Source organism: Allobosea eneae, from assembly GCF_042657265.1.
Taxonomy (GTDB): domain Bacteria; phylum Pseudomonadota; class Alphaproteobacteria; order Rhizobiales; family Beijerinckiaceae; genus Allobosea; species Allobosea eneae.
This window is the reverse complement of the sequence record NZ_JBHSLW010000056.1, coordinates 1-51608: the sequence shown is the minus strand read 5'-3', so window position 1 is coordinate 51608 and position 51608 is coordinate 1. Positions and strand designations below refer to the sequence as shown.

General features: G+C 67.0%; 67 protein-coding genes and 1 tRNA gene (1 of these 68 running past the window's edge). 24 read left to right on the top strand and 44 right to left on the bottom strand.

Annotation, left to right across the window (positions count from 1 at the left end; all coding sequences use genetic code 11):
• The 5 genes in view from ACFPOB_RS26270 to ACFPOB_RS26250 are tightly spaced (at most 30 nt apart) and all read right to left on the bottom strand, a layout consistent with a single transcriptional unit that may run on beyond the window.
• A protein-coding gene (locus ACFPOB_RS26270) for a hypothetical protein (RefSeq protein ID WP_377801256.1) crosses the window boundary here: on the bottom strand, positions 1 to 181 show its 5' end (the start). Its footprint begins 314 nt before the window's first position; only the first 181 of its 495 coding nucleotides appear in the window; the start codon lies at positions 179 to 181; the stop codon falls past the left edge of the window.
• Between the two features lie 13 nt (positions 182 to 194).
• Positions 195 to 434, bottom strand: coding sequence for a hypothetical protein (locus ACFPOB_RS26265; protein WP_377801255.1), 240 nt, complete (start codon positions 432 to 434; stop codon positions 195 to 197).
• Complete coding sequence (locus ACFPOB_RS26260; RefSeq protein ID WP_377801254.1) at positions 434 to 760, bottom strand: hypothetical protein; 327 nt, start codon at positions 758 to 760, stop codon at positions 434 to 436. The genes ACFPOB_RS26265 and ACFPOB_RS26260 overlap by 1 nt, the downstream gene beginning before the upstream one ends.
• An 8-nt stretch (positions 761 to 768) precedes the next feature.
• On the bottom strand, positions 769 to 1044 hold the full coding sequence (locus ACFPOB_RS26255; RefSeq protein ID WP_377801253.1) for a Pam3-gp28 family putative phage holin: 276 nt from the start codon (positions 1042 to 1044) through the stop codon (positions 769 to 771).
• A gap of 30 nt (positions 1045 to 1074) precedes the next feature.
• Positions 1075 to 1728: a peptidoglycan-binding protein gene (locus ACFPOB_RS26250; RefSeq protein WP_377801252.1), complete on the bottom strand. Its 654-nt coding sequence runs from the start codon at positions 1726 to 1728 to the stop codon at positions 1075 to 1077.
• Positions 1729 to 1802: 74 nt separating this feature from the next.
• Between ACFPOB_RS26250 and ACFPOB_RS26245 the strand changes: the two genes are divergently transcribed.
• A complete protein-coding gene (locus ACFPOB_RS26245) occupies positions 1803 to 2093 on the top strand; it encodes a hypothetical protein (protein WP_377801251.1) in 291 nt (96 codons plus the stop codon).
• Between the two features lie 236 nt (positions 2094 to 2329).
• On the opposite strand, the gene ACFPOB_RS26240 is transcribed toward ACFPOB_RS26245, so the two are convergent.
• Genes ACFPOB_RS26240 through ACFPOB_RS26195 form a run of 10 tightly spaced genes read right to left on the bottom strand, consistent with a single transcriptional unit; the run spans position 2330 to position 11909 of the window.
• Positions 2330 to 2686: a hypothetical protein gene (locus tag ACFPOB_RS26240; protein WP_377801250.1), complete on the bottom strand. Its 357-nt coding sequence runs from the start codon at positions 2684 to 2686 to the stop codon at positions 2330 to 2332.
• Positions 2686 to 3858, bottom strand: coding sequence for a hyaluronate lyase N-terminal domain-containing protein (locus tag ACFPOB_RS26235; protein WP_377801249.1), 1173 nt, complete (start codon positions 3856 to 3858; stop codon positions 2686 to 2688). Before ACFPOB_RS26235 ends, ACFPOB_RS26240 begins: the two co-directional genes overlap by 1 nt.
• A gap of 5 nt (positions 3859 to 3863) precedes the next feature.
• Entirely contained in the window at positions 3864 to 4070 is a 207-nt protein-coding gene (locus ACFPOB_RS26230; RefSeq protein ID WP_377801248.1) for a hypothetical protein, read from the bottom strand.
• Entirely contained in the window at positions 4067 to 5110 is a 1044-nt protein-coding gene (locus tag ACFPOB_RS26225) for a hypothetical protein (RefSeq protein WP_377801247.1), read from the bottom strand. The genes ACFPOB_RS26230 and ACFPOB_RS26225 overlap by 4 nt, the downstream gene beginning before the upstream one ends.
• 7 nt (positions 5111 to 5117) lie before the next feature.
• Positions 5118 to 8231: a phage tail protein gene (locus tag ACFPOB_RS26220; RefSeq protein ID WP_377801246.1), complete on the bottom strand. Its 3114-nt coding sequence runs from the start codon at positions 8229 to 8231 to the stop codon at positions 5118 to 5120.
• Between the two features lie 3 nt (positions 8232 to 8234).
• Positions 8235 to 8636, bottom strand: coding sequence for a DUF6950 family protein (locus ACFPOB_RS26215; RefSeq protein WP_377801245.1), 402 nt, complete (start codon positions 8634 to 8636; stop codon positions 8235 to 8237).
• A gap of 4 nt (positions 8637 to 8640) precedes the next feature.
• Positions 8641 to 9267, bottom strand: coding sequence for a hypothetical protein (locus tag ACFPOB_RS26210; RefSeq protein ID WP_377801244.1), 627 nt, complete (start codon positions 9265 to 9267; stop codon positions 8641 to 8643).
• A 4-nt stretch (positions 9268 to 9271) separates the two neighbouring features.
• Entirely contained in the window at positions 9272 to 9898 is a 627-nt protein-coding gene (locus ACFPOB_RS26205) for a hypothetical protein (protein WP_377801243.1), read from the bottom strand.
• Positions 9889 to 10083: a hypothetical protein gene (locus ACFPOB_RS26200; protein ID WP_377801242.1), complete on the bottom strand. Its 195-nt coding sequence runs from the start codon at positions 10081 to 10083 to the stop codon at positions 9889 to 9891. The genes ACFPOB_RS26205 and ACFPOB_RS26200 overlap by 10 nt, the downstream gene beginning before the upstream one ends.
• Complete coding sequence (locus tag ACFPOB_RS26195; RefSeq protein ID WP_377801241.1) at positions 10083 to 11909, bottom strand: hypothetical protein; 1827 nt, start codon at positions 11907 to 11909, stop codon at positions 10083 to 10085. The genes ACFPOB_RS26200 and ACFPOB_RS26195 overlap by 1 nt, the downstream gene beginning before the upstream one ends.
• A gap of 40 nt (positions 11910 to 11949) precedes the next feature.
• Between ACFPOB_RS26195 and ACFPOB_RS26190 the strand changes: the two genes are divergently transcribed.
• Positions 11950 to 12207, top strand: a complete 258-nt coding sequence (locus ACFPOB_RS26190) for a hypothetical protein (RefSeq protein WP_377801240.1) — start codon at positions 11950 to 11952, stop codon at positions 12205 to 12207.
• On the opposite strand, the gene ACFPOB_RS26185 is transcribed toward ACFPOB_RS26190, so the two are convergent.
• From ACFPOB_RS26185 to ACFPOB_RS26070, 24 genes are all read right to left on the bottom strand, one after another.
• Positions 12208 to 12378 (bottom strand): hypothetical protein, encoded by a 171-nt coding sequence (locus ACFPOB_RS26185; RefSeq protein ID WP_377801239.1) that lies wholly within the window; start codon positions 12376 to 12378, stop codon positions 12208 to 12210.
• Complete coding sequence (locus tag ACFPOB_RS26180) at positions 12378 to 12785, bottom strand: gene transfer agent family protein (protein WP_377801238.1); 408 nt, start codon at positions 12783 to 12785, stop codon at positions 12378 to 12380. Before ACFPOB_RS26180 ends, ACFPOB_RS26185 begins: the two co-directional genes overlap by 1 nt.
• Positions 12782 to 13243 carry a phage tail tube protein gene (locus tag ACFPOB_RS26175; protein ID WP_377801237.1) on the bottom strand — a complete coding sequence of 154 codons (462 nt, stop codon included), beginning with the start codon at positions 13241 to 13243 and terminating at the stop codon, positions 12782 to 12784. Before ACFPOB_RS26175 ends, ACFPOB_RS26180 begins: the two co-directional genes overlap by 4 nt.
• A gap of 25 nt (positions 13244 to 13268) precedes the next feature.
• The gene (locus tag ACFPOB_RS26170) at positions 13269 to 13679 is read right to left on the bottom strand and encodes a DUF3168 domain-containing protein (protein WP_377801236.1); all 411 of its coding nucleotides are present in this window, start codon (positions 13677 to 13679) and stop codon (positions 13269 to 13271) included.
• Positions 13672 to 14112, bottom strand: coding sequence for an HK97-gp10 family putative phage morphogenesis protein (locus ACFPOB_RS26165; RefSeq protein WP_377801235.1), 441 nt, complete (start codon positions 14110 to 14112; stop codon positions 13672 to 13674). The genes ACFPOB_RS26170 and ACFPOB_RS26165 overlap by 8 nt, the downstream gene beginning before the upstream one ends.
• A 99-nt stretch (positions 14113 to 14211) precedes the next feature.
• A complete protein-coding gene (locus ACFPOB_RS26160; RefSeq protein ID WP_377801234.1) occupies positions 14212 to 14424 on the bottom strand; it encodes a hypothetical protein in 213 nt (70 codons plus the stop codon).
• A complete protein-coding gene (locus tag ACFPOB_RS26155; RefSeq protein ID WP_377801233.1) occupies positions 14421 to 14771 on the bottom strand; it encodes a head-tail adaptor protein in 351 nt (116 codons plus the stop codon). Before ACFPOB_RS26155 ends, ACFPOB_RS26160 begins: the two co-directional genes overlap by 4 nt.
• The gene (locus ACFPOB_RS26150) at positions 14771 to 15370 is read right to left on the bottom strand and encodes a head-tail connector protein (RefSeq protein ID WP_377801232.1); all 600 of its coding nucleotides are present in this window, start codon (positions 15368 to 15370) and stop codon (positions 14771 to 14773) included. The genes ACFPOB_RS26155 and ACFPOB_RS26150 overlap by 1 nt, the downstream gene beginning before the upstream one ends.
• 3 nt (positions 15371 to 15373) lie before the next feature.
• On the bottom strand, positions 15374 to 15667 hold the full coding sequence (locus tag ACFPOB_RS26145; protein WP_377801231.1) for a hypothetical protein: 294 nt from the start codon (positions 15665 to 15667) through the stop codon (positions 15374 to 15376).
• 72 nt (positions 15668 to 15739) lie between these two features.
• Positions 15740 to 16960 (bottom strand): phage major capsid protein, encoded by a 1221-nt coding sequence (locus ACFPOB_RS26140; RefSeq protein WP_377801230.1) that lies wholly within the window; start codon positions 16958 to 16960, stop codon positions 15740 to 15742.
• A gap of 65 nt (positions 16961 to 17025) precedes the next feature.
• Positions 17026 to 17766: a head maturation protease, ClpP-related gene (locus ACFPOB_RS26135; RefSeq protein WP_377801229.1), complete on the bottom strand. Its 741-nt coding sequence runs from the start codon at positions 17764 to 17766 to the stop codon at positions 17026 to 17028.
• Complete coding sequence (locus tag ACFPOB_RS26130; protein ID WP_377801228.1) at positions 17735 to 18991, bottom strand: phage portal protein; 1257 nt, start codon at positions 18989 to 18991, stop codon at positions 17735 to 17737. The genes ACFPOB_RS26135 and ACFPOB_RS26130 overlap by 32 nt, the downstream gene beginning before the upstream one ends.
• Positions 18988 to 20733, bottom strand: a complete 1746-nt coding sequence (locus ACFPOB_RS26125; RefSeq protein WP_377801227.1) for a terminase large subunit — start codon at positions 20731 to 20733, stop codon at positions 18988 to 18990. Before ACFPOB_RS26125 ends, ACFPOB_RS26130 begins: the two co-directional genes overlap by 4 nt.
• 6 nt (positions 20734 to 20739) lie before the next feature.
• Positions 20740 to 21375 (bottom strand): P27 family phage terminase small subunit, encoded by a 636-nt coding sequence (locus ACFPOB_RS26120; RefSeq protein WP_377801226.1) that lies wholly within the window; start codon positions 21373 to 21375, stop codon positions 20740 to 20742.
• A gap of 596 nt (positions 21376 to 21971) precedes the next feature.
• Complete coding sequence (locus ACFPOB_RS26115; RefSeq protein ID WP_377801225.1) at positions 21972 to 22781, bottom strand: hypothetical protein; 810 nt, start codon at positions 22779 to 22781, stop codon at positions 21972 to 21974.
• The gene (locus tag ACFPOB_RS26110) at positions 22768 to 23967 is read right to left on the bottom strand and encodes a hypothetical protein (protein WP_377801224.1); all 1200 of its coding nucleotides are present in this window, start codon (positions 23965 to 23967) and stop codon (positions 22768 to 22770) included. Before ACFPOB_RS26110 ends, ACFPOB_RS26115 begins: the two co-directional genes overlap by 14 nt.
• Entirely contained in the window at positions 23964 to 24635 is a 672-nt protein-coding gene (locus ACFPOB_RS26105) for a hypothetical protein (protein ID WP_377801223.1), read from the bottom strand. The genes ACFPOB_RS26110 and ACFPOB_RS26105 overlap by 4 nt, the downstream gene beginning before the upstream one ends.
• Before the next feature lie 35 nt (positions 24636 to 24670).
• Entirely contained in the window at positions 24671 to 27220 is a 2550-nt protein-coding gene (locus ACFPOB_RS26100) for a DNA methyltransferase (protein WP_377801222.1), read from the bottom strand.
• Complete coding sequence (locus ACFPOB_RS26095; RefSeq protein ID WP_377801221.1) at positions 27217 to 29214, bottom strand: DNA cytosine methyltransferase; 1998 nt, start codon at positions 29212 to 29214, stop codon at positions 27217 to 27219. Before ACFPOB_RS26095 ends, ACFPOB_RS26100 begins: the two co-directional genes overlap by 4 nt.
• A complete protein-coding gene (locus tag ACFPOB_RS26090) occupies positions 29214 to 30320 on the bottom strand; it encodes a DNA polymerase III subunit beta (RefSeq protein ID WP_377801220.1) in 1107 nt (368 codons plus the stop codon). The genes ACFPOB_RS26095 and ACFPOB_RS26090 overlap by 1 nt, the downstream gene beginning before the upstream one ends.
• Positions 30321 to 30361: 41 nt before the next feature.
• Positions 30362 to 31585, bottom strand: a complete 1224-nt coding sequence (locus tag ACFPOB_RS26085; protein WP_377801219.1) for an MT-A70 family methyltransferase — start codon at positions 31583 to 31585, stop codon at positions 30362 to 30364.
• Complete coding sequence (locus ACFPOB_RS26080) at positions 31578 to 32213, bottom strand: hypothetical protein (RefSeq protein ID WP_377801218.1); 636 nt, start codon at positions 32211 to 32213, stop codon at positions 31578 to 31580. Before ACFPOB_RS26080 ends, ACFPOB_RS26085 begins: the two co-directional genes overlap by 8 nt.
• Positions 32214 to 32430: 217 nt before the next feature.
• On the bottom strand, positions 32431 to 32901 hold the full coding sequence (locus ACFPOB_RS26075; RefSeq protein ID WP_377801217.1) for a hypothetical protein: 471 nt from the start codon (positions 32899 to 32901) through the stop codon (positions 32431 to 32433).
• A 58-nt stretch (positions 32902 to 32959) separates the two neighbouring features.
• Positions 32960 to 33184, bottom strand: a complete 225-nt coding sequence (locus tag ACFPOB_RS26070; RefSeq protein ID WP_377801216.1) for a hypothetical protein — start codon at positions 33182 to 33184, stop codon at positions 32960 to 32962.
• A 46-nt stretch (positions 33185 to 33230) separates the two neighbouring features.
• Here ACFPOB_RS26070 and ACFPOB_RS26065 point away from each other — a divergent pair, with 46 nt between their 5' ends.
• Positions 33231 to 33998: a LexA family protein gene (locus ACFPOB_RS26065; RefSeq protein ID WP_377801215.1), complete on the top strand. Its 768-nt coding sequence runs from the start codon at positions 33231 to 33233 to the stop codon at positions 33996 to 33998.
• Here the strand turns inward: ACFPOB_RS26065 and ACFPOB_RS26060 are convergent.
• On the bottom strand, positions 33991 to 34209 hold the full coding sequence (locus ACFPOB_RS26060; RefSeq protein WP_377801214.1) for a hypothetical protein: 219 nt from the start codon (positions 34207 to 34209) through the stop codon (positions 33991 to 33993). The two genes, ACFPOB_RS26065 and ACFPOB_RS26060, sit on opposite strands and share 8 nt — an antisense overlap.
• Before the next feature lie 183 nt (positions 34210 to 34392).
• Here ACFPOB_RS26060 and ACFPOB_RS26055 point away from each other — a divergent pair, with 183 nt between their 5' ends.
• The 13 genes from ACFPOB_RS26055 to ACFPOB_RS25995 are packed head-to-tail and all read left to right on the top strand — an operon-like array spanning position 34393 to position 40896.
• Positions 34393 to 34587, top strand: a complete 195-nt coding sequence (locus tag ACFPOB_RS26055) for a hypothetical protein (RefSeq protein ID WP_377801213.1) — start codon at positions 34393 to 34395, stop codon at positions 34585 to 34587.
• The gene (locus tag ACFPOB_RS26050; protein ID WP_377801212.1) at positions 34587 to 35177 is read left to right on the top strand and encodes a hypothetical protein; all 591 of its coding nucleotides are present in this window, start codon (positions 34587 to 34589) and stop codon (positions 35175 to 35177) included. Before ACFPOB_RS26055 ends, ACFPOB_RS26050 begins: the two co-directional genes overlap by 1 nt.
• A 3-nt stretch (positions 35178 to 35180) precedes the next feature.
• Positions 35181 to 35447: a DUF2312 domain-containing protein gene (locus ACFPOB_RS26045; RefSeq protein ID WP_377801211.1), complete on the top strand. Its 267-nt coding sequence runs from the start codon at positions 35181 to 35183 to the stop codon at positions 35445 to 35447.
• Entirely contained in the window at positions 35444 to 35842 is a 399-nt protein-coding gene (locus tag ACFPOB_RS26040) for a hypothetical protein (RefSeq protein ID WP_377801210.1), read from the top strand. The genes ACFPOB_RS26045 and ACFPOB_RS26040 overlap by 4 nt, the downstream gene beginning before the upstream one ends.
• Positions 35839 to 36207 carry a hypothetical protein gene (locus tag ACFPOB_RS26035; RefSeq protein ID WP_377801209.1) on the top strand — a complete coding sequence of 123 codons (369 nt, stop codon included), beginning with the start codon at positions 35839 to 35841 and terminating at the stop codon, positions 36205 to 36207. Before ACFPOB_RS26040 ends, ACFPOB_RS26035 begins: the two co-directional genes overlap by 4 nt.
• Positions 36204 to 36776, top strand: a complete 573-nt coding sequence (locus tag ACFPOB_RS26030) for a hypothetical protein (RefSeq protein ID WP_377801208.1) — start codon at positions 36204 to 36206, stop codon at positions 36774 to 36776. The genes ACFPOB_RS26035 and ACFPOB_RS26030 overlap by 4 nt, the downstream gene beginning before the upstream one ends.
• Positions 36773 to 37021 (top strand): hypothetical protein, encoded by a 249-nt coding sequence (locus tag ACFPOB_RS26025; protein ID WP_377801207.1) that lies wholly within the window; start codon positions 36773 to 36775, stop codon positions 37019 to 37021. The genes ACFPOB_RS26030 and ACFPOB_RS26025 overlap by 4 nt, the downstream gene beginning before the upstream one ends.
• Positions 37018 to 37197, top strand: a complete 180-nt coding sequence (locus ACFPOB_RS26020) for an apolipoprotein O family protein (RefSeq protein ID WP_377801206.1) — start codon at positions 37018 to 37020, stop codon at positions 37195 to 37197. The genes ACFPOB_RS26025 and ACFPOB_RS26020 overlap by 4 nt, the downstream gene beginning before the upstream one ends.
• A complete protein-coding gene (locus ACFPOB_RS26015; protein WP_377801205.1) occupies positions 37190 to 38302 on the top strand; it encodes a phage Gp37/Gp68 family protein in 1113 nt (370 codons plus the stop codon). The genes ACFPOB_RS26020 and ACFPOB_RS26015 overlap by 8 nt, the downstream gene beginning before the upstream one ends.
• The gene (locus tag ACFPOB_RS26010; protein ID WP_377801204.1) at positions 38299 to 38769 is read left to right on the top strand and encodes a hypothetical protein; all 471 of its coding nucleotides are present in this window, start codon (positions 38299 to 38301) and stop codon (positions 38767 to 38769) included. The genes ACFPOB_RS26015 and ACFPOB_RS26010 overlap by 4 nt, the downstream gene beginning before the upstream one ends.
• A 3-nt stretch (positions 38770 to 38772) precedes the next feature.
• Entirely contained in the window at positions 38773 to 39156 is a 384-nt protein-coding gene (locus tag ACFPOB_RS26005; protein WP_377801203.1) for a DUF4031 domain-containing protein, read from the top strand.
• A complete protein-coding gene (locus ACFPOB_RS26000; RefSeq protein WP_377801202.1) occupies positions 39156 to 39329 on the top strand; it encodes a hypothetical protein in 174 nt (57 codons plus the stop codon). Before ACFPOB_RS26005 ends, ACFPOB_RS26000 begins: the two co-directional genes overlap by 1 nt.
• Positions 39250 to 40896 (top strand): recombinase family protein, encoded by a 1647-nt coding sequence (locus ACFPOB_RS25995; protein WP_377801259.1) that lies wholly within the window; start codon positions 39250 to 39252, stop codon positions 40894 to 40896. The genes ACFPOB_RS26000 and ACFPOB_RS25995 overlap by 80 nt, the downstream gene beginning before the upstream one ends.
• Here the strand turns inward: ACFPOB_RS25995 and ACFPOB_RS25990 are convergent.
• The 3 genes from ACFPOB_RS25990 to mnmA form a co-directional block, all read right to left on the bottom strand.
• Positions 40853 to 40929: transfer RNA gene (locus ACFPOB_RS25990), tRNA-Met, on the bottom strand. The two genes, ACFPOB_RS25995 and ACFPOB_RS25990, sit on opposite strands and share 44 nt — an antisense overlap.
• A gap of 90 nt (positions 40930 to 41019) precedes the next feature.
• A complete protein-coding gene (locus tag ACFPOB_RS25985; RefSeq protein WP_377801201.1) occupies positions 41020 to 41649 on the bottom strand; it encodes a class I SAM-dependent methyltransferase in 630 nt (209 codons plus the stop codon).
• Positions 41646 to 42830: a tRNA 2-thiouridine(34) synthase MnmA gene (mnmA, locus tag ACFPOB_RS25980; RefSeq protein WP_377801200.1), complete on the bottom strand. Its 1185-nt coding sequence runs from the start codon at positions 42828 to 42830 to the stop codon at positions 41646 to 41648. Before mnmA ends, ACFPOB_RS25985 begins: the two co-directional genes overlap by 4 nt.
• A 249-nt stretch (positions 42831 to 43079) precedes the next feature.
• Between mnmA and ACFPOB_RS25975 the strand changes: the two genes are divergently transcribed.
• From ACFPOB_RS25975 to flbD, 8 genes are all read left to right on the top strand, one after another.
• Positions 43080 to 44687, top strand: coding sequence for a flagellar hook-length control protein FliK (locus ACFPOB_RS25975; RefSeq protein ID WP_377801199.1), 1608 nt, complete (start codon positions 43080 to 43082; stop codon positions 44685 to 44687).
• 14 nt (positions 44688 to 44701) lie between these two features.
• On the top strand, positions 44702 to 45376 hold the full coding sequence (locus ACFPOB_RS25970; RefSeq protein ID WP_377801198.1) for a flagellar hook assembly protein FlgD: 675 nt from the start codon (positions 44702 to 44704) through the stop codon (positions 45374 to 45376).
• Between the two features lie 222 nt (positions 45377 to 45598).
• A complete protein-coding gene (sciP, locus tag ACFPOB_RS25965) occupies positions 45599 to 45874 on the top strand; it encodes a CtrA inhibitor SciP (RefSeq protein WP_057191455.1) in 276 nt (91 codons plus the stop codon).
• A 199-nt stretch (positions 45875 to 46073) separates the two neighbouring features.
• The gene (gene fliF / locus ACFPOB_RS25960) at positions 46074 to 47756 is read left to right on the top strand and encodes a flagellar basal-body MS-ring/collar protein FliF (protein WP_377801197.1); all 1683 of its coding nucleotides are present in this window, start codon (positions 46074 to 46076) and stop codon (positions 47754 to 47756) included.
• A 98-nt stretch (positions 47757 to 47854) separates the two neighbouring features.
• Complete coding sequence (fliG, locus tag ACFPOB_RS25955; RefSeq protein WP_377801258.1) at positions 47855 to 48844, top strand: flagellar motor switch protein FliG; 990 nt, start codon at positions 47855 to 47857, stop codon at positions 48842 to 48844.
• On the top strand, positions 48844 to 49449 hold the full coding sequence (locus ACFPOB_RS25950; RefSeq protein WP_377801196.1) for a FliH/SctL family protein: 606 nt from the start codon (positions 48844 to 48846) through the stop codon (positions 49447 to 49449). The genes fliG and ACFPOB_RS25950 overlap by 1 nt, the downstream gene beginning before the upstream one ends.
• 84 nt (positions 49450 to 49533) lie before the next feature.
• On the top strand, positions 49534 to 49887 hold the full coding sequence (gene fliN, locus ACFPOB_RS25945) for a flagellar motor switch protein FliN (protein ID WP_092156582.1): 354 nt from the start codon (positions 49534 to 49536) through the stop codon (positions 49885 to 49887).
• A 44-nt stretch (positions 49888 to 49931) separates the two neighbouring features.
• Positions 49932 to 51296 carry a sigma-54-dependent transcriptional regulator FlbD gene (flbD, locus tag ACFPOB_RS25940; protein WP_377801195.1) on the top strand — a complete coding sequence of 455 codons (1365 nt, stop codon included), beginning with the start codon at positions 49932 to 49934 and terminating at the stop codon, positions 51294 to 51296.
• 64 nt (positions 51297 to 51360) lie between these two features.
• Here the strand turns inward: flbD and ACFPOB_RS25935 are convergent, their stop codons facing one another.
• Complete coding sequence (locus tag ACFPOB_RS25935) at positions 51361 to 51507, bottom strand: hypothetical protein (protein ID WP_377801194.1); 147 nt, start codon at positions 51505 to 51507, stop codon at positions 51361 to 51363.
• Positions 51508 to 51608: the final 101 nt, after the last annotated feature.

The following is a 51608-nucleotide window of genomic DNA, read 5'->3' as shown; positions in this document are numbered from 1 at the left end:
GCCAGGCCACGGGCGCATAGGCAACGACGATACCGCTGGCGACCGAGAGGACGATCACGTTGCCGGTCTCGATCGCGATGCGCGAGCCGAGTACGATGATCGCGGCGGGATAACTGAGCATCACCGCCAGCAGCAGGAAGAGCAGCGTGCGCCGACGCAGTTCGTTGGTAGGCATATCCATGGGCGCCGGTCCTTCAGCGATGCGGGTGATGGTCGTCCCGCAACCGGGACAGAAGCTTTGCGAGGATCGGCCGGAGCGGCTCGACATCGGCGTTGCGCCGCGCGACCGCGCCCTTCATTTCCCGCGCGGCCGCGGCGTTCTCCGCGCTCGCGACATCGATCCGCCGGGCGCTCGCTTCCATAAGCCGGTCCATCGACGCGGCCCTTTGCTCTCGCTGACGGGCGACGCCGGAACGCCAGGGCAGAAGCCACATCACGCCCGCCTCCCGCGCTGCGATCGATCGAGCGTTTCGTCGAGGTGTTCCAGCCTCTGGTCGATCCCGCGCACCGCCTCAGCCAGGCTGCGCGCCGAATCCGCCGCCTTGTCCTGAACCGCGGTGTTGGCGCGCATCGCGTCGGTGGAGGCGACGAGCGCCGTGGCGACCTTCTCGGTCATGCTCTCGACGAAGCCGAGATGGCGCTCGTTCGCCGCCTTCAGCGCCTTCTCCAGTTCGCCCATGCGCCAGAGCAGATAGAGGATGATGGCGCCCGGCGGGCCCAGGCCGAGCAGAAAGTTGGTGAAGCCCGCCGCATCAGGCATCAGAGCCGTCAGCCGCGCGTCACGACGGTTGCGGGATCGTCGACCTTCGCCGCGATTTCCGGCGTGGTGACGATCTTCGCCACCTCGGGCAGCGCGGCGGCTGTCGCGACCAGGCCAGCCTTACGGCGAAGCCAGAGGCTGTAGGCAGTCGTCAGGATATTCATGGCGAGCCCGACGACGATCTCTGCCGAGCCGCCGTCGATCCAGCCGCGAGCGACCATGGCGGCGCCCGCTGATTGCAGAAGCGTGCGGACAAGCGACCAGACCTGTTCGATCGTGAACATGGTGATCTCCTAGATGATGAAGAGGGGTGATCAGATCAGGCGGCCGAGTTCGTCCTTGCGGACATCGAACGACGGGCAAGCTTTGGCAGCGTACTGGTTGTGACCAGAGACCTTGCGGATCGCGGGATAGCGCTCGATCAGCGCACGGCAGAGAGCCAGCAGCGCGGTCTTCTGCGCAGGCGTGCGGGTGTCTTTCGGGGTCTTGCCGTCCGCAGCGACACCGCCGACGTAAACGACGCCGAGCGTGCCGGTGTTGTGACCGGCGACATGCGAGCCAACTTGTGATTCCGGCCGGCCGGGCGCGATCGTGCCGTCCAGCAGCACCACCCAATGATAGCCGATGTCTTTCCAGCCCTGGCCGATGTGCCAGCCGCGGATGGTATCGACCGAGACGGGCCGGCCCTCGGGCGTCGCAGTGCAGTGGACGATGATTTCCTCGATCCGGCGCGACGTGGGCTTCGGGAAGGCGGGGAGATTGGCGTCTCCGGCCAGCGGCGCGGGTTTTTCGACAGTGGCCGCCTGAAGCGCAGCGATAGTCTTCGGCCCGGCAACGCCATCGGCAGCAAGGCCTCGCCCCCGCTGGAATGCCATGATGGCGGTCTTCGTCTTCGGGCCGCTTACGCCATCAGCAGCGAGCGAATAGCCGAGCGCGATCAGCGCCCGCTGGATAGCGGTCGTTTCCATGGTGTTGCTCCGGCTGAAGAGATTGTGGAAGCTGCCCAAGCTGTTGCTGCGAGCAACAAACCTAGGGGGAGCGAATGACCGAGCAGCCTCTGAAGCCGTCCGACCTCGAAAGCTTTCTTGCCGAGTATAACTCGACCAGAAACGCATTCTTTCACGCGCTATCGTCAACACTGGCGACAACGGCGCAAAGCCAAGCGGAGCCCGTTGACTTCATCAAGCAGTTCCGCGCCCACGCGGTAGACGCAGCCAATGCCGCCAGGCTTAATTCAGAACTTCAGTCCGGCGGCGATCTACGCGACGCCACAGTGCTCACACTGAATGCGATTGCGTCGGAGGCTGAGTCTCTACTGAAGCCGCGACGATGAACGTCTGGCCGCTCAGCACAACAAACGAGCGACCCGCCGCAATCTGCTGAACCGCATCCACGAAGCTCGGATCAGTTCGCGCGCGACGCGCGACCTCAATCAAGAACCTCGTCTCATCGTCAATCGGCGGCACATCAAGCCGCAGATCGCCATTCTCGTAGATGAATTGGACGCCTGTCATAGTGTTGCTCCGGACATGGAAAAACCCGCCAGAGGCGGCGGGCAAGCGGAGCGGCTCAGAGGGCCGCGGCAGCGACCCAGAAATCGCGCCGGGTGGGCTCGTCGAAGCCCAGCAGTGCGCCGAGCTGCGCCGCCAGCGGATGGGCGAATTCGTAGGTAGTGGCCGACGAGAGCAGCATGCGAGCACCAAAGCGCTCGCCTTCCGGCAACTGGCCGATCGCCGTCTCCATCGCCTCAGGCAGATCGCCGCGCGCAGCCCAGGCGAGCGCTTCCGCCTCGGTGATCACGTCGAGCACTGCAAGCTGCTGCGCGAACTGGCGATCGGAGATGGCGGCTGGATCAAACTGAAGCGGTTCGACAGGCGCGCCGGGATCGATGTCGATAAGGTCACCAACCTCATTCAGCACAAACATCAGCGCGCCTCCACGATCAGGCTTGATCCGGCCGCGAAAGCGGCTGCGACAGTCGTCGCCAGCAGGAGGTTCGTCGCCGCCGGTCCGCTTGCGCGCTCGGAATTGAGCATCGCGATGGCAGCTGCAGTTCCGGTGTGCTGGTATGAAATAGCCCCCATTCGCGGGAATGAAACGCCGTTCGCCCCGCGCTCGAACAACCCCTCGATGATGGCGTTGCGAGCCGCTGCTGCGGCGATCGTCGTGCTCAACAGGCCGAATGAGCCCGCCACGAAGTCTTCACCCGAAACAGCGGCTCCAACCTGCGCTTGATAAGAGGAGTTGTAATCGCTGCCACCGGAATCATAGGTCCCGCCGCCATCTCGGCTTGAGCGCCAAATCGCCTGAAAAGAGTCCATCGCCGGATTTGGAGCGACGAAGAGCCTGAAACGGTAGAGGCTGTAGCTCCCAAGAGGCACGATGAAGCCGTAGACGGCCGCACCTATCACCGTCTGGTCGAAGATCGTTGTCCAGCCCTGCCCGACAATGGCCCGGACCTGCGCTGGCGTGAGGTCGACAGGATCACCGACGCCCGCGCCTAGCGCACGGCCCTTCATGGTGGCGGCTGCCATGTTGGCGAGCTTTCCGTTCGTCACCACGTCGTCGTCAATCGTCAGCATCGAGCCGCCCGCCGAGACGGTGATGTCCCCCCGGTCTCCATCGGCCAAATGGAAAGTTGCCGACCATTTCGAGACGCCGTCGGACACCATGTCGAGGCGACCGCGCGGAACCGCGAAGGAGAGCGCCGTCGCGCCGTTGATCGTGTCAGCCCCGGAGCGGGCGATGTTGAGTACATTCGCGCCGCTGATCGCCGGGAAGTTATCGATGAAGGAGATCGTCCGGCCCGGCGCGACCGAACTCGCCAGCGGCAACGTGCCCGTGCGAGCCGCGGTGAAGGCAGCATTCGGCACAACCAGGCGGTCGGTCGACTGAAACGAGAAGTTGGCATTGCCGACCGCGCGCAGCACCTCGGACGTCACTTCGTCGAGCCGGGCCATTTTGATGCCGCCAGCGGTCGCCCCATCGTGGCCGACGACGCGTTTCGTATCTTCTTCCCAGGTATACTCGCCTGGGGCACCAATAAACGTAGCGTGCGCCGCAGCCGTGCCGCGGCGGTGCTGAACTTGAACGGCCATGGTGATTACTCCTCGGTGTAAGGCGCGTTGACCGCGAGCGCGACCAGGCGGGCGTGCTCAAGGTTGAGGCCGGCGACGCGGATCTGGTCGCGGCCGGAATGGATGACCAGGAGTGCTATCGAGGGGTCGGCCTCGGCCAGCATAACTTCCGCCGCCAGAGGGTCTTTGCAGGCATCTACATCGACGACGACGCCTGTCATCTCGCCGATCATGGTATTGTCCCGTAATCGGCAAAATCTGTCGGAATGTCGGTGATCATCCCGTAATCAATCAGATTGGTTCCAGCGAAGACAATCGCAGCGGCAGCGGCGGCCGAATTGGCTGAATTAACCGCATAGTGCTTGGCCGAACGTCCGTCGACCGTGCCGGTGATTGCGATGCCATATGGCTTTTCAGCCCATTCTTGCGCTAGAGAGGCCTTGTCGACCGCAGTGTCCTTCGCAGCGACCACGATGGCCTTGTCAGCGGCAACAGTGGCCTTATCAGCCGCAGCGGCACCCGCGCTCTCGCCAGCTTTCGTCGCGTGATGCTTGGCCGAGCGCGTGCCGGCCGTGGTGACGTCGGTGTCGACGGCCTTTTCCGCCCAGTCTGCAGCAAGCTGCCGCTGCGCGCTTGTTTGCGAGACGGCATCCGCCTTGATCGCATTGGTTTCGGATACCGCCGCTGCCTTGATGGCGTTGATGTCAGTGATGCCGGTCGATACGGCGCCCGCTGCAGAAACTGCCGAAGCGGCGGCTGCCGTAGCGTGGCCGCTCGCAGTCGATGCCCAATGAAAGGCCGAACGCGTGCCCGCCGTCGTGACGTCCTGGCCGACGGGGCGCGAGGCCCAGGCCTGCGCGAGATCACGGGCGGTAATGCTGTCGCCGCGCGCCGCCAGCGCCTCATCACGAGCCTGGACCGCCGTGGCGCTGGCGCTGGCGTCGCCTTCCAAGAATTTCGCGAACTTGTAGGCAAGCGCCCTATCGTTGAGGTGCCAGGGCTGGCGGGCACCAGTATAGGCCGAGTTCGTCGCGCTTGGGCCGGACCACGGCTCGGTCAGCAGAACCTCCGTGTCCGAGACGATGTCCTTGATGTAGTGCCGGGTCGAACCGATCGCGAGCGTGTCGCCCTCGAGCGCCGCCGAGGTGAAGATAGTCGCCGTCCCATTCAGCGCGTTGACCGAACCGGTGACGGTCGCGCTGCCGTTGACGACAGTGATCAGTCCCCCCTGAAAGAACAAATTTTCAGGGTAGATGACATTTCCGAAGCTCATTGCGGCCTCATTTGTTGTAGCAAACGGCGGAGACCGAGACGCCCACGAGGTCGAACGGGCCGCCGACAAAGGTTGCCTGGTCAAGGATGACCTCGATCGTCTCCACGCCGTTGTAGCCAACGTCGTAAGAGGCCATCACAACCGTGTTGTTGTAGGAGCTCTGCGAACCGCCCGCGTTGATCGGGTAGTTGACGTAGGAGACCGGCGCGACCTCGATGTCGGAGCCGTTCCGCCTGATCCGGATATTGGAGCCGCTGCCGTTCACCGCGAACTGGCCGCCCCGGTAGACACCGATGACGGTCACGCGCCCGCCGACCTGGACCGGCAAGGTCGTCGTCACATTGCGCCCGCCCGAGCTTGCGCTGGCGTGGCGCGTGATCGTGCCGCTGCGGATCGCAGCGTTGTCGATATAGGTCGTTCCGTCGATCACCGAAAACGGGATCGATCTGGTCAGCGGGTTGCCGACGACAAACCGGTTCGTATCGACAAAAAACTGACCGTAGAACGTGCTGCCCTGCTGGATCAGTTCCAGATAGAGCCCGGCTTCAAAGGGCTGACCACCAGCCTGCGCCCGCAGGATCACCGCAAAACGCGCAAACACTCCAGCCGGGGCCGCGACAGCCGCAAACTGGATCAGCCCCTCGGCCATGAGGTTGCCGAGGCGCGCGTTGACCTGATTGACCTGTTGAGCGATGGCCTGATCGGCGCTAACCAGCGCCTGCAAGGACTGGTTCGTCGATGCGGCGCTGTTGTTGAAGCTCACCGTCAAATCGGTGATCGACTGCGCCAGAGCCCCGTACTGGTTCGCCCGAAGCGCGATTTCCTGCGATAGCCCGGTCTCGGCAGAGCCGAGCCGAGCGTTGAATTGCGTGAGCGACCCCGCGAAGGCCTGGTCCTGCGTCACCAGCGCGGCGATCTGCTGGTTGTAGCCAGCGAACCCGGATTGAAGCTGTGCGGACAAGCCCGTGTAGCTGGCGGCGAGAGACGTCGTCTGCGTCTGCAGCACGCCGATCTGTTGAAAGGCGTCAGCGAAGCCGGAATCGAGCTGCGCCCGGATTTCAGTCGTCACGCTGACCAGCTGCTGCGTCAGGTCCTGTTTGACCTGCTCGGTCTTACGGATGCCGGTTTCGGCGAGGCGCCGACCCTCAAAAGCATCGACCATCCCCTCGAGCACGCTGCCAAAAATCGGATCGATGTCGGGCAGCAGTTGCGTGCGATAGCGGATGCCCTGTTTGAGATCATCGTAGTCGACGCGAAAGCGCGCCGCCGGCAGCGCTGCGATCGAGACCCACGGCGTCCAGGTCACCGGCCGCGCCGGTACCGTCGCGATCGACGCCCGGAACTCGTATTCCCGCCCAGTCGGCGGCTGGTCGAGGATGAATTCGCCATCGGCCGGGCTGTCATCGCGGACCCGCGTGGCCGGGATCGTGCCGATGATCCGGTATTCGATGATGACCGCGACGATGCGGAAATCGTCAATCGGGTCCCAACGCAGGCGCAGGATCGGCCGGGTCGACCCGTCTGCCGCCGTGATTACGTCCGGCTGAACCGTGAAGTTCGTAACGGTCGAGGGCAGCGGGGGGCCGGGTGGAAGCGACGGGATCGGAACATAGGGCTGCTCGTCGGCAGCGTTCCAGCTAAAGACTTCGTTACCGATCTCCTGCAGCTGCAGCGTCACGGTGTCGTCGGGATTGAGGTCGCGCGAGGCGATGCGGTAGAGCCGGTTCTGGGCGAAGGTGGCGCTGTCCCAGCGGATCCAGTCGCCGGGCTCCAGCCAGAACAGATGCATGCCGAAGGTCGCCGAGCCCGAGGCCTGCCGGCGCGTCTCGCGCATGCGGATGCGGGCGGCGCGCTGCGCCTGCGTCACCGAGGTGATCGAGCCGAAATCCAGCGCCACCGCCAACCGCTCGCCGTCTTCGGTCGAGAATACCGAAGAAGTAATCGGCGGATAGGAATTGGCCTGCCATTGCGCGGCCGGATCGACGAACTGGCCATGCACCTCGTTGGTGCGCTCGGTGCGCGATTTGGAGCCCTGCCATTTGACCCCGCGGGTCCAATCGATATCGGCGTCGGTGACGGTCGTGACCGGCAGGAAGGCGGCGCCCGGCACCAGCCCGAAGGAGCCGTTGCGCTCGATCAGATAGCCCGCCATGGCCTGCACGATCGGCGCAAGCGTGGCGCGGTGATCGGCGTCCTGAGCAATGGCCACCGTAGAGCAGCGATAGCGCGGCTCGGAGCCGCCGGCATCGAGCGGCACCGCCTCGTCGCAGATGTTGGCGGCCTGGACGAAGGTCTCCGTCAGTAGATCATAGTCCGGCAGGTCGAGCCCCATCAGGCTCTGCCCCTCCGCCTGGATGCCGCGAAAATAGTTCCAGGCATGCACCGCTGGGTTCTCGGAAAACTCCCAGGTCGCCGGATTCAGAAACGAATGCGAGCCGGTGCCGCCATAGGCCGGATCCTTGCGCGGGTCGTGGCAGCGATAGCCGCGCAGCTCGAAGAGCAGATCCGGAATCGCGTCGAAGGTGTCGTCATTGTTGATGAGCTCGACCACGACATAGGTCAGGCCGGCATAACGGTCGGTCGCCTCGAACCGGTCTGGCGCGAAGGCGCGCGGCCGGCCGGGCGTGGGCTGGCCCGGCCGCCCGTCATAGAACCAGAGGGTGAAGCGCTTGTCGCCGAAGCCGGTATCGCCGAAGCGCTCCACCCAATATTTCGCGACAGCGCCATTGTCAGCATCTAGCGGCGCCAGGGCTTCACGCTGATTGCCGACCCAGACAGCATCAAGCCCGTCGCACCAACCATCGGACAACAGAAACACCTGGCATAGCCGCTCTTCGGACGGTCCCTCGGTAGCAACGAAGGCGAGATGGCCCTTGAGGCCCGCCCGGCCGAACACGGCCTGGCGGGGGATGTCACCGCCGACCTGCAGCGTCGCGGCGATCTCACCGGGCTTGGCCGCCGCCGATTTCTGGCCGCCAATGGCCGAGGCCAGCGCCGACAGGCCCATCGACAGGCCGAAAGAGAGCAGTGCCTTGCCGACGACGCCGAGCCCGGCCGCCCAGGCGGTGACGCCGGTAATGGCCGCGCCAACGGCGCCGATGATCGCGGAGACGAACGGCATGAGCTAGTCGACCGCGTAAACCGCGAGCGCCGAAGACGGCGGAAGCTGCAGCAGCTGATGGCCGCGGCGGCACAGCACGACCGCGCCATAGACTAGCCCGAGCGTGTCGCCGGTCGCGGTCGGTGCCGCCAGGATGGCGATGTCGCCGCGCTGCCAGTGTCCGGCCGGCCGCTCCGGATAGACGGCGGCAATCGCCTCGCGCAGACTGGAAAAGCCTCGCTTGCGCAAAGTCCGCATGGCGCCGGCATCGCTCTTGTAGCCAACCGCGTAGGGCCGCGACCCGGTCAGGGCCTCGGCTGCATCCATGGCGAGCATGAAGCAGTCGGTCACGCCCGGGGCATAAGCCGCCGCGCCGTGCCGCTCGATCACTGCGAGCAGCCGGTCATCCCATCCGTCGATGCGCATGATTTCAGAAGATCCCGAACTTCTTCTTCGGCTTTTTCTCAGGTTTGGGGATTTTCCCCCATTTGACCTCTTGCGAGACGGTCGACTGCACATGACGCAGCGAGCCGTCGGAAGGGTCGATCAGGCGTTGATCGGCATCGGTACGCATCCGATAGCCAGAGCGGCCGAGATCGATGGCGCCGCTTTCCACCGCGGCCTGCATGTAGACGTCGCCGCCCTCGGTGACGTTGTGCTCGATCGTGTCGAGCCGGCCGCGAAACACCGGCTCGACCGAGAGGAGCGCATAGGTTGTCGGGTGCAGATAGCCGCGCCAGACCAATACCGGCGCATTGCGGTACTGAATCGTCTCGATCGAGGCGAAGACCGAGGCATCGAGCCCGGCGCGGGCATCGCCGTTCAGCCGGATCGCCAGCCCGACCGCCGTGCCGTCCGACACCCCGCCGATCGCCGAGAGCTGAAACAGGTTGCCGGCGCCCCGGAAAGTGATGCCCGACCAGGTGAACTCACCCTGGCCGGAAAAGAAGGCCTTTTGCCCGGTCGGCGCCGGGAAATCGAACAGCATCATTTCGATGCGCGCGATCTGACCTGCTCGCAATTGCGCGAGCGTTCCGGCGTCTACGACTTTAGCCATCGGGTCAGGATACTTTCTGGACGGCCTGGAAGCTGACCGGCTCCATGCTGAAGCCGTCGCCCGGCGCATAAGCGGCGGTCGGATCGAGGATCATCTCGCAGGCCGGTTGATGCAGGCGCAGCACCGCGTCGGTCGTGAAGAAAGACGGGATGCGCGGCAGCACGGCGATACTGATCGAGCCGGCCGCCGGCGCGGCATCCGCCATGACCCGGAACAGGCCATAGCGCCCGGACTGCTCCAGGCCGATTAGATCGCCGGCGCGCAGGCGCAGCGCGGCGTTCGGGGCGACGGCCGCGACACTGGTCTCGGTCCGCGCCGACAGCAGCAGCGTATCGGACCAGACGCCGGCAATCGCGCCGCCGGGATGGGCCGCGGGCCAGCACTGCGCCGGCGAATAGCACAGGAAGCTGCCGGAGCCCTGCAAGGCTTCGACGAAGGCGACGGCGCGGCGGCGGCCATATTCACGCTCGGGCCGGATTTCGATCGACGCCTTCCAGATCGCGACGCCGGTTTCCATCACCTGCAGGCCCGCCGGCAGCTTCGCCGTGGCCACCGAGCGCACCAGCGAGAAGGTGACGCGGCGGAGGCGAAGGCCGGACGTGCGCAAGTCGAGAGGGTAAGTCAGCGGCATGCCGGCACCACGATGAATAGGCGGGTGAGCGGCACCGTCCGCACCGCGACCAGGCCTGACGCCTTCATGACCGCCACAGATGCAGCGTCGAGCATGCGTCCGGAAGGCAAGCGAAATCCGTCTGGAAAGCCGAAGCCAACGGCCTGACCCTCGCGGCGAAGAACCCGAAGTTCTGTATCGAACATCAGCCAAACGCCCCGCGCCGCCGCGCCTCGGCCTGCGTCTGCATGACCTTGCCCGGAAGTCCGGCGTCATAGGCGCGCAGGGCCGCGGTGATTTGCTCGGCGACGCCCTGTTGGGCGCCGCGCGCGTCGATGTGGAAGGTGCGGCGGTCGACGAAGCCGCCCCTCGCGGCCGGAATGATCTTGCCCGGCGTCGTCGGCACGAAGGTTTCCGGGCCGCGCTCGCCGACGCGATAGGGCTGGCCGGCATTGACCGGCCCTCCCGTCGCCCGGCCGAACAGCGCACCGATCAGGCCACCCGTCGCACCATTGACCCCGGCCGTGCCGAACAGGCCTGCGAGCGGGCCGGTGCCCATCAACGCCGCCTGCAGGGCGGCCTTGGCCAGCGACGCCGCGAGACGCTTGACCACATCTTCGGCCTTGGCGCCGTTGACGATCAGGTCTTCGAGGGCATCGACAGCCGCATCGCCGAAGAATCGCTGCGCATCGGCAAGGCCCTTCTGCGCCGTCTTCAAGTTCTCCAGCACCGTCCGCTTCTGCTCGGAGAGCTCGATCTCCTTGGTCAGCGAGGCAATAACCTTCTGGCGTTCGCCCTCGTCGAGCTTGGCGAGATCGACCTGCGCCTTGGCCAGCTCGACCGCAGCGCGCTTCTCGGCATTGGATTTGCCGAAGGTGGCGATCTCGGCATCGAGCACCGAATTCTGCCGCATGAGCGTCTCGACATAGCGATCGAGACGATCCTGCGCTTGCTCGGCTTCGGACTTGCCGGACGATCCGCCGCCACCGCCTGATTTGGCCGGCGGAACCTTCGTCGCATCCGACCCCATATAGCCGCGCGTTGGACGCGCAGGCGGCACAGGCGCGGCAACCGAGCGGTCCTTCTCGCTTGTGATGAACTGAGCTCGCGCCTCCCGCGCCGCGGCGCCCCTGGCCGCTTCAGCCGTATCCCGTCCGCCAGCATTTCCGAGCGCCATGTCGCGCGCCTGATCGCGCCTCGCGGCACGCTCCGGAACCTGAGAGGCTTTGCGATTGGCTTCGTCGACCTTCGCAAGATAGGCGCCAGCCTGCGAAAGCAGACCGGACAAACCCTGTGCGGCGCCGATGATCGCCGCCTTGCTGCTGGACGCGAACGACGCCCACGCGCTGTTCCAGGCGTCATCGAATTGCTTGGCCTTCGCGATCACGTCACTATCGAGGATAGCGCCAGCTTCACCAGCCTTTCGGGCAAGCTCTCCCAAGGCGGCCGCGCCACGCTCCAGGAGCGGAATAAACTCGGGTGGCAATCCGAATTTCTCGGCAATCGCGACCTTGTCCTGCTCAGTCGCGGCCCGGCTGATCAGGTCGGCAGCGACCTCCAAAGCCGCGTTGGTCGAGATGACCTCGCCAGTCCGGGTTTTCAGTTTGGCGTTGTTAGCGTCAAACAGCTTCGAAAGCTCGGTTTCTTCGGTGCGCGCTTCATTGAGCTTTTTCGCCAGACCGGTAATCCCGGTGTCGAATTCCTTGCCGCTCACGCCTTGCGCCTGAGCCGCGAGGCGAAGCTCCTGGAACTTAGCAAGGTCGAGCCCGACACGACGGGCCGTATCGCCGAACGATGCGATCTCCCGATTGGCCTCGACGAAGCCACGCGTGATTCGATCGAAGGAGATCGCGGCTATCGCGCCCTTGAGAACCCCGAGGCCAAAATCGCCGGACAGCGTGGGGTTCGCCTTGCGAAATTTCGCCTCGATCTCGTCAGCAGCCTGCTCGGCAATCCTCGCGGACGCCTTGAGCTGGCGCTCCAATTGCTGGATGTTGGCGCCAACGCTAACAACCAAGTCGCTGGTGGCCATTGGGAGGTCCTAGTTGAGCGCATTCATGAAATTGATGGGCGTGGCGATGCTGATCGCCGGCGTCATCGTTCTGGCCGTAGCTCGTTCGGCCTTCCACGAGATCACAGCCGCAACCGCCTTCGGGCTGGGCGCCGTCATCCTCGGGATAAGCGCCGTGATCGACCGGCTGACGGACATTCGAGACGGTCTGCGTCAGCCGGCGACCATGACATTTACGCCGGAGCCGGCAGCGACAGAGACACGACCGCCACCGAAGCCGGACCCGGAAATCACCTGGCGCGGCCGTGGGACACGCTAGCTAGGGCAGGAATTCTGGCGCGGCATCGAACATGGCCTGCACGTCGCCGAAGTCCGGGGGATCGTTCGACCGCTTGGCGGCTTCTGGGCTGTTCGCCTTCGCCCATCCATCGACACAAGCCATGAACTGCCAGAGTGACATCTCGCCGACCTGCGCCGGCGTGAAACCCATCACGACGCCGAGGCCGTAGAACTCTCGGAAGTCGAGCTTTCCGTTTGGGCGGGCGGGTCGCTCTCCTCCCCGTCCGCCGGCGATTTTCCCACCGGCTCTCCCGGCTTGCCAATCAGCACCGCTTGCATGACGGCGAGCGCCGGCATGACGTTCTCCAGCCAGGGGCGCTCCAGCACGTAGAGCCTGGTCTTGTTCAGCGCGTCGACCGGCTTCATCCCGCCCCCAATCAGGCCGAGGCGAAGCGTGTGATAGACCTCCTTCGAGGTCCAGAGACCGTGTTCCAGCCGCTGCGCGATGACGACCGGACCGGCATCGCAGATCGTCTGCAGCTCTTCCAACTGCGCGAGAGGAAGGACGAAGGTGTAGGTTCCGTCGGCCCAATCCAGATCGATGCTGCAGCGGCTCACGTGAGAGCCGCCACCATGGCGCGGGTCAGCGCGCCGTCGCCGGTCGCCTGCACCGAAATCTGCCACTTGTTGCCGCGCTCGCCGGAGATTGTCGCCGAGATATGTGCGGCGCCGGAGAACTGGAGATCGGGCGTGCCGGAACCGGAGCCGAACCCGACGAGGCGGATGCGGATGTTCGTGGCTTCGGCGCGGTTCACAGCAGCCCAGAGCAGCGGCTCGGCTGCCTTGGCCATGATGCCCTCGAACTCGGCCGTCCAGGCGAGCGAAAGCACGTCTGTCGCGCGCCAGGCGGGCGCGTCCGGGTCGTCACAATCCGGAATTGTGACGTCGTTGGTGTCCTTCTCGATCGCGAGATTGATCGAGTTGAACCCACAGATTTTGGCGAAGACCTCCGGGTCCGCGGCATCGCCGAAATAGACAAGGCCCTTCCCGAAGGAAAGGACAGTGGGCTGAGCCATGACGGCCTCCGTTGATGTGTGGTGATCAGACCGCCGCAGTGAGCGCGCGGAAGGTCAGGACGGCATGGCTGGTGAGGCCATCCGGGTCTTTCAGGTATCGCGTGTCCTGATGCGCGATTTCGAGGAACTGCCAGTCTGCGCCGAGATCGAGCGCCGCTTCGTGCAGCGAGCCGCGCACGGCGCCGGCGATCGTCTTGGCTTCGACCTGGCCGGGCCGGTCATCGCCCGGCCGCGACCAGACATGCAGCGTGACGAAGACCTCCTGGCCGTCATGGCACTGCGCGCCATCGTCGAGCGTCTGGAACTCGCCGATCTCGATATAGGGGAACGACACGTCGGACGGGACATGGTCGAGCACGCGCCCGCCGACGGCCGCGATGTCGGCGCGCAGCCTGACATTGATCGCGCCATGCAGCGCCAGCGACGGGTCAGCCATTGGATTTCCGGACTGCCTTCCTGATCTCGTGCTCGATACCGGCCTTGATCTGCTTCTTGTTCCGCCGCCAGGTCGGATAAAACCAGGGCTGGGCCGGCTGGCGACTGGTGCCGAATTCCGAGGCGTTGGCGTAGTCGTAGCTGGGCGCATTGCCCTTGCCGGCCTCGCGCACCGGCTTGGTCGTCTTCGGCCCGCCCGCCTTCACATAGAAGCGGTCGCCGCGCTTGCCGCGCTCGACCCTGATCGACGCCTTGACGTCGCCCTCATCGACCGGCACGACCTGTTTCATCGCCTCGGACAGGCCGAGCGCGCCGAGCAGCGCCTCGGTCGCCGCCGCCGCCCGAACCTCCATCGGGATCCTGTCCAGCCGACGCTGCAATCGCGACATCTTGGCCATCGGCGAGAACTCCAGCAGCGCGTGCAAGCGCGACATGGGCGGTCGGGATCAAGCCGGAGAAGCCGGACTTGTAGGCGACGAACACGCCCGGCTTGCACGGACAGTCGAAGTCGAGGAGGAAGGAGACGCGGGGCATCAGAGCGACCAGACGCGACGACCGGCTCTTACGCGAACGCGCGGCTTCCAGCCGGCACGGATCAGAACCATCGCCATGCGGGTCAACGCATACGTCACATCAATGGTCTGAGAGCTCCCGGCGATCTCAGAACCGAGAAGGGCAGCCGGAACACTATGCTTCACCAGGCGGCCGGCTGCTGCCCGGGCGAGCATCGCGGAATCCTGGCTCATGTCGCCGACCCTTCCTCAAGCAGAAACTCGATCTCGCGCGCATCGGGCGTCGGCACGATCGACCGGATCTGGCAGGCCTTGCCGGCATAAGGGCCGGTCAGGAACACGACCCTGTCCGCCGCGGTGACGCCCTTCGTCGCGCCGAAGGCAAGCACGGTGAGCGCACCCTGCAGGGTGGCTTCGAGCCGGCCAGCGGCGAGCTGCTCTCGCCCGAACTTCGGTCGGAAGCCGGCCCAGCAATCGAACAGCGCGGCATAGGCCTCGCGGACATTGCCATAGCCGTCATCCGCCGCGGCGGCGCGCCGCTCGAAGCGGATGCGGTGATTGCGCTGGCCGGCGGAGAGCATCAGAGCTGCACCCTGCGATAGGGCGCGAGCAGCCGGTCGACCGTCGCCGACATCGGCACGGCGCCGGACGCGCCGAGCGCCACGGTTTCGGGAAAGCGGTACATGTCGCCGACCATCAGCAGCATGGCCTGGCGGATCGCGGCCGGCACGGTCTCGGCCGTCTCGCCATAGCCGGCGGCATAGGTGACGGCGACCGCATCGGGCGCGTGCTCCAGGGCGGGCAGGCTCGCCGCGAGCGAGATCAGCACCTCCGGCCGCGACGCCCCGGCGAGCAGGCGATAGTTGGCCGGATCGACGACGCTCTCGCTGCCGTCGGCGGCGCGCACGCGGATCTCGACGATGGCGGTGACAGGCGCCAGCCGCAGTGGCAGGCAGCGCGAGGCCGGCCAGAAGGAGAAGAACTGCCGCCAGCGCTGCGCCATAAGGGCGCGGCCGAGAATGCCGCCATAGCCGTCGAGATGGCCGGCGGCCGCGTCGATGGCGCGCTCGATCAGCCCGTCGTCAAGGCCATGGTCGACGCGCAGATGCGCCTTGGCCTCGACGAGCGAGATCGGCTTGGCGGTAGGAGCCGTGACCAGCTCCGGCGGCAGGCAATGCATGGCTCAGGCCTGCGGCAGAGCCACGCCAGCGGCAGAGAGGGCGGCCTCGATCTCCTCAGCGGTCGTCGCCGCGGAGATATCGACATTGCCCGCCTCGGCCGCCTTCTTGAGGGCGGCAAGCCGCTGTTCGGCCTTGGCCGCGGAATCATCGACCTTGGACTCGGCCTCCTTGGCGGCGATCGCGGCACCCAGGCCGATCAGGCGCTCGGCTTCATCCTTCGGCAAGTCGATCACGTCGCCCGGTTCCCCGTGCTTCTTCGGGTTGCCGGAATAGGTGCACTTCAACTGGATCTTCATGGCATTTCCCTTCTTCGTCGACTCAGAGAGCGGGCAGCCCGAGAGCTGCCCGCCTTGCTCAGTCGACGCGGTTCAGGAGGCGGCGTTGATGAAGACCTTCACGGCGCCGCCGACATCGAGCAGATTTCCGCCCGAGCGCATCCAGGCGAGGAAGCCGACCTGGCCCTTCTTGGTGTAGGCGGAGTCCGTGAAGCGGAACATCTCGACCGCCATGACGTCGCGGATCGCGTAATGCTTGAAGTCGCCGAAGGCGATCGAGCGAGCGCTCGCCGCCATCGCCGCCATGTTCTGATTGACCGTGATCGGGTTGCCGAGAAGGCGATCCGGCGCGCCACCGGGCGACGTCTCCTCGTAGCCCGGAACGAAGATCGGACGGCCATTGGTGTCCTTGATCTTGCGGACGACCTTGACCGAGGAGTCGTTCATCATGAAGCGGCAGTTGCCGCCCTCACGATAGGCCGGATCGACCGAATGCTGGAGATCGACCAGGCTGTCATAGGTGATCGCAGTGACCTGGGAGGAGCCGTTCGCAGCCGTCACGCCGATACCGGCAGCCGTGATCACGCCATTGGGCTGGCCGGTGCCGGTGCCGACGGTGAAGTGCTTGTTGGTGATGCGACCGAGGCGCGTGGTGATACGGCCGCGGACGAAGGCCTCGATGTCGACGCTCGAATCCTGCAGCAGCTCGAACGGCACCGGCACGACCTTGGACGAATACTTGTAGACCGGCAGGCCGGCCGTGCCGAAGCTGACATCAGCGTCGCTCGCCGAGGCGTTCTCGGGGACGATTTCGCCCTCTTCCGCGGTGCCGTCCGACGTCGGGAACGACATCGGATTGCCCGAGGAGGTAGAGATCACGCCCGCCACCCCGCGCATACCGCCGAAGGCCTTCAGCGCATCGAGCACGGTGGTCGCGACATCGGTCGCAACGGTGTAGCCGCCCTCGGACGGGGTGGTGGTGGACATGGTGTTGCGCACCACCTCCCAGTCCTCCGCCGTCAGCGCCTTGTCGCCGCCCCGCAGCCACTTGGCATAGATGCGTGCGCCGTCGGACTTCTGGTTCCTGGCCACACGGTCCGCCGCGTCGATAACGCTGTGCTTGAGCGCCTCGTCAGCGACCTTGGCGTTGACGTCCTGAATCCGCTTGATCTTGGCGTCGAGCTCGTCGAGCTCGGCCATGCCCTGGTCATAGACCGGCTGGTCGACATCCGGATTCCAGTCGGCCTTGTTGACCAGCTCGTTCAGCGCCCTGGCCTTGGCCGCGCGCTGCTCCCGCAGAGCCTGAATGCTCATGCCTCTCTCCTCATGAAAAAGCCGCCCGGAGGCGGCGGTGGTCTGCTTCGCGCGGCTGCGCTCGGTCAGGCAGTCAGGCGCATGCGGACAGCGTGGACACGCTGACGCCGCGCCGATTCCTCCGCAGCCGCCATGGTGGCGGGCTGCGCATCGTCGTCGTTCTCGTCGGACTCATCCGGCGCCGGAGCCGGGGCTGACTGATAGGCGCTGAGATCCCAGCGGGCCGCGCTCTTCGGCGCCTGGCTGGCGATCTCGTCGGCGAGACCTTCGTCGACCGCCTCCTGCGCGGTGAACCAGGTCTCCGCCGCCATCAGTGCGGCATAGTGATCGCGACTCTCGCCAGCGCGGGCCGCATAAGTGTCGGCAATGGTGCCGTCGATCTTCTCCAGCAGCGTCGCAGTCGCGAGCATGTCGTCGGCATTGCCGATCGCCAAGGTCCAAGCTTTGTGGATCATCAGGAAGCTGCCATCGGCCATCACGACCTTGCCCGCCGCGGCGGCGATGATCGAGGCGGCCGAGGCGGCATAGCCATCGACATAGGCGGTGATCTGCCCGCCATGAGCGGCCATAGCCGCCATGATGGCCCGGGCAGCAAAGACATCACCGCCCGGCGAATTGAGGCGCAGCGCGATCTCGCCGGACATGCCGGCGATCGCCTTGACGATCCGCTCGGCGCTGACGCCACCGAACCATTCGGCATCGGCATCGCTGGCGACGATGACGTCGTAGATGTAGAGCGTGTTGCCCTCGGCACGGAACTCGCCGCGGCGGGCGTTATTGCGCAGCAGGTTGAGCAACCGGTTCATTCGTCGTCCCCGCGTTGAGCGTGCCATCGGGCTTGCGCTTGAGGTTCAGGCGCTCGCGCACCTCTTCGGTGGTCATGAAGCCCGGTTCGCCGGCACGGCCGAGCGCGATCCGGAAGGCTTCGAACAGCGACTTCGTGTCGGCGCGCTCCAGCTCGGTCGTGTCGAAGGCGGCAACGCGCGATGCGGTCCGGAAGAACTTCCGGTTGATCTCATTCTCGAACTTGTTCAGGTGCGCCCGAAGGGTGAACTTGACGAAGCCGGCACCCATGCTCTCGACGCCGGAGCCCCAGCTCGTCGTCTTCTCGGTATGGCCGATCATGAAGGGCGGCACGCCGAAGATGCGGGCGATATCCTCGATCTGGAACTGGCGCAGCTGCAGCAGCTGCAGATCGTCGAGCGGCAGCGAGATCACCGTCGGCTTCAGCCCGTTGGTCAGGATCATCGGCCGGTGCGCGTTCTGCGAGCCCGTGAACCGCTCGTCGAGCTGCTTGCGCAGGCTGTCGACGCCCTCCGGGCTGACGTTTCCGTCGGCCGTCAGCATGAAGTCCGGTCGGGCCGAATTGGCGAAGAAGCGGGCGGCGTAGTCCTGCGTCGCCAGCGCGACGCTGCCGGCCATGCGCAGGCCATTGCGCAGCATCGACAGGCCGCGCACGCCGTCGAAGCCGAAGCCGGCGACATGCAGCATGTCGTCCTGATCGAGGATCTCGCGCTCGGCCTTGAATCCCAGCACAGTCGGATCGGCCTCGACCGCATAGACCAGCCGCATCGCATCCGGCGTGACGCCGACCGTGACGCGGTTCGGATGGATCGGCAGCAGACCGACGATGTCCGCATAACGGTTGCGGATGATCTTCGCGAAGCCGTCGCCATGCAGCAGGTAGGAGGCGACGACGTATTCCCAGGCCAGGGCCGCCGACCAGCGCGGCACCCACTGCTCGTTCAAGACCCACCAGAGATCGTCATTCGGCAGACGGTCACGCTCGCCGGTCGCCGCCTGCTTGTAGATGTGCACGGGCATCGCCGAGATCGCGCCGGAGATCAGCGCCGTGCAGGCATAAACCGCGCTGATCTGCAGGGCCGTGCGCTCGGTCGGCACAGGCAGCCCGCCGGCAAGGGCGCCAGTCAGATCGTTCCAAAGCTCCGATCCGCGCACGATCAGCGGCGCGGGCGTCTGGTTGACGATCTCCGGCGTCTTCTTCGAAGACTTCGCCCGCTTCTTGCTCATAGGACGATGATCTCCGGCGTCTTGTCAGCCTCCTCGCCGGCCATGGTCAGGCCGAGCGCCATGACGCTGGCGACGATGCCATCGATCTTGTCGGCCGAGCGCTTGCGGGCCGGCATGAAGTTCATGTTCTCGTCGAAGCGCACCTGGACATGCCCCGCCATCCAGGCGAGCACCGGGTGCCCGCCATGATCCATCAGCCCGGTGATCACCAGGCGCTCGAATTCCTTCGACGGCTCGCCGAGCGTCAGGATGCCCTGCCGCATCTCGACCAGCAGCTCGGGATCGACGCCGTCGAGCTGCAGGTCGCCGATCAGCTTGGCGGCGTTCCAGGGATCGAAGCCGATCGCCTCGACCTCGAAATCGGCGAGGTCGTCCTTGACCGCCTTCATTACGAAGTTCTGGTCGACCGCGTCGCCCGGCGTGGTGAGCAGGGCCCCTTCGTCGATCCACTTCTGCCAGGGCGTCACGCGATCGCGCTGCTTGCGCGCTTCGAGCGTGCCCCGCGGAATCCAGAAGCGCGGCAGGAGCAGGAAGGCGTCGCCGGGCGTCTCCGGCTCGAAGATCTGGACCTTCGCCGTGATGTCCTGCGTCGCCGAGACGTCGATCGCCAAGCAGCAGCGCCGGCCCTTCAGCTCGTCGCGCCGCGTGCGCCAGGCGTTCGGGTCCGGCGCGCAGGCCAGCCATTTGTCGCGGTTGAGCCAGCGGACGGTCTGCTCGACCCACTGGTTGAGGTGGTAGCGCCGGAAGGCGGCCTCGGCGCGAGGATTGCCCTTCGCTTTTGCCGCCTCTTTCCGGATGTAGTCGTGCGTCGGCGTCAGGCCGAGCGTCGGATTGGCCTTCGCCCAGACCTTCTCGTCCTGCCAGTCGTCATCAGGATCCGCCGCGAATACCACCGCCAGGGCGGAGGGATCGTCGAAGGTGCCGTCGAGGATGCCGAGGGTCTCTTCCCAGAGCCCGAAGCCGACCACCTTGCTCTTCAACCCGGCGGTAGAGGCGTAGAGCTCGACCGGCTGCAGCCGCGTGCCGGTGCCCTGCCGCAGATTGTCCTCGAGGTCGCGCGTCTCCCATTCGTGCATTTCGTCGCCGGTGATGACCTGCGGCATGCGGCCATGCTTGCCGTCCGGCTTGCCGGAGAGCAGGTGGAACCCGCTCGCGGTCTCGGCGACGAAGATGCCCTTCGCCGTCATCGTCACCCGCGGCGTCGCGCCGCCGGTCAGCGCGGGGTCCTTCAGCAGCATGCTCTTCATGCGGCCGAAGGTGATCTTCGCCTGGTCCTCGTCGCGGGCGAAGCAGTAGCCTTCCGAGCCGACGAGACGCTCATGCACGAAGAACAGCAGCGACAGCGCCGCCAGGAACTCGCTCTTGCCGTTCTTGCGCGGCACCCAGAGCAGCAGCCGCGAGAAGACGCGGACATGGTAGACGATCGGCTTGCCGGTCAGCGGATCGATGTGATCCGCCGGCCGCTTCCAGCCGACCAGCAGCCGAACGACGATCTCCTGCCACTTCAGCAGCCGGAACGGCACGCCGGCGAAGCGATCGGCCGTCAGCTTGAACCATCGCGGCCAGTTGGCGACGACCTGCTCGGCCTTGCGCGCATCGAACCAGGCGCCCTTCTGCGCCGCCGCCCGCTTCCATCCCGAGATCGCCCAGCCATAGGCCGGGTCGGCTTCGTGCTCGGCGAGCCAATCCGGCAGCGGCCAGAGCGCGCCGGCCGCGGCGACCGCCGCCCCGCTCGTTTCCATTGCCGCTCAGTTCGGCAGCGAACCCGGCGGCGGCGAGTCGAAGCGGTCCATGCCGCCGACCGGATCGGTAGCGCCTGCGGGCGTCTCCCCGGGCGCCGGAGGGTCGTAGAGGCCAAGGTCGCCCTGGCCGCCGCCGGCGCCGCGCTCCAGCACCCGGCGCTGGTCGATCAGCAATGCGAAATTGTCGCTCGGCGTGAAGCCGAAGCGACCGGACAGAGCAAGGATCTCGTTCAATGCCTGCGCCCGGATCTTCTCGTTCGGATTGGTTCGGGGCATCTCGTCGCCCGACACCGTCTTCACCTTGACCACGTAGCCTTCGCGCCGCAGCGCCAGGACCGACCGATTGTAACGCGCGACGGCATCGCAATAGGCGACGAGCGGCGCCTGAAATTCGGCGGAGGCACGAAGGGTCTGCTTCAGCCGCGGCGCGATCGCCATCCAGACGTCGCGCTCCTCCTTGAACTCCTTGCGGGCGAAGCGATCCGGCGGACGCAGGCCGGCGATGTCCATGCTAGCGAGCAGCTGCTCTTCGGCCGTCGGGCTGGCGGCCTGCGCCTTCAGCGCGGCCTCGGTCTGCTTCTCTCGCCGGCCCGGAAAGCCCTTCGCCTTCTGAACGGCGGGATCGTCCTTGCGCCTGCCCATGTCGATCGTGGCGAGGCTGGCCTCACCCTCCTACAAAAAAAGAATCTCGGAAAAATTTCGCGACGCCACGAACAACAGTAGGCGCCCGGTCTAGGGAATTGAGGCCCTAGACTTTTGACCCGCCCCCCTCCCGGCCGGCTCGGAACGCTGCCCGCTCCTCCGCCTGGATGACGCTGTTGTGGCAGGGGTCGCAGGTGCTTTCGAGCTCGCCTTCCCAGAAGAGCCGAAGGTCACCCCGATGCGGGATTTTGTGGTTCGCTACAGTGGCCGGCACGATCAGGCCATTGGCCAAGCAGCGTTCGCAAAGCGGCTGTTCTTGCAACTGCATCGCACGCTTCCGTTGCCATCGCGCGGTCTTGTACTCGCGCCGCGTCTCGGTCTCGCGAGCCCGGCGCTGATCATACTCCCGCTCTGCCTTGGCAGCCTGCTCGACCTGGCGAGCAGTGCGGAAGGTCCGGATACGCTTCGTGGCGAGCCCCTCTAACGACAACGCCCGGAGGCCGTATCCGGCTCCGGGCGCGATTCGTGCTGATATCTATTTAGGGCCACGCAGCTGCGCAGTGGTCAAGCGTCAATTGATATCTGCTGGCGCGATATCACAAGCTTATCCCACGCTTCCGCAGATAGGTCTGGTTCGCCACCAGGACCGCCTGTTCGTCGTAGACGACGGTTTCAGCGCGCGTTCCACTGATCTTGCCGTGTTCCGGCCCCTTCGCTCCCCAGACCTCCTCCGCCAGCAGGTCCAGAGCTTCGCGCAGACGGATGGCGAGATAGTCCATGCGGGCTCGCTCGGCATCGGGCGATGGCCAACGCTTCGCCAGCTCTGACACGGTTAGCCCGTGCCCACAGATCGAAGAGACGATTCGCTCCCCGACCTGTCCCAGCTCCCTCGCCAGCCGCTTCAACTCGAAATGCGCATGCAGCACCGCGTCAGACAGCGGATCGCCCATCTTCCCGCCATCGACCTTGATCTTGCCGGGGTCGATGCCGCGGCCCGGCCCGATCATGGCGTGTTCGTAGATTGCCCGGAAGCGGATGCCGGCCTCGTATTGCGCCTGCGTCAGCCGCCGGCGCGCCAGCATCATTTCGAGCGGATGCTCGGCCAGGTTCACCGTGGCCTTGAGCTTCGATCCGGCTTCCATGGGATCATCGACCGTCCGCGTGCCGAGCACCGGAGCCTTGCCCGCCTTCACCGCAGAGCGATGCTTCGCCTTCGCCAGCGAAGGCATCGCACCGGCAGCCTTCGCCGCCTTGACGTCGTCGAGCAGCTTCAGCTCGCCGGCTCGCTTCGCCTGCGCCTTGGCTTCGGCGCGCCCGGTCGCGAAGGCCTCCTGCCGCTCCCGCCGCTTGGCCCGCTCCTTCCGGTCGATCTGCGCGATCCGCTTGGCTTCGTCAGAACGCGACATCGTCATCGCCTTTCTCGCTTCGGCCGCCCGGCGGCATGGGTGATGGCAGGAACACGCGGGCATCGCCGCGCATGTCGGGGATGCGGGCGCCTCGTGCGGCGAGCCAGGGCCGCCAGGCGGCCAGTTCTGGGCCGGTGCAGAGATAGGCGCTCAGCGCGCCGACACGCTTGCTCGCCGCGGCGATATCGGCGCCGGAGGCCGAGAGCGGCCGGTTCGCCTCGGCCTGCTGCATCCAGAACCCCGGCGGCTTCCCGGCGAAGACACGGTCCAGCAAGAGCAGCCACCAGTCTTTCGACCAGCCGACCACCGCCACCGGAGCGCCCGCCGCCTGCGCCGCCGCCCGATCGGTGGCCATCTTCGGCACATGCTGCCAGTTGCGGCCGGAGAGGTATTTCGGCGCGGAGAGCCGGCTGGTGAAGCCCGCCGCCTTTCGCTCGGCCACGAAGCCGGGAATGCCGTCGACCGCCGAGCGCCGCTCGCCGAAGGGCAGCGCCTCCCACGCCGAGGCGAGCGCGATCTGATCATCGGCGGCGGCATGCGGATAGCTGGCGATGAACTCGCTCAGCGTCGGCGTCGGCCGACCCGCTTCCGCTGCATGCCCTGCGTCCGGCACATCGGTTGATCCAGCCTGCGCCTCTGCGCCAGCGCCCGCGCTCTCTCTCTCAGGTTTAAGGGGTCTATAAGGGGTTGGGTGACTCAGCTTGTCACCCTTAGCTGTCGCTGGTGTCACCCTATCGTTCGGTAAGGGTGACGTGGTGTCACCCTTAGCCTGCGCGGAATCGTTCGGCAGCTGCTCGCCGTCCCATGCGTGCGGCGCATGGCTTTCGCCGTCCTCGCTGTCGTCATCGGTCAGCGGCTCGGCATGCGCCGCCGCGACCAGAGCTGGATAGAGCTCCGCCCGGCGCAGGCGCGCCAGCATGTCGATATCCATCTCGTAATGCGCCGTCGAGCCGCGGCCCTGGCCACCATCCTTGACGCGCCGCAGCAGGCCGATCCGGCAGAACTCGCCGATCACGCGCTGCGCGTTGCGCACCGAGCATTTGGCGAAGCGCGCCACGGTGGCAACGGCCGGGAAGATGTTGCGCCCGTCATCGTCGCAGCAGTCGACGAGCTTCAGCAGCACCAGCCGGTGCGATTGCGTCGGCACCTCGGCGTCCGCGGCAGTGGAGAAGAGCCGCCAGCTCATAGCAGCGGCTCCGGAGCCTTGACCTGCACAGGCGCAGCGGCGTCGCCCGCCAGCGGAATCACCGGATCGGAGCGCCAGAACGCGTCGCGGGCACGCAGCTGGGCGCAGATGGCCGCCGTGCGCTCGCCGGCATCCTGCTGCTGCCAGAGCGAGGTCAGGAAGCTATGCGTCGGCGGCTTCTTGCCGGGCTGATAGAGCCGTGCGCGCACTGCGGCGCTCGTCAGCTCTGCTACCCAACACAGGGCCGATTCAAGCCAAGGATGGGGTGCGCGCGCAGTCGCCTCGTTGCGCACCGAGAGCCCGTCGTCGCGAGCAATCTCCGCCCAGCCCACAGAGGGAAGCAGATAGAGCAGCAGCTCGACCGCACGCTTCTGGTGATCGTCGCCCGCTTCGGTGACGATCCACGCCTCGCCGCAGGCCAGCGTGGCAAAGCTGATTTGCGCGAGCATGCGGTCGGTCACATCGTAGTGCGATTTGATCTCGACAGCGACGATCCGGAACGGCTCGATCGCTGCCATGTCGATCCGGCTCTCGCCACGGCCGATCACCAGCTCGTGCACGATGCGCGCGCCGATCGTCCGCTCGCGTAGCCAAGCGTCGACAATCTCGCGCATCCGCAATTCGCGCTTGGAGCGATAGCTGCCGGAGGCGGCCTTGAGCTGCTTCATCACTCCGGCTTCAAGGGAAGATGGTTCCGGGATAATCACGCCGCCGCTCCCTCGGCCGTGAGCCAGCCTTCCGCCTCGCCGAGGTCGAACAGCGTCGCCGTCGCCATCTTGCGCTGCGTCGCCTCCAGCACCTTGACGCCGTCGAGGAAGTAGCCGGGGTTGAGCTCGGCCGCGCGCCCGCGCCGGCCGGCGAGCAGCGCGCGCATCGGCACGGTGAAAAGCCCGCCGAAGGGGTCGAAGACGAGCTCGCCCGGCTCACTCCAGCGGGCAATGCAGCGATCGACGATATCGAACTGAAGGGGGCAGACATGCTGCTCTCGGCCCTTCGCCGCCTGCTCGGTGTTGAGCGTCAGCATCCGGTTGACGTCGCACCAGACGTCTTCGCGGTTCGTGCCGGGCATCAGCGCCATGTAGATCGAGGGCAGGCGCTGCCGGGCCTCCAGCGCCTCGCCGATCCGAAGATGCGTCTCGAAATCGTAGATGCGGCCGGCGCTGGCCTCGCGGAACACCTTGGGCAGCAGCTTGGGGTCGATCGCCATCAGCTCCTGCGGCGTCAGCAGGCGGTTGCCGGAGGAGCGCCAGCGCGCATGCGCGTCGAGCTGCCAGCGGGCCAGGCTGTAATCCTCGATCCGCTTCTGCACGGGATCATCGGCATAGCCCTTGCTGCGGTCGCTCTGGACCTTGCGGAACAGCAGCACGAATTCGGGCGAGCCGACGCCCATCTTCGTGCCGTCCTTGCGCATCTCGGTATAGCCGAGGCGATAGGTCTGATTGTTCTCGCGGACCACGTCGGTGTCGACATAGATCAGCCCGAGATAGGCCAGCCCGTGCCGGCGGTAATGGGCAATGCAGTCGGCGTGGAAGGGGTTGACGGTCGGGAAGCCGAGCCCGGTGACGTTGCCGAACAGGATCCGGTCCTTGACGTGGATGCAGGCGAGCCGGCCGGGCTTCAGGATCCTGATCAGCTCCGGCGTCAGATGGTCCATCTGCGCGAAGAAGTGGCCGTCATTGTCGGTATGGCCGAAGTCGTTATAGCTCGGCGTGTACTCATAGTGGTTGCTGAACGGGATCGAGGTCACGATCAGGTCGACCGAGTTGTCCGCCATGCCGCGCGCTTCCAGCACGCAGTCATTGTTGGCGACCTGCCAGCCCTCGCCGGTGGCTTCGATCCGCTCGACGCCGATGGCGCGGGTCAGCTCGGCTGTGAAGTTGAGCGGGTCGAGCCCGTATTCCCTGATGATGTCGGACATGGTTGCGACGAGCCTGTCGTGTTCGGCCCATTTCGCCATGAGGTCGCGCACCACCTCGCGTTCGGATTCCGCGTGGATGATGTCGATCTCGACGGTATGGGCTTGGAGGAAGCGGGCGATGCGGTGGATCGCCTGGATGAAGTCGTTGAACTTGTGCGAGACGCCGACGAACACGGCCTTGTGGCAGTGGCGCTGGAAATTGCAGCCCGAGCCGGCGATCACCGGCTTGGCCGCGAGCAGGCGGAACTTGCCGTCGGAGAAGTCGACGATGGTCTGCTCGCGTGCGTCCAGGTCCTGAGTGCCGTAGACCGAGCGCACGCCCGGCAGGGCTTTCTCGATCGCCCGGCGCTCATCCTCGAGGTCGTGCCAGATAATCCGGTGCGCAGCAGGCTCCGCGGCAACGATCTGCGCCATGCGGGCGATGCGCGCCGGCAGCGTGTCGCGCCGCTCCTTCGCTTCCTGCATCAGGCCGCGCGCGCCATCCCTGAACAGGATGCCCTGGCCGTCGCGCTCCTCTCCGGCATCGGCGAGGTTCGTCTCGACCTCGTGCCAGGTCACCTTCAGCGGCGGCAGGGCATAGCCCTCATCGCTGTGGCCGAGATCGGACGGGCGCTGCACGAAGCAGGCCCAGCTGTTCACCCAGAGCCAGAACTCGCGTTCCTTGTGCGGATAGAGGGTGAGGTTGCCGGCGCTCTCGCTGTCGCGCTGGAAGAAGCGGGTCAGCGCCTGGCCGGTGTCCATCACGCCGAGGAAGCCGGCATAGTGGATCAGCTCCTTCGTCCGGTTCGGCGAAGGCGTCGCGGTCGCGACGAAGCGGAAGCGCACGCCGGCGAAAAGCGCCAGGAACGTCTGGAAGGTCTTGCTGCCATAGCTGCGCAGCACGCTCGCCTCGTCGAGGCTGGCGACATCGAACAGCGCCGGATCGAGCTTGCCGTCGCGCACGCTCTCGTAATTCGTCAGGTAGAGGCCGGGCCCGTCGATCTCGTCGCTGCGCCGGATGAAGCGAACATGCAGGCCGAGCGTCGCCGCGTCGCGTCGGAACTCCTGGCGCACGCCGAGCGGCAGCACGATCAGCCCGCGCCCGGCCTTGCCTTCCAGCGCGAGCAGCTTGGCGAGCACCAGCGCGACGCTCTGCAGCTGCATGAAGGTCTTGCCGAGGCCGAAGGCGCAGAAGATGGCCCGGCGCCCGCCACGCACTGCCCAGCGCACGATGTCGCGCTGGTGCGGCTTCAGCAGCGGGTGAATCTCGCCGTCGTCGACCTCGAAGCCGATGGCCGGCGCCAGCCTGATCTTCGCCTCGAGGAAGGCGCGGTAGGGATCGGCGTGCGCGTTCACTCCGCCGCCTCCAATGCGAACAGCGGCAGATCCGCCGGCGCGGCCGGGCGTTCGATCTCGCGCGGCTGGTAGTTCGAGGCGACGAGGGCGCGGGCCAGCGGCGGGCAGACGCTGTTGCCGCACATGCGCACCTGCGCCGTCTTGGTGATCGGGATCACCTCGGCCGGCCCGTCATCCTCGCCAAAGCCTTCGCGCGGCTCGACGCGCAGGCCCCGGTCGATGATGTAGCTGTCGGGGAAGCCCTGCGCCCGATAGAGCTCGCGGGGGCTGAGCATGCGCATGCCGATATCGGCGATGACATAGGGCTCGCCACCGATCTCGACCGTGACGAGGCCGAAGCGCGGCTTCACGGTCGCCGTGTGCAGCGGATCCTGCACGTCCTGGCCGATCGCCGGCCCGTAATATTTGGTCAGGAAGGCGCGCACCTCGGCGGCGTGCGTCGTTCCCGCGCAGATCGTCGGAATCGGCTCGTGCGGCCCGGTCGCGGCGCGCTCCGAGCCCTTCATGTTGAGCACATGCGAGGCGACCAGCGCCTGCTGCGGCATGCCGAAGGCGCCGCCGGCCGTCAGCGTCGAGACGGGCTTGTCGAGCGAGTGCCCGACGACACCGGTATTGTGCTGCGCCAGGAAGGCGGCGACCGCGGCATGCTTGACGCCGCCGGCGACGACGGTCCCGAGCGGTGCGGCCGGATCGAGCGCGCGCGGCTCCTGGCCCTCGCGCTCGCCATAGCCGGTTTGGATCAGCGTGCCCGCCACCAGCGAGAGGCCGGCGCCGCCGGCGGTCACGGTATGCGTCGGCTCGTCGGCGCCGTTGAACGGCTTGCCGGCATTGCGCATCGTCATCAGATGCGCCGCGACCAGGCAGACATCGGCCTTCGCCGTGCCGGTCGCGGTCGGCTCGTCGGCACTGCGCTCGCGTGATTGCCCTGCCCGCCCGCCGCAGCCGGCGAGGATAGGCGTGATCAGCCCGAGCGGCGCCGAGCCGCCCGGGCGCTCGCGGTTCTCGCCATTGGCGGTCACCGTGTGCAGCGGCTCGTCGAGGGCCGAGCCCGTGCTGTTGGCCCGGAACTTCGCGACGAACGGCGTCGCCAGCGCGAAGTCATTGGACGCCGTTGCGATCGGCAGTGGCTCGGCAAGGTCGTGCTCACCCTTGCCCCAGCGCTTGCTGTTCGGCCCCGTCTCACCATGCGCCGTCCGCACCACGAACGGCTTGGCCGCGTCGATCACATAGCGCTTCACCCCGCGGGCGATGCGCGCCATCGTCGCCTCGGCCAGCGGCCGGTTGACGCCGGCGGCGCGGCCTTCCTCGCGCGTCAGGAAGATCGAATGGCAGGGTAGCGACCAGTCGATGATGTCAGCCGCCGTGCGCCAGGGCAGCTTGCGCCCGGCGATCACCTCGGCATCGTCCGCCCGCCCATGCGTCGGCTTCGGCCAGACGATCTTTTCGCCGTCGCGCCGGGCGATCAGGAAGAGCCGCTTGCGGATCGTCGGCGCGCCATAGTCGCAGGCGCGCAGCTCGCGATGCTCGACCTTGTAGCCCAGCCGCTTCACCTCGCCTTCCCAGCGCTTGAACTCCTGGCCCTTGCGCTCCTTGCAGGGCACACCCTCGGCCGAGATCGGCCCCCAGTCGCGGAACTCCTCGACATTCTCGAGGATGATCACGCGCGGCCTGACCTGCTTCGCCCAGCGCACCACCACCCATGCGAGATCGCGGATGCTGCGCTTGACCGGCTTGCCGCCCTTCGCCTTCGAGAAGTGCTTGCAGTCCGGCGAGGCCCAGAGCAGCCCGACAGGCTGGCCGCGCGTCACCGCCACGGGGTCGACCTTCCAGACATTGTGCGGCAAGTGCCATGTCTCCGGATGGTTCATCCGGTGCAACGCCAGCGCTTCGGCGTCGTGGTTGATGGCGATGTCGGGCGAGCGGCCGAGCGCCAGCTCGATCCCGGTGGACGCGCCGCCGCCGCCGGCGAAGGAATCGACGATCAGCTCACGCATCAAACCCGCCTCGGCATGAGCACGCGGGTCATGCTGGGGTCCTGATCCCTGATCAGGATAGGCGCGCTCGGGTCGGTCAGGCCCAGGGCGATGTCGCCTTCGCAATCATGCGCCATCTCGGCGAGGCAGGAGCCATTGAGGCCGAACGGCGCCATGGCCTTGCCATCCTGCGTCGGCCAGTCCGTCGAAAGAGGGACGATGACAGCTCCCGCATCTATCTTGCGGGTGATGGCGCAGCGGCCATCCTGCGCTTCGAACTTGATCGACCAAAACTTTTCACGGCCGAGCGCCGCGATCCTCGCCACGCCTGCGAGAATGTCGGGCCGCTTCAGCGCCAGGACGAATGTACCTTCCGACGGCACCACGCGCTCATAGTCGGGATAGACGCCATCGATCAGCTTGGTCGCGATCGTGAGCCCTTCACTGGCGAAGACAAGGCCTTGCCCGGGCTTCTTCGAAGCATGGACGCTGATGTCGCAGCGCTGCAGGTGCCGACTAATCAAATTGATTGCGTCGCGCGGGATGATGGCCTTGAGATCGGCGCAAGGCTCGCGCGTGTAATTGCAGCGGCCGAGCCGATGCCCGTCCGTGGCGACGAGGCAGGCGCCATGCGCGCCGCGATGCCAGTAGACGCCGTTGAGATAGTAGCGCGTCTCCTCATAGGAGACGAAGGGCGCGACCTTGGCGAGCAGGCCCGGCAGCATGCCGTTGGTGAAGCGCTCGACCAACTCGCCGGCCTCGACGGGAAACTGCGGAAAGTCCGCCGCCGGCAGAGCTTCCAGCGTATAGCGCGCCTCGCCGTCGCCGAGCACAATCGAAGCCGGCGCGCCGCGCTCAATCCGCATCGGCATCGGCCCGGCGACACGGGCGATGGCTTCGAGCTGGTGCACCGGCAGCAGCATGGTCCATTCGCCATAACCGTCGATCACGTCGAGCCGTGCAGTGACGGCAAGATCGAGATTGGTCGCCTCCAGGGTGAGGCCCGCTTCGCTTAGCGAGAGCTTGACGCAGGCCAGCGCCGGAATCTTGCAACGCAGATCGGCGGCGCTCAGCAGCGCGGCCATGACGGATTTGAGGGCGCGGCCCTCGACAGTGACGAAGTCCATGGTCGGCCTCTCGGTTCGGGTTGAATTGTCGGGCTGGCTCATCACGCCACCGCCCCTTCCGGCGCTTCCGCGCCCCAGCTCTCCCAGCCCTCGCGCGGGGCGCGGGCGTTCAGCTCGATTTTCGGCAACGTCGGGAAATAGGCTTCGATCAGCTCATAGGCGCGGGCCGGCTTCTCGCTGTGCTCTCCGACATCGGCGATGAAGAAGCTCGGGAATTGCGCGCCCGGCGCCGGCGCCGGCGGGCTGCCCTTGGTGCCGAGCAGCAGGATCTCGTGCTCCCCGGTGAACCAGTAGCCCGGCCCGCGCGCCCTGCCCTTGCGGCGCTTGGCCCAGATGCAATGCGTCTTGTAGGCAAATCCCCAGGCCGCCATCACCTCCAGCGCCTGGCGCAGCATCGGCGCCGTCGCCCAGAGGAACAGCGTGCAGTCCGGCGCTGCGATCAGGTGGACAGGGCGTGAGGCGATCACGTCGGTCGCGCTGGTCGGATAGTGGTTCTCCGGCGCGCGATCCATGCCGGTGATGCGCGACCACGGCTCGAAGCGCCATTCCGGATCGCCGAGGATGACAGGGAAGATGCGCCCGGCGGCGGCCATCGCCGGCAGCGCGGCATTGGCGGCGGCGATCTTCTCGCCGAGCTCGCGCTCGCGCGTCTCGCGGCGCTCGGCCTTGCCGGCCTGCCGCTTCGCCTTCACATCGGCGAGCACATCGTAGAAGGCCTGCACCGGCAGCGAGCGGATGGTCGCGACGTCGGCGGCGCGCTTGCCCATCGCGGCCGTCTCCATGGTGGAAACGGTGCCGTGCTTGGTCGTGAACCGGCGCTCACTGGCAACGTTGCCAGTGAGATCACGGAGCTTGGCGACGAAGGTATGCGAGACGCGGGCGCGTTCAGCGATCTCGCGGTCGCTCCATTTGCCCCATTCCTCGTCGCCGAGCAGCAGCAGCACGGCCCGGCGCTTGTCGTCGCTCGTGCGGCGCAGGCCATGGGTGGCGTTGGCGCCGGCCGCCAGCAGCACGGCGTCGCGCCGCGTCCCGGCGATCACCTCGGCTTCGATCTCGTCGATGCCCGCAGCCTCGAAGCCGGCGGTGCGGTGGAAGCCGTCCCAGAGCCAGTAATCGGTGCCGTCGTAGACGAGGCCGATCGCCGGGAAGCGGACGCCCTCGCGCGCCGCCTCGGCATAGGTTTCGACCGTCGCCGGGTCGAGCGCGGCGCGCGGCTGCGTGCCGCCGTCGCGGCGGATCAGGGCGATGCGGATCAGCTCAGCCATGACGCTTCGCCTCCGCCTGGGCACGACGCGCGGCGCCACCAAGCTGCGCGCCGTGATTGTGGAAGGGCATCTGCGAGGCGAAGCGCCCGCCGGTCAGCGCATCGAATTCGGTCAGGAACCAGAACTCCGCCTCGTCCGGCGTCCAGAACCGCAGCGTCACGCCGAGCGGCTGCTCGTCCTGCACGCCCCAGGGCGCCGGCGGGCTCGCCATGTTCTGTTCCAGCTCGTCGCGCAGGATACGGTAGTCGGCGGCGTGGACCGCCTCGGGAATATCGGGCGCAAGACCGAAGCGCCGGCAGATTGCATCCATCACCACGCGCTCGGCCGCAACATAGGCGGGCACATAGCGCTTCACCGGGCGCGGCAGGTCGACGAGATAGGCCTCGGAGGCATCATGCAGCAGCGCCCAGAGCCGGTGCTCCGGCGCCACCGCCCGCGCCAGCAGCACGCTGTGCTCGGCCACCGAATAGAAGCGCCTGCAATGGCCGGCATAGCGGCACTGATTGGCGAGCGCATGGGCGATGTCGTGGATGAACACTTCGTCGGGCCGCGGGTCGAGCGGCCAGAACTGGCGCCCGGTAAACGTCTGCATCCAGTCGCCCTTGCGAGGGTCGTTCACCACAGCCATTGCAGGGACTCCACGTCTTCGCGGGGAAGGAAAGGCCGCCGGCCCGTCAGGGAGGGGGCGCGGGCCGGCGGCAGGTGTCCGGCCGCCGCCGCGGCAGCCGGAGGGGGGACGGCAAGGGGCGCAAGCCGGCAGGAGCCGGAGCAGCTGATGCAGGCCGGGCGCGTGCCGTCCTGCGTGATGATACGGAAGCCGCGGCCGCGGCAGGATGGGCAGGCGGTCATGCTCCGCCTCCGGCCTCGACGGCGGCGTTGACGCGCTCGAAGCGCTCGATCGCGCGGCGCAGATCCGCAAGGTCCCGCCCGACGGTGCGGGCGTCGGTGCGCGAATAGCGCCCGTCCCGCTGCGCCTCCGCGAAGGCGCGGCAGAGATCGCCGACCTCCTGCATCACCGCGGCATGGGCGCTGAGCGCGCAGGTATCGGGGTCGACCGGCGCCGGGCCGGCGCGTTCCAGCCGGTAGCCGAGCAGCTTCGCTTCGGCCCGGGTCAGCAGCGGTTCGCCGCATTCGGTTTCCAGCGCCAGCTTGCCGATGATCGTCAGCATCGAACCGTCGTCGCGCGTCGCGATGCGGCTCATATGCTGCTGCGTCACGCCGACGATCTCGCCGGCGCGCGCTTGGCCGCCGCAGCGGGCGATCAGATCGGTGGTCGCGCCTTTCAGGCTGAAGAAGTCCGTATCGAACTTACGCATCGGGGCCTCTGGTGTGCGGCGCAGCGCGATACACGTCGCGCCGGCGGGCGACGTCGGGTTAGGAGTGCGGGACAGGCAGGAAGTCGTCGGCCGAGAGCGGAATGCCGTTCTCGCGGGCGTGTTCGAGGAGCTTGACGTGGTAGTCCTGGGGCACGCGTCCGTTGGTGCCGCCGACTTGGCGAGGCCGCTTCCAGTTGCTCACCCGCGTGCGATGCACGCCGACGATCGACGCGACACGCGTCACGCCGCCTAGGCGATCGATGATGCTGGCTGCTGGCTCCATGGCGCCGAACGTAGCGCGAATCGCTACAATTGCAAGAGGCGCCGTATTGAAAAGCGATCAGGCCGAATGCGGCGTGAATCGCTACGTTCCAGCCATGCTTTCAGATTGGTTGTCTAAGCTGTTGCGGGAAACCGGCGTTTCCCAGGCGGAGCTGGCCCGGCAGCTCACGGCCTCGCTCGGCCGGTCGATCGATCGCGCCGCTGTGAATAAGATGGCCAGCGGGCAGCGCAAGATCGCCGCCGACGAGATGCTCGCCATAACCCGCCTGCTGAAGAAGCCGGACGAATCGGACAAGATTCAAGAGCCGGAGCGCCTCCCGCTCGAGATCAGACCTTCCACGTCGCCGCTCGTGCCCGTCCGAAAGGCCGGGCGCGTCGAGGCGGGAGCGTTCAGGGCACAGGAGGATCTGGGCGACTGGGACGAGGCGGAAACGACCTTGGATATCCGCGACAGCAAGTTTCCCAATGCCCGACATCTCAGCTTCGATGTCGAGGGCGACAGCATGAACGCCCTGAAGCCACGCCCCATTCTTGGCGGGGACACGGTATCGTGCGTGGCGTACGAGGATGTCGATACGCAGGCCCCTCTGCGCGACGGAATGGTCGTTGTGGTCGAGCGAACCCGCTTTGGCGGTCAGGAGCGCGAGTGGTCGATCAAGCAGCTCGAGCTGTATGCCGATCGCGTCGAGTTTCATCCGCGCTCGACCAACCCAAAGCACAAGCCGATCGTCGTCAAACGCGATCCCGGCGCCGACGACGGCACCAAGGTCGAGATCATCGCCCTGGTCCGTCGGGTCACCAACGAACTCACGTGACCGCGGTGATGCCGACGAGGAGGCCGATCGCTCCCTCGCAGCGATGACAGAGGAAGCGTTGCCGTTGCAGGAAGGCGCTCTCGCCCAGCTCTTCGGCATCGCGCGGCGCGCCCTCGACGTCCGGCACGTCAAGGAAGGCCGATACGTTAACCTGGCAATTGAAGCAGTGAAAATGCAGCTCGAACCGAGCGACGCAAGCCTGATCTTCCATGACGCAACACTCCGTTAAGGATGCGTCAACGTGACTCAGGGATGAGAACGCAACAAGAACAAAATCACGCGGCGAATCGCCATCCTGACAATGGGAGTCAGCAGCTTTTCAATGTAGCGCGCTTGACAACGTAGCGAACATCGCTACGGATTAGTGCCCATCGCAACCCGATGGAGCACGTCCGTGTCCCGCACTCAGACTTACCGCCGCCCGCCCGCCGTCCCCGTGCCGGAGGCGATGGCCGACTACATCATCGACCGCATGGCCGCCGTCGGCTCGGTCGATCGCGACACGCTGAAGCTGAAGTTCAGCGACGCGCAGATCGACAAGCATTTCGACGCCGCCACCAACATCGCTCGCGAGAAGGGCGTCCACTGATGGGCGCCGTGGTCGCTCTGGCGCCCCGGGCGCCGGCCGCGCCGGAGCGGCCGCAGATCACCCTGCCGATGCGCGTCGCGCTCGGCCTGCTGCATGCCGGCCCGCTCTATTTGACCGGCAGCCGGGCCGATCACGGTTCCGTCGGGCGCTGGCGCAGCCGGGCGCGGCCGGACGCGGTCGTGCTCGACCAGACGGTCGAGGCGCTGGAGCGGCGCGGCTATGCCGCCGCCCGTGATTATGCAGCCGGCGAGGTCCGCCGCTGGTGCGCCCAGCTGACGCCGGACGGCGAAGCCGCCTATCGCGCCATCGGCGGGCTTTATGCCGGCGCGCCGCGCCTCCCGCCCGATGTCGAGATGACGCTGGAGCGCCTCGACGACGCGCTCGCGCATGTCGGCAGCGAGCTGGAAAGCCTCGCCAGGGAGGCGGCGGCCATCGGCCCGCGCATCCAGGCGGCGCGCGACGAGATCAGCCACGCCATTCGCGACAATGAGCGCGTCACGTGCCGCATCGCCGAGCTGACGCGCCTTGCCGGCAGCCTCAGCGGCCATCGCGACGCCATGCGCGCTCTGCTGATCGAGTGGAGGCGCTGAGCCGTGGCCTATCCGCAAAACGACGACCACGACGACCCCGTCCAGGGCGATCAGCTCAAATCCATCGTCCAGCGCATTGAGCGGCTGGAGGAGGAGAAGAAGACGATCGCCGACGACATCAAGGAGGTCTACGCCGAGGCGAAGGCCAACGGCTACGACACCAAGATCCTGCGCAAGGTCGTCGCCTTGCGCCGGCGCGATCTCGACGAGCGCAGGGAGGAAGAGGCGATCCTCGATCTCTACCTGCAGGCCGTGGGAGAGAGCGCATGACGAGCCTCACCCCTCATCAGGACGCGGCCCGTCAGTTGATCGAGCAAGCCGAGGCCGCCCTCGCGGACGAGATGCGCCAGCCCGGCGAGCGCGCCATGCGGCACCGAGTCAATCATGCCATGTCAAAGGCCTTCCTGTTGGCGCGGGCCGCCGAGATCGACGCAGGCTTCACGCCGGACGAGCTGGAGATCGCCAGCGTCGTCACGCTCGCCAACATCGGCTCGACCATCGTCAGCACCGATGCCGAGCTGGACACCCGCTCGCGCGAGGCACTGCAGCTCGGCCTCATCCTGCTCGGAGACGTAGCGACCCAGCTGCAGAAGCGGCTCGGCCCGGCGAGCAACGCGCCACGCCTGAGCCAGCGTGTTTCCGCACCTGCGGGAGGCTCGGCATGACCTACGAATGCGTCTGCGATTTCGACATGCCGGAGTTCCAAAACACCTATCGGCGCAAGGCCAGAAAGGCGCATCGCTGCGAGGAATGCAGCGCGCCGATTATGGCCGGCGAGACCTATCGCTATGACGTCGGCAAGTGGGAAGGCGAGATCCTTCACTTTCGCACCTGCCAGCCCTGCGATGATCTGGCGAAATGGGCGCGCATCAGCATGCCCTGCTTCTGCTACGTATTCGGCGCCCTGCATGAATCCGCCCGCGAGATGGTGCGCGAGGTCCGGAAGGACGTTCCCGGCTTCGTCATGGAATGGGGCCGCCGCATGGTGGCGATCCGCCGGGCAAACCGCGCCAAGGCGGTGCTGCAATGACCACCTCCTTCACCCCCGGCCTGCCGCCCCAAGCCGCCGAGGGCGCCTATATCGGCCAGGATCGTCGCGGCGGTTATTGGCTGCTGCGCTGGAATCGCCTCGGCCATTGGGAGGCGCTTGGCTGGGAGCCGACCTTGGGCGAGCCCATGCCGACGCTGAGTGCATTTGCCGGCGAGCAGCAGGGCCTGATCGTCGGGCACATCGAAATCACCAGGTCCGGCGCCCCCGCCGGTTCCGAGGGCGCGGCCGTGTTGAAAGGTGGCACGCGGCCGGCTGATCGGCACTCCGAAGGAGTCCGCGCCCTCGGAGAGATCAGGCTCAGCGAGCGCGAACGCAAGGCGCTGGCCGCGCTGTGCGAGGTCGAGGGCGACTTCGCCTTTATGAGCTTCGCCAGTATCGCCCGCCGCTCCGGCCTGCACGCCGGCGATGTCCGGCGCTCAGTCCGAGCCCTCGCGCGCAAGGGCATGGCGCAATTCGGCAAGGGCCTGTGGTGCGATGACGGGCGGCCGGCCGGCTCGGGCTACTGCGCCACGGAATCAGGCCGCCTCAGGATCGGAGCGAGCAAATGATGATCGGCCGCATCGAGGGCGCGACGCGCGTGCTTGGCCAGAGCCAGGGCTATCTCGGCCTGCCGCTGCGCGACGTCGTGATCAACTCCGCTGTCGGCGGGCCGGAAACGTCAGCCATGGAAACGGCGTGGCTGCCGACGCCGGACGAGATCGCCCGCATCGTCTGCGGCGCTCCCATCATCCTGCGCCTGCTCGGCACCCAGCACCCGCCGGTGATGGTCGAGGTCGGCGAGGTGCCGAAGTGATCGCATGGCTCGATTCCCAGCTGCCGCCGCTCGATCCGGCGCTCGGCTTCATCCTGCTGCTCGCCGCGCTCGCCGGCTTCTGCCTCGCCCGGCTCCTCGACCGCCCCGCGCGCGGCACGGTCCCCGATCCTCATGCCCACGAATACGGCGACGTCACGGAGCGCCCCCATGGCTGACACATCGATCGAGTGGACGCAGCGGACATGGAACCCGATCGTCGGCTGCAGCATCGTCTCGCCCGGCTGCACCAACTGCTACGCGATGGCGATCGCCGAGCGCTTCAAGCATGCCTATGTCGGCCGCCCCTTCGTCGGTGCGCCGGCCGAGGCGATGACGCGCAAGGTCAACGGCAAGCCGGTCTGGACCGGCCAGCTCACGCTGGCGCCCGAGCGAACGATGCTGGAGCCGCTGCGCCGGCGTAAGCCGACGACCTGGTTCGTCAACAGCATGGGCGACCTCTTCCACGAAGCCGTGCCCGACGAGTGGATCGACAAGGTCTTCGCCGTGATGGCGCTGACGCCGCAGCACACCTACCAGGTGCTGACTAAGCGCAGCGCGCGGATGCGGGCCTATGTCGAAACCGCCCGTCAACGCATCATCATCGGCAACCATGTCGCCGTATCCAGCGGCAGAAATTACTATTCGCGCAAGCTTCTCGGCGCCGACTGGCCTTGGCCCTTGCCGAACGTCTGGCTCGGCGTCAGCGCCGAGGATCAGCGCCGCGCCGACGAGCGCATTCCCGATCTGCTGGCGACGCCGGCGGCGATCCGCTTCGTCAGCGCCGAGCCGCTGCTCGGGCCGATCGACTTCACCGGGATCGCGACACAGGTCAGTTCGGGAAAGCACGTCAACACTGGAATGCTCAACGCGCTTTCCGGCGCGGCGGCGTGGCATCCGACAGGGGTAGATGATCAGGGCCGCGCCTTCATTCAGCGGCGCGACTTCGCCAAGCTCGACTGGATCATCGTCGGCGGCGAGAGCGGGCGCGAGGCCCGGCCGATGCATCCCGACTGGGCCCGCTCGATCCGCGACCAGTGCGCCGCCGCCGGCACCGCCTTCTTCTTCAAGCAGTGGGGGGAGTGGGCGCCGTCAACACCTGAGCAGGCGCACGCAAATCCCCGTTCGGGCTGGCGCTGCCTCGCCGGGCACCCGCACGTCGCGAAGGCCCATGAACTCTATCCGGAGAACGGCGCGGCCTTCATCGAGCACATCGGCAAGAAGCGCGCCGGCCGCCTGGTCGACGGCGTCCAGCACGACGCTATGCCGGAGCGTCCGCGATGAGCAGGATCCGCAAGGCCTGGCGCGTCACGGTTGACGGTTGCGAGAGCAGCCCCGTCGTTTTCGCGCCTACAGCAGCCAGAGCCAGGGCCGAGGTCATCGCGGACGTGCGCGACGCATGGGGGTGCTCCTTCAAGAAGGCGCTGGCCTATATCCGTGCGTGCCACCGCGCGCCGGAGCGCGACGTCGAACTGCCGGAGCGGCACCCGCTGGCTCCGCAATTATCCGACGGCGTGCTGCATTGCGTTGTTCACGCCTATGGCGGCACGGGCCTGAAAGCCGGGTATCGAGACCACTTCTATGCCGATGCCGACGACTGGCAGATGCAGGCCGCGCTCTATCACTGCCTGTTCCGGGTCTATCGCCGCGACAAGGGCCGACATGGCCAGCCCGACATGATCATGTACGAGCTGACCGATCTCGGCCGGAACGTCGCCCGCGGCGAAGCGCAGACCTATCCGGGGTTTTGAGCCGTGGCCGTCTATGTCGACGATGTCCGCCACCAGTTCGGCCGCATGGTCATGTGCCATCTCTGGGCCGACACGCTCGACGACCTGCTCGCCATGGTCGATCGCATCGGCGTCGACCGGAAATGGGTTCAGGGCCATCCGACGCTGAGCCACGGCAAGCACCGCAACGCATCATGGGTGCATTTCGACATCTCGCTCGGCATGAAGGCCAAAGCGCTCGCCGCCGGCGCGGTGCTGACCGACAGGTTCGGCCCGGCCGAGCATATCGCACGGCTCGACATCGCGAGCGGCGACGCGGTCCTGGTCGAGCTCGCCGCGCGTAAGCTGCGCCAGATCGAGCACAGCCGCGAGCAGCGCCGGATCGCGGCAGCTGAGGGCATCGACTGATGCCACGCGCCGCCGCCAAACGGCCGCAAACGCTCGACCCGGCCATCGCCCGGCTGGTGGAGGCGCTTGCGCGCGAGGCGGCCCGCCGCGATCATGCCGCCGCGATCGGCACGGGAATCCATCATGACGCGCGCCGCCCTCTACGCCCGCTTCTCGACCGACCTTCAGAATGAGCGCTCGGTCGACGACCAGCTAGCGCTCTGCCGTGCCCACGCGCAGCGACAGGGCTGGCGCATCGTCGGCGAGTTCGCCGACCGCGCCGCGTCGGGTGCAACCATTCATGGCCGGCCCGACTATCAGCGCCTGACCGGCCTCGCGCTCGCCGGCGAAGTCGACCTGATCCTCGCCGAGGATCTCGACCGCCTGTCGCGCAACCTCGCCGACATCGCCCGCGCGCATGAGACCTTGAGCTTCGCCGGCGTGAAGCTGGTCACGCTCGCCGATGGCGAGGTCAGCGAGATGCATGTCGGCATCAAGGGCACGATGTCGGCACTGTTTCTGAAGGGGCTTGCGCAGAAGACGCGGCGCGGCCTCGCCGGTCGCGTGCGCGAAGGCATGAGCGCCGGCGGGCGCGCCTATGGCTATCGGCCGGTGCCGGGCAAGCCGGGCGAGCTCGTCATCGTTCCGGCCGAGGCAGAAATCATCCGGCGCATCTTCGCTGAGTATGGCGCCGGCGCCAGCCCGCGCGAGATCGCTGGCCGGCTCAACGACGAAAGCGTGCCGCCGCCGCGCGGGCGCTTCTGGGCGGCGATCACCATCAACGGCAACCGCAAGCGCGGTCATGGCATACTGCTCAATCCGCTCTACGCCGGGCGCTTGGTCTGGAACCGCGTGCGGATGGTGAAGGACCCGGCGACGGGCCGGCGCATCTCGCGTGTCAACGAAGCCAGCGAGCACCAGCAAAAGGATGTGCCGCATCTAGCGATCGTCGCGCCGGAGATCTTCGACCAGGTCGCGGCGCGGCGTGCCGGCCGCGCCTTCGACAGCCCGCGCGAGCGCGCCCGGCCGAAGCATCTGCTCTCGGGCCTGCTGCGCTGCGGCGCCTGCGGCGGCGGCATCTCGGTCAAAGATCGCGATCACGGCCGCGTCAGGATCCGCTGCACCACCGCGGCGGAATCGGGCAGTTGCGGCAACCGGCGCAGCTACTACCTCGACCAGGTCGAGCAGGCTGTCGTGGGAGGCCTGCGCGAGCGCATGGCGGATCGCGAAGCCATCGCCCTCTATATCCGCGTCTACAATGAGGAGCGCCAGCGCCTGGCCGCCGAGACGGTCGCGAATCGCGCGCAGATCGAGCGCGACCTCGCTGCGGCCGAACGCGAGCATGAGCGGGTCTATCGCGCCTATGTGAAGGGGCTGATCGAGGAGGAGGCGCTCGAGCGCGAGCTGCCGCCGCTGAAGGCGGAGCGCGACCGGCTGCGCGCCGAGCTCGCGGCGGCGGAGGAACCGCCCAAGGTGGTCGCGCTGCACCCCGCGACGGTGGCGCGCTATCTTGCTGCGATCGAGCGCCTCGAGGCGACGATCGCGGACGGCGAGGCGCAAGGGGGCGAGGCCAAGGCGGCGCTGCGCGAGCTGATCAGAACGGTGACGATCCATCCGGCGCCCGCCGGCGAGCAGCCGGCGATCGACGTGCTTGGCGAGCTGACGAGCCTGATCGGAGGAGACCACTCCCTGAGCGCAAAAGCGTCGGGGGGTCGAATGGTAGCGGGAGAGGGACTCGAACCCCCGACACGCGGATTATGATTCCGCTGCTCTAACCAGCTGAGCTACCCCGCCCCGATAGCGACGCACCGTGAATGGCGGTCAATCGCGACGGCGCGGATATAGGGGGCGGCAGGCGTCGGCGTCAAGCCTTGATGGTGCCGATCAGCCCAGCTTCCTCAGCCTGACCACCTTGAAATAGCCCTGGCCGACATGGATGGTCTCGTAGCGGCCGGTGCCGGCGGCCCAGTCGGTCAGGCGCGAGACCTTGAAATCGCTGCTCCAGCCGATCGCCCTGGCCAGCGGCGCAACCGCTTTCCAGAACGGCGCGGCAAAGCCGCCATCGTCGACGAGGCGGCTGGAGATGACGATCTCGCCGCCCGGGCGCAGCACCCGGTCCATCTCGGCGAGCGCCTGCTCGGGATCGGGCACGAGGGTGATGACGAACTGGGCGGTGACGGCGTCGAAGGAGCGGTCGGCGAAGCCGAGCCGGCAGGCGTCCATCACCATCAGTCCGCGGACATGGGTCAGGCCCTGGCTCAGCACCTTGCCTCGGGCGACGCGCAGCATGTCGAGCGAGAGGTCAGCGCCGACGACCTGCTTGTCGCGCTCGAAATAGGGCAGGGTCAGGCCGGTGCCGACGCCGATCTCGAGGATGTCGCGGCCGCTGGCGCAGGCCGCCGCCACCGCCTCGCGCTGGGCGCGGGCGAGCAGGCCCTGATAGATCCGGTCGTAGAATTTCGCCCAGACCGCATAGACGCGCCTTTGCGCGTCGAGACCGTTCGTCGTCGTCATGTGGTGGCGTAGGCGGGCTCGGGCTGCGGCGCCGGGCGCGGCGCCCGGTTGGCCATGATGACGCCGCCGCCGAGCACCCGGGCTCCGCTGCCGGCATGGTCGTAGATCACGCAGGCCTGGCCGGGCGAGACGCCCTCCTCACCCTGCGCCAGGAGGACATGCACGCCCTTGTCGTCGGCGAGCAGGCGGGCCTCGCGCGGGGCGCGGGTCGAGCGGACGCGAACGGCGACCTCGATGCCCTCGGGGGGCAGATCGGCGAGGGCGCTGTCGCCGATCCAGTTGAGATCGCGCAGGTCGACGCGGGCAACGCTCAGCGCCTCGCGCGGGCCGACGATGACGCGAGCATTCTGCGCATCGAGCGCGACGACATAGAGCGGCTCGGCGCCGCTGATGCCGAGGCCCTTGCGCTGGCCGACAGTGTAACGCAGCACGCCTTCATGCTCGCCGAGGACGCGGCCGTCGAGATGGACGATGGCGCCGGGGCGGGCGGCGCCCGGCTTCAGACGCTCGATCACCTCGGCATAGCGGCCGCTCGGCACGAAGCAGATGTCTTGGCTGTCGGGCTTGTCGGCGATGGCGAGGCCGAATTCGGCGGCAAGCCCCCGGGTCTGGGCCTTGTCGAGGCCGCCGAGCGGGAAGCGCAGCAGGTCGAGCTGCTCCTGCGTCGTCGCATAGAGGAAATAGCTCTGGTCGCGGCTCTCATCGGCGGCGCGGAAGAGGCCGCGATGACCGGTGCCGAGATCGCGGCTCGCGACGTAGTGACCGGTGGCGAGCGCATCGGCCCCGAGCTCGCGGGCGAGGCCGAGCAGGTCGCGGAACTTCACGGTGCGGTTGCACTCGACGCAAGGGATCGGCGTCTCGCCGGCGAGATAGCTCTCGGCGAAGCGCTCGATCACCGCGTCGCGGAAGCGGCTCTCATAGTCGAGCACGTAGTGCGGGATGCCGATCGCCTCGGCGACGCGGCGGGCGTCGTGGATGTCCTGGCCGGCGCAGCAAGCTCCGGCGCGGTGCACGGCGGCGCCATGGTCGTAGAGCTGCAGCGTGACGCCGACGACGTCGTAGCCCTGGCGCTTCAGCAGCGCCGCCACGACCGAGGAATCGACGCCGCCCGACATGGCCGCGACGACGCGCGTCGCCGATGGCGGCTTGGCGATGTCGAGCGAGTTGAGGGAGGCGGTCATCAGGGTTCCGGTCGGGTTCGGGCTGGAGAGCCCGAGGATTTGGGCGTTCTATAGCGGTTTTGACAGGTGCGGGCCAGCGCAAGGCCGGCAATTCCTGCCGGGTCGGCTCGCCTATGAAGCGATTCCTGCCGGGCCTGACACGATGACGATTCACTCAACCTTTTGAATTAAAAGCTCTTTCCGGTTGGCCTGCCGCTTGCTGGCATGGCTGCGGCCACTTCGTCACGGTTCTGTTCCGGAGAGTACCCCATGTCCGCCGCGCCGGTCTCGCGTTCGTCCGCGCTGCCCGAGATCCCGCTTCCCAACCGCCGCGCGCCGGAGCGGAGCGAGCCGGAGCAGGCTTTTTCCCTACCGGAGGAGCCGGTTGAGCAGCCGCGTGCGCGCCGCGACGATGATCGCGCTGCGCGCGGGAGCGCGGAGACGGGCGGGCCTTCGAAACCGGAAGACGGTGCCCGCAAGACCGCGGCCGACGGCAATTCTCCAGCCCGCGCCAGCGAGCCCGGCAAGGCGAGCAGGACGGCAGACGCGAAAGAGCAGCCAGGGAAGCCAGAGGACGGTGCCGGCGCAGAACTGGCGACGCCGAAGGCTACTCCCGTCGAGACCGGGCAGGCGAAGGCCGCCGCGAGCAGCAAGCCTGCGGAAGGCAGGATCGGCCACGAGAACAAGCCTGCACCCGCGGCTCCGCTCGAAGGCGCGCCCATGATCGACAAGGGCGGGCCCGACGAGCAGTTGGTGGCGGGAGCTGTGACACAGCCCATGCCCGTGCCTGTGCCCAATGTCGCTGCGGAGTTCCTGGTGCTGGCGGCGCTGACGCTTCAGGGCGCAGAGCCGGCCAAGCCGGAGGGCGCCGCCACGCCCGAGGGTAAGCCTGAGGGGCAGACGGTTGCGGCGAGCGTTGTCGCGGTTGCCCCCGCACAAGCCGTGCCGGGCGGTCTCGCAGTGCCGATGCCGGCCGCGCCAGTGAAGGCCGATGGTCAGGCCAGCACGGGTGGTGAGGTCGCCGTGGCCGGAGGCAAAGCCGGACTAACGCCGCAACTCGTCGCGGCGGAGATCAAGACCAAGGCCGGCCTGGCGTCCGGAGAGGCGCCGCCAAGCGACGCCAAGACGGCCGATGGTCAGACCATGTCGCAAGACGCGGGCGAAGCCGGGAAGGTTGCTGCGATCGCCTTGGCTGGCGAGGTCAAGGTCAGTGAGGCGACGACCCCAAGCCAGCCCGCGCCGGCGGGCGCCCCGGACGCTGCGTCGGCTGCTAACGGCCAGCCGACCAGCGCTCCGTTGAGCCCGCAGGCCATTCTTGCCGCCGGACCACAGAGCCTGATCGAGCCGCAGGTGCCCTTGACCGAGCTCGACGCGGCCGCCCAGGCGACCGCCCATGCACAGGCGGAGGCCGCCCACAAGATCCTGTCGGGCGACACCGGCCGGGCGACGCCGCTGCATGTCGTGCCGGTCGAGATCGGCGCCCAGGCTCTCGCCGGCAACAAGCGCTTCGACATCAGGCTGGATCCGGCCGAGCTCGGCCGGATCGATGTTCGCCTGGAAATCTCCGACAAGGGCGAGGTCAGCGCCAAGTTGACGGTGGATCGGGTCGAGACGCTGCATATGCTCCAGCGCGATGCGCGCACGCTCGAGCGTGCCTTCGAGCAGGCCGGGCTGAAGCCGTCCGAGGGCGGCATCGAGATGAGCCTGCGCGACCAATCCGACCAGTCGGGTGCGCGCCAGCAGCAGCGGCATGAAAACGAGTCGCAGCACGGTCGCCGTGCCTGGGTCCAGGTTTCCGACGACAGCGCGCTTGTCACCGAGGTGGCGAGCCTGTCCCGCAACGCCAGCCGCCTCGGCGGCGTCGATCTCAGCATCTGAAGGAGGGACGGGATATGGCCGTTTCCAATACTGGCACCTGGAGCCCCCAGCAGATCGCCGCCGCTCAGAACAACACCGCGACCGGCGGCACCTCGATCGCCAATAATTTCGATCAGTTCCTGACCCTGTTGACGACGCAGCTCCGCAACCAGAACCCGCTCGACCCGCTCGACACCAACCAGTTCACTCAACAGCTCGTGCAGTTCGCCGGCGTCGAGCAGCAGCTCAAGCAGAACGAGACGCTGACCGCGCTGCTCGCCGTCAGCAAGGCGACGACGGGCGCGAGCGCGATCGGCTTCGTCGGACAGACGGTGACCGCCGACGGCGCGGCGACGCAGCTCAAGGACGGCAACGCCGAATGGAAGCTCAACGCTTCCAAGGGCGGCACCGGCACGATCACGATCAAGGATGCGAAGGGGAACGTGGTCTATAGCGGCACCAAGACGCTGACCGCCGGCGACCAGACCTATAGCTGGGACGGCAAGACCGCGACCGGCGCCAACGCGCCCGACGGCGAGTACACCATTACGGTCGATGGCACCGACGTCTCCGGCGCGGCGATCACGGTCAAGACCGAGATCACTGGTAAGGTCGACGGCATCGACTTCTCGAGCGCCGTGCCGACCCTGCTGATCGGCGCGATCAGGGTCTCGCTGGACAAGGTCAAATCGGTGAAGAGCACCGCCTGACCCATGTTCCGCAAAAGTGGAGGCCACTTTTGCGATCAGAACATGGGCCAATCTATCAAGTCCGCGAATTCTGGCCGTTCGACCGGATAGGGTCGAACGGAAAGCGCGGACGGGGCGCGCCATCAGCCATGCCGAAAGCCTGTCTGATTGCTTTAGGCAAAATTTAAGCCCGCTGGGGCTAGGCTCTTCGGCAGTAGGTCTGTTGAGTTGTGTGAGAGTACCATGACCGAGCCGCTGCGACCGCGCGTCAAATACGTCATCGGGCCCGATGGCAGCCCGTTGACGATCGCCGATCTGCCGCCAATGAACACGCGTCGCTGGGTGATCCGGCGCAAGGCCGAGGTCGTCGCCGCCGTGCGCGGTGGCCTGCTCAGTCTGGAGGAGGCCTGCCAGCGCTACACGCTGACGGTCGACGAGTTCCTGAGCTGGCAGTCCTCGATCGACCAGCATGGCCTTGCCGGCCTGCGCACCACCCGCATCCAGCATTATCGCCAGTAAGGCATTACGGCATTTGCGAAAATTCGGGGCGTCGGTCGAGCGGCCGGCGCTTTTTCGCATTTTGGCTATGCGCCGTTCGGCCCGATATGTCCCGTTTCCTGACCGTCGTTAACCGGGCGCTAACCATGCACCGGGAAAAACTTGCCTAGTGGTGTGTCTGCGCGTTGGTCTGGCAGGCACCGGGCGACGGAAGAATGGCGTGAACGGGCTACTCGATCAGTTCCGGAGATTCGGCGCAGCGCGGCTGGCGGCGATGCTGGCGGTGACGCTGGCGCTGATCGGCTTCTTCGCCTTTGTCATGCTACGCATGTCGCAGCCGACGATGGGCGTGCTCTTCGCCGATCTGTCGAGCCAGGACATCAGCGCCATTACCAAGGACCTCGACACGCGCGGGATCAAGTACGAATTGCGTGGTGACGGTCAGACCATCCTGGCGCCCCGGGCCGACGTGCCGAAGCTCCGGCTCGAACTTGCCGGAAAGGGCATCCCGTCCGGCGGCGGCGTCGGCTACGAGATCTTCGACAAGGGCGACGCCTTCTCCTCGACCAGCTTCGTCCAGAACATCAACCATCTGCGCGCGCTCGAAGGCGAGCTGTCGCGCACCATCCGCTCGATCGGCCGCGTCCAGGCGGCACGCGTCCATCTGGTCATTCCTGAGCGGCGCCTGTTCGAGCGCGACCGCGAGCCGCCGCGCGCCTCGATCGCGCTCAAGCTCGCCGGCGATCTCGACAACGCCCAGGTCCGGGCGATCCGCCATCTCGTCTCCTCTGCGGTCGATGGCCTGAAGCCCGATAGGGTCTCGATCGTCGACGAGCGCGGCCGGCTGCTTGCCGACGGCGCCCAGGGCGAGCAAGGCATGATCGGCGTGGCGCTGGACGAACGCCAGGGCGCGATCGAGCGGCGGATCAAGGCGCAGGTCGACGACATCGTCGCCAGCATTGTCGGCCCGGGCCGCGCGCGCGTGCAGGTGTCGGCCGTGCTCGATTCGAACCGGATCGAGAGCCGCTCGGAGACCTTCGATCCCGAGAGCAAGGTCATCCGCTCGAGCCAGAACCGCACGGAAGCCTCCGCCAGTAATGAGCAGCGCGAAGGCGTCACCGTCGGCAATGAATTGCCGGGAGCGCAGCAGAACCAGGGCCAGCAACAGGGCCAGCAGCGCGACACCAGCTCGAAGAACGAGGAGGTCGTCAACTACGAGATCTCGCGCACCACCCGAACCGAGGTGCAGGAGGGCGGGCGCGTGCGCAAGCTCTCGGTCGCGGTGCTCGTCGACGGCGTCTATAGCCGGCAGGGTGCCGAGACCACCTATCAGCCGCGCTCGCAAGAGGAATTGGAGCGCATCGGGCAATTGGTGCGGACCGCGATCGGCTTCGACCGTCAGCGCGGAGACCAGGTCGAGGTCGTCAATCTGCGTTTTGCCGAAGCCCCGCAGGCCCCGACGGACCTGACCGAGCAGACGCTGATGCAGCAACTCACCTCCTTCACCAAGGAGGACATCGTCCGCTTCGCCGAGATGGGCGTGATCGCGCTGCTTGTCCTGATCGTGCTGATGGTTGTGGTACGCCCACTGCTCAAACAGGTCCTGGCGCCCGATCGCGAGATCCGCGGCATCCCGAGCTTCATGCGCAATGGCGCGGTCATCGTTGATCAGGGGACCGGCGATCCCTCGACCCTCCCGTCTAGCGCCGGTGGCGCGGGCGCCGGCGGCGAGCCCGGCCAGATCGACGTCGATGCGCCGTCCGAGCGCATGCTCGCGATCGCGCAGATCAAGGGCCAGCTCAAGGCCCAGTCGGTCGAGAAGATCGGCGCCATGGTTGCGCAGAATCCCGCGGATTCCGTCGCTGTGCTACGCGGCTGGATCCACGAGAAAGCACCAGCGTGACGGGAGCCTGAACCATGGCGACACGCTCCATCGCGACCCGCGGCGCCGATTCGGACGACGAGTCCAGCTATTCCGGTGGCCCGACGACGCTCGATGCCATGACCGGGCCGCAGCGCGCCGCCGTCATCTTGCTCATCCTCGGCGAAGAGCATGGACGGGTGATCTGGCAGGAGTTCGACGACGAGGAGATCCGCATCATCACCCGGGCGATGGCTGAGCTCGGCACGGTCGATTCCGACCAGGTTGAGAAGCTGATGCTCGATTTCGTCGGCCGGCTCTCCAGCGCCGGCGCGATCACTGGCTCCTTCGACCGAACGATCTCGTTGCTCGAGAAGATCCTGCCGAGCGATCAGGTCGCGCTGATCATGGAAGAGATCCGTGGTCCGGCTGGTCGCAATATGTGGCAGAAGCTCGGCAATATCGACGCCGTCGTGCTCGCCAACTTCCTCAAGAACGAATACCCGCAGACCATCGCCGTGATCCTATCGCGCATTCGGCCGGATCACTCGGCCAATGTGCTGCGCAACCTGCCGAACGAACTCTCGATCGAGGTGGTCAGCCGGATGCTGCGCATGGAATCGGTGCAGAAGGAGGCGCTTGACCATATCGAGAACACGCTCCGCACCGAGTTCGTCTCGACGCTGACGCAGACGCGCCGGCGCGATCCGCACGAGATGATGGCCGAGATCTTCAATGGCTTCGATCGCCAGACCGAAATGCGCTTCCTCGCCGCGCTCGACGCGACGAACCAGGAATCGGCCGAGCGCATTCGCGCCCTGATGTTCACCTTCGAGGACCTCGGCAAGCTCGATTCCGCCGGCCTGCAGACGCTGATGCGCCAGGTCGACAAGGACATGCTGGCGCGCGCCCTCAAGGGCGCGAACGAAGAGATGCGCGCCTTCTTCCTCGGGGCGATGTCGCAGCGTGCCGCCAAGAACCTGCAAGACGACATGCAGGGCCTCGGCCCCTTGCGTCTCAAGGAGGTCGACGAAGCCCAGATGAAGATGGTGACGCTGGCCAAGGACCTCGCCGAAAAGGGCGAGATCATCATCTCCAAGGGCAATGCCGAAGACGAGCTGGTGTACTGATGGCAGCAGCGAAAAAGTTCATGTTCGCCACCGACTTTAGCGGCAACAGCCGCAACGCAGTCGACGAAGCGGCGCTGGAGGCGGCCAAGGCCGAGGCCTTCCGTAGCGGCCTCGACCAGGCCCGGCGCGAGGCCGAGCAGCAGTTGGGGGCGCTGCTGGCGCAATTGGTGCGCCAGAGTGAGCGGCTGCTCGCCCAGCAGGACGAGCGACTGGCGCAGATCGAGGCGCAGGCCGCACAGCTCGCGGTCGCGACCGCGCGCAGCCTCGCAGGTGCAGCCCTCGCCGACAAGCCGCTGGCGCAATTGCTCGCTGCGGCGCGCGAATGCCTGTCCCATGCCCGGCACGCGCCGCATCTGGCGATCCGGGTGCATGAAAGCCTGGTCGAGACCGTCGAAGGCAAGCTCGCTGGTCTTGCGCGCGAGACCGGCTTCGCGGGCAGGATCGTGGTGCTCGGCGAACCCGACATCGCCCTCGGTGACGGCAAGCTCGAATGGGCCGATGGCGGCATCGCGATCGAAAGCGCGGCGCTTGACGAAGCGGTCGACAAGGCTGTCAGGGCCGTCTTCGGCCAGTCAGATCATCACGCCGAACGGGCGCGGTCATGATGATCTATCACATTGTTATCGCATCGGATTATTCCGGAAAGTGGAGTCCACTCTTCGGTCCGATGCCATAGCGGGGTAAGACAGATGCCAAACGAAAACGACCTCAACCTGCCGCCGCTCAACCCGGCCGATCTCTCCTTCGACCATAATGCCGCGGACTCGGTGGCGCGCTCGGGGCCGGTTCCGGTCAAGACGGCGGAGGATCTCGAACAGGTTTTCGACGTGCCGGTCACGGTCTCCGCCGTACTCGGCTCGTCGCGGATCGCGGTCGGGGATCTCCTGCGCGTCACACCCGGCACGGTGCTGGAGCTCGACCGGCGCGTCGGCGAGGCGATCGACATCTTCGTCAACGAGCGCCTGGTGGCGCGCGGCGAGGTCGTAGTGGTCGAGGAGCGCCTCGGCGTGACCATGACGGAAATCATCAAGACCGACCGGTGACGAGCCGGGCGGAGCGACTGCATTTTTCAAGGAAGGCCTGAGCCATGCGCCTCATCATCGTCGGCAGCCTCAAGGGCCAGCTCATCACGGCCGCCAAGATCGCGGTGTCGCAGGGCGCCGCCGTCACCCATGCCGAGAGCATCGAGCAGGCGCTGGCGGTGCTGCGCGCCAAGGGCGGCGACCTCTTGATGGTCGATGTCGAGCAGCCGATCGCCAAGCTCATCGCGGCGCTCGAGGTCGAGCGCATCCGCACGCCGCTCGTCGCCTGCGGCACCTCGACCGATGCCCGCGCCGCCGTCGCAGCGATCCAGGCGGGCGCCCGCGAATATGTGCCGCTGCCGCCCGATCCGGAGCTGATCGCCGCCGTGCTCGCCGCCGTCGCGGGCGATAAGGCCAGCCTGATCTGGCGCGACCCCGCCATGGAACGCGTCGTCCAGCTCGCCAACCAGATTGCGCGCTCGGATGCGCCCGTCCTGGTCACCGGCGAGAGCGGTACCGGCAAGGAGATGATCGCGCAGCACCTGCATCAGAAGTCGCTGCGCAAGGACAGGCCCTTCGTCGCGGTGAACTGCGCCGCGATCCCCGACAACCTGCTCGAGTCGGAATTGTTCGGCCATGAAAAGGGCGCCTTCACCGGCGCGATAGCGCGGCGGATCGGCAAGTTCGAGGAGGCCAATGGCGGCACGCTGCTGCTCGACGAAATCTCGGAGATGGATGTGCGCCTGCAGGCCAAGCTGCTGCGGGCGCTGCAGGAGCGCATGATCGACCGGGTCGGCGGTACGCAGCCGGTCAAGGTCGACCTGCGTATCATCGCGACCTCGAACCGCAATCTCGGCGATGCGGTGCGCGAGGGCTCCTTCCGCGAGGACCTGTTCTACCGGCTGAACGTCGTACACTTGCGCCTGCCGGCGCTGCGCGAGCGGCCGGGCGACATCCTGGCGCTGGCCGACCATTTCGCCAAGAAATATGCCGAGCTCAACGGCATGCCGCTGCGGCCGATCGCAGCCGAGGCGCGCAAGCTCCTGCTCGGCAACAGCTGGCGCGGCAATGTCCGCGAGCTGGAGAACACCGTGCATCGCGCCGTGCTGCTGGCACAAGGCGTCGAGATCGGCACCGAGGCGATGCTGACGCCGGAGGGCGAGACGCTCGGCCCGGCCAGCGGGCGCGATGTCGCCTCGCGGGCGGCGCAGACGGCGGAGGCGGTGACGCGCGGCCTGGTCGGGCGGACCGTCGCCGATGTCGAGCGCGACCTGATCCTCGATACGCTCGATCATTGCCTGGGCAACCGGACCCATGCCGCCAAGATCCTGGGCATCTCGATCCGGACGCTGCGCAACAAGCTCAGCGAGTATGTCGCCGCCGGCGTGCCCGTCGCCGAGCCGGGGCAGGCACGGACGAACTCGCTCTGACACGCGACGACAAGCGCCGAAAGAGAAGCGGGCCGGAGCAGAGCTCCGGCCCGTCGCAAACCGCTCAGTAGTAGTAGCGGCGACGATAGTAGTAGCGCCGCGGGCGGTAATAGTAGCGCGGGCGGTAATAATAGCGCCGGACATAGCGCGGGCGGCGATAATAATAGTACTGGCTGAAGTCGGCGTCGGTCTTGTCGAGGCCTTCCTTCATCTCCTCAGAGTCCGTCCCGGAACTCATGACGCTCGCGCGATGCGGCGGATAAGAACCATGGCGGCGGCTGCGTAGAGGAAGGCCGTCGCGGAGGCGATGGT

What these genes read in the sequence shown, in the direction of transcription:
- ACFPOB_RS26110 (WP_377801224.1), bottom strand. Translation starts at nt 23,967, where the DNA reads ATGAGCTGGCGGCTCTTCTCCACTGCCGCGGACGCCGAGGTGCCGACG.
- ACFPOB_RS26135 (WP_377801229.1), bottom strand. Translation starts at nt 17,766, where the DNA reads ATGAACCGGTTGCTCAACCTGCTGCGCAATAACGCCCGCCGCGGCGAG.
- ACFPOB_RS26030 (WP_377801208.1), top strand. Translation starts at nt 36,204, where the DNA reads ATGACCACCTCCTTCACCCCCGGCCTGCCGCCCCAAGCCGCCGAGGGC.
- ACFPOB_RS26050 (WP_377801212.1), top strand. Translation starts at nt 34,587, where the DNA reads ATGGGCGCCGTGGTCGCTCTGGCGCCCCGGGCGCCGGCCGCGCCGGAG.
- ACFPOB_RS26125 (WP_377801227.1), bottom strand. Translation starts at nt 20,733, where the DNA reads ATGGAAACGAGCGGGGCGGCGGTCGCCGCGGCCGGCGCGCTCTGGCCG.
- fliN (WP_092156582.1), top strand. Translation starts at nt 49,534, where the DNA reads ATGCCAAACGAAAACGACCTCAACCTGCCGCCGCTCAACCCGGCCGAT.
- ACFPOB_RS26140 (WP_377801230.1), bottom strand. Translation starts at nt 16,960, where the DNA reads ATGAGCATTCAGGCTCTGCGGGAGCAGCGCGCGGCCAAGGCCAGGGCG.
- ACFPOB_RS26060 (WP_377801214.1), bottom strand. Translation starts at nt 34,209, where the DNA reads ATGGAAGATCAGGCTTGCGTCGCTCGGTTCGAGCTGCATTTTCACTGC.
- ACFPOB_RS26120 (WP_377801226.1), bottom strand. Translation starts at nt 21,375, where the DNA reads ATGGGCAGGCGCAAGGACGATCCCGCCGTTCAGAAGGCGAAGGGCTTT.
- ACFPOB_RS26245 (WP_377801251.1), top strand. Translation starts at nt 1,803, where the DNA reads ATGACCGAGCAGCCTCTGAAGCCGTCCGACCTCGAAAGCTTTCTTGCC.
- ACFPOB_RS26070 (WP_377801216.1), bottom strand. Translation starts at nt 33,184, where the DNA reads ATGGAGCCAGCAGCCAGCATCATCGATCGCCTAGGCGGCGTGACGCGT.
- ACFPOB_RS26225 (WP_377801247.1), bottom strand. Translation starts at nt 5,110, where the DNA reads ATGAGCTTCGGAAATGTCATCTACCCTGAAAATTTGTTCTTTCAGGGG.
- ACFPOB_RS26145 (WP_377801231.1), bottom strand. Translation starts at nt 15,667, where the DNA reads ATGAAGATCCAGTTGAAGTGCACCTATTCCGGCAACCCGAAGAAGCAC.
- ACFPOB_RS26220 (WP_377801246.1), bottom strand. Translation starts at nt 8,231, where the DNA reads ATGCCGTTCGTCTCCGCGATCATCGGCGCCGTTGGCGCGGCCATTACC.
- ACFPOB_RS25975 (WP_377801199.1), top strand. Translation starts at nt 43,080, where the DNA reads ATGTCCGCCGCGCCGGTCTCGCGTTCGTCCGCGCTGCCCGAGATCCCG.
- ACFPOB_RS25970 (WP_377801198.1), top strand. Translation starts at nt 44,702, where the DNA reads ATGGCCGTTTCCAATACTGGCACCTGGAGCCCCCAGCAGATCGCCGCC.
- ACFPOB_RS26040 (WP_377801210.1), top strand. Translation starts at nt 35,444, where the DNA reads ATGACGAGCCTCACCCCTCATCAGGACGCGGCCCGTCAGTTGATCGAG.
- ACFPOB_RS26235 (WP_377801249.1), bottom strand. Translation starts at nt 3,858, where the DNA reads ATGGCCGTTCAAGTTCAGCACCGCCGCGGCACGGCTGCGGCGCACGCT.
- mnmA (WP_377801200.1), bottom strand. Translation starts at nt 42,830, where the DNA reads ATGACCGCCTCCCTCAACTCGCTCGACATCGCCAAGCCGCCATCGGCG.
- ACFPOB_RS26010 (WP_377801204.1), top strand. Translation starts at nt 38,299, where the DNA reads ATGAGCAGGATCCGCAAGGCCTGGCGCGTCACGGTTGACGGTTGCGAG.
- ACFPOB_RS26150 (WP_377801232.1), bottom strand. Translation starts at nt 15,370, where the DNA reads ATGCATTGCCTGCCGCCGGAGCTGGTCACGGCTCCTACCGCCAAGCCG.
- ACFPOB_RS26200 (WP_377801242.1), bottom strand. Translation starts at nt 10,083, where the DNA reads ATGTTCGATACAGAACTTCGGGTTCTTCGCCGCGAGGGTCAGGCCGTT.
- ACFPOB_RS26250 (WP_377801252.1), bottom strand. Translation starts at nt 1,728, where the DNA reads ATGGAAACGACCGCTATCCAGCGGGCGCTGATCGCGCTCGGCTATTCG.
- ACFPOB_RS26075 (WP_377801217.1), bottom strand. Translation starts at nt 32,901, where the DNA reads ATGCGTAAGTTCGATACGGACTTCTTCAGCCTGAAAGGCGCGACCACC.
- sciP (WP_057191455.1), top strand. Translation starts at nt 45,599, where the DNA reads ATGACCGAGCCGCTGCGACCGCGCGTCAAATACGTCATCGGGCCCGAT.
- ACFPOB_RS26230 (WP_377801248.1), bottom strand. Translation starts at nt 4,070, where the DNA reads ATGATCGGCGAGATGACAGGCGTCGTCGTCGATGTAGATGCCTGCAAA.
- ACFPOB_RS26115 (WP_377801225.1), bottom strand. Translation starts at nt 22,781, where the DNA reads ATGTCGCGTTCTGACGAAGCCAAGCGGATCGCGCAGATCGACCGGAAG.
- ACFPOB_RS25935 (WP_377801194.1), bottom strand. Translation starts at nt 51,507, where the DNA reads ATGAAGGAAGGCCTCGACAAGACCGACGCCGACTTCAGCCAGTACTAT.
- ACFPOB_RS25950 (WP_377801196.1), top strand. Translation starts at nt 48,844, where the DNA reads ATGGCAGCAGCGAAAAAGTTCATGTTCGCCACCGACTTTAGCGGCAAC.
- ACFPOB_RS26090 (WP_377801220.1), bottom strand. Translation starts at nt 30,320, where the DNA reads ATGGACTTCGTCACTGTCGAGGGCCGCGCCCTCAAATCCGTCATGGCC.
- ACFPOB_RS26265 (WP_377801255.1), bottom strand. Translation starts at nt 434, where the DNA reads ATGTGGCTTCTGCCCTGGCGTTCCGGCGTCGCCCGTCAGCGAGAGCAA.
- ACFPOB_RS26240 (WP_377801250.1), bottom strand. Translation starts at nt 2,686, where the DNA reads ATGTTTGTGCTGAATGAGGTTGGTGACCTTATCGACATCGATCCCGGC.
- ACFPOB_RS26025 (WP_377801207.1), top strand. Translation starts at nt 36,773, where the DNA reads ATGATGATCGGCCGCATCGAGGGCGCGACGCGCGTGCTTGGCCAGAGC.
- ACFPOB_RS26195 (WP_377801241.1), bottom strand. Translation starts at nt 11,909, where the DNA reads ATGGCCACCAGCGACTTGGTTGTTAGCGTTGGCGCCAACATCCAGCAA.
- ACFPOB_RS26095 (WP_377801221.1), bottom strand. Translation starts at nt 29,214, where the DNA reads ATGCGTGAGCTGATCGTCGATTCCTTCGCCGGCGGCGGCGGCGCGTCC.
- ACFPOB_RS26205 (WP_377801243.1), bottom strand. Translation starts at nt 9,898, where the DNA reads ATGCCGCTGACTTACCCTCTCGACTTGCGCACGTCCGGCCTTCGCCTC.
- ACFPOB_RS26215 (WP_377801245.1), bottom strand. Translation starts at nt 8,636, where the DNA reads ATGCGCATCGACGGATGGGATGACCGGCTGCTCGCAGTGATCGAGCGG.
- ACFPOB_RS26210 (WP_377801244.1), bottom strand. Translation starts at nt 9,267, where the DNA reads ATGGCTAAAGTCGTAGACGCCGGAACGCTCGCGCAATTGCGAGCAGGT.
- ACFPOB_RS26105 (WP_377801223.1), bottom strand. Translation starts at nt 24,635, where the DNA reads ATGAAGCAGCTCAAGGCCGCCTCCGGCAGCTATCGCTCCAAGCGCGAA.
- ACFPOB_RS25985 (WP_377801201.1), bottom strand. Translation starts at nt 41,649, where the DNA reads ATGACGACGACGAACGGTCTCGACGCGCAAAGGCGCGTCTATGCGGTC.
- ACFPOB_RS26035 (WP_377801209.1), top strand. Translation starts at nt 35,839, where the DNA reads ATGACCTACGAATGCGTCTGCGATTTCGACATGCCGGAGTTCCAAAAC.
- ACFPOB_RS26130 (WP_377801228.1), bottom strand. Translation starts at nt 18,991, where the DNA reads ATGAGCAAGAAGCGGGCGAAGTCTTCGAAGAAGACGCCGGAGATCGTC.
- fliG (WP_377801258.1), top strand. Translation starts at nt 47,855, where the DNA reads ATGACCGGGCCGCAGCGCGCCGCCGTCATCTTGCTCATCCTCGGCGAA.
- ACFPOB_RS26085 (WP_377801219.1), bottom strand. Translation starts at nt 31,585, where the DNA reads ATGGCTGAGCTGATCCGCATCGCCCTGATCCGCCGCGACGGCGGCACG.
- ACFPOB_RS26000 (WP_377801202.1), top strand. Translation starts at nt 39,156, where the DNA reads ATGCCACGCGCCGCCGCCAAACGGCCGCAAACGCTCGACCCGGCCATC.
- ACFPOB_RS26170 (WP_377801236.1), bottom strand. Translation starts at nt 13,679, where the DNA reads ATGGCTGACCCGTCGCTGGCGCTGCATGGCGCGATCAATGTCAGGCTG.
- ACFPOB_RS26160 (WP_377801234.1), bottom strand. Translation starts at nt 14,424, where the DNA reads ATGAGCCAGGATTCCGCGATGCTCGCCCGGGCAGCAGCCGGCCGCCTG.
- ACFPOB_RS26175 (WP_377801237.1), bottom strand. Translation starts at nt 13,243, where the DNA reads ATGGCTCAGCCCACTGTCCTTTCCTTCGGGAAGGGCCTTGTCTATTTC.
- ACFPOB_RS26155 (WP_377801233.1), bottom strand. Translation starts at nt 14,771, where the DNA reads ATGCTCTCCGCCGGCCAGCGCAATCACCGCATCCGCTTCGAGCGGCGC.
- ACFPOB_RS26260 (WP_377801254.1), bottom strand. Translation starts at nt 760, where the DNA reads ATGCCTGATGCGGCGGGCTTCACCAACTTTCTGCTCGGCCTGGGCCCG.
- ACFPOB_RS26255 (WP_377801253.1), bottom strand. Translation starts at nt 1,044, where the DNA reads ATGTTCACGATCGAACAGGTCTGGTCGCTTGTCCGCACGCTTCTGCAA.
- ACFPOB_RS26165 (WP_377801235.1), bottom strand. Translation starts at nt 14,112, where the DNA reads ATGTCGCGCTTGCACGCGCTGCTGGAGTTCTCGCCGATGGCCAAGATG.
- ACFPOB_RS26015 (WP_377801205.1), top strand. Translation starts at nt 37,190, where the DNA reads ATGGCTGACACATCGATCGAGTGGACGCAGCGGACATGGAACCCGATC.
- ACFPOB_RS26080 (WP_377801218.1), bottom strand. Translation starts at nt 32,213, where the DNA reads ATGGCTGTGGTGAACGACCCTCGCAAGGGCGACTGGATGCAGACGTTT.
- ACFPOB_RS26185 (WP_377801239.1), bottom strand. Translation starts at nt 12,378, where the DNA reads ATGGGTTTCACGCCGGCGCAGGTCGGCGAGATGTCACTCTGGCAGTTC.
- flbD (WP_377801195.1), top strand. Translation starts at nt 49,932, where the DNA reads ATGCGCCTCATCATCGTCGGCAGCCTCAAGGGCCAGCTCATCACGGCC.
- ACFPOB_RS25995 (WP_377801259.1), top strand. Translation starts at nt 39,250, where the DNA reads ATGCCGCCGCGATCGGCACGGGAATCCATCATGACGCGCGCCGCCCTC.